Origin of the sequence: Bradyrhizobium sp. 187 (assembly GCF_023101005.1) — a bacterium.
In the GTDB taxonomy this organism is placed as follows: Bacteria; Pseudomonadota; Alphaproteobacteria; order Rhizobiales; family Xanthobacteraceae; genus Bradyrhizobium; species Bradyrhizobium canariense_D.
Genome location: NZ_CP064693.1, coordinates 6,294,385 through 6,350,568 on the forward strand (window position 1 = coordinate 6,294,385; position 56,184 = coordinate 6,350,568).

Annotated in this window: 54 protein-coding genes and 2 pseudogenes (2 of these 56 cut by a window edge); 27 read left to right on the forward strand and 29 right to left on the reverse strand. The window is 60.1% G+C overall.

What is annotated here, in order from left to right; all coding sequences use genetic code 11:
• The 3 genes from glgX to IVB19_RS30410 all read left to right on the forward strand — a co-directional run.
• Positions 1 to 851, forward strand: the 3' portion of a protein-coding gene (gene glgX, locus IVB19_RS30400; protein ID WP_247401737.1) for a glycogen debranching protein GlgX. The gene continues 1,387 nt to the left of window position 1, outside the view; 851 of the gene's 2,238 nt are visible here — the last part of the coding sequence; the start codon falls outside the window, past its left edge; it ends in the stop codon at positions 849 to 851.
• Between the two features lie 105 nt (positions 852 to 956).
• Positions 957 to 1,250 (forward strand): hypothetical protein, encoded by a 294-nt coding sequence (locus IVB19_RS30405; protein WP_026232628.1) that lies wholly within the window; start codon positions 957 to 959, stop codon positions 1,248 to 1,250.
• A gap of 146 nt (positions 1,251 to 1,396) precedes the next feature.
• Complete coding sequence (locus tag IVB19_RS30410) at positions 1,397 to 2,668, forward strand: DUF892 family protein (RefSeq protein ID WP_018453925.1); 1,272 nt, start codon at positions 1,397 to 1,399, stop codon at positions 2,666 to 2,668.
• Positions 2,669 to 2,671: 3 nt separating this feature from the next.
• On the opposite strand, the gene IVB19_RS30415 is transcribed toward IVB19_RS30410, so the two are convergent.
• Complete coding sequence (locus IVB19_RS30415; protein ID WP_247820485.1) at positions 2,672 to 5,788, reverse strand: DEAD/DEAH box helicase; 3,117 nt, start codon at positions 5,786 to 5,788, stop codon at positions 2,672 to 2,674.
• Here IVB19_RS30415 and IVB19_RS30420 point away from each other — a divergent pair.
• A complete protein-coding gene (locus IVB19_RS30420) occupies positions 5,787 to 6,017 on the forward strand; it encodes a hypothetical protein (RefSeq protein WP_247820486.1) in 231 nt (76 codons plus the stop codon). The two genes, IVB19_RS30415 and IVB19_RS30420, sit on opposite strands and share 2 nt — an antisense overlap.
• Positions 6,018 to 6,176: 159 nt before the next feature.
• Here IVB19_RS30420 and IVB19_RS30425 read toward each other — a convergent pair whose 3' ends face one another.
• A complete protein-coding gene (locus IVB19_RS30425) occupies positions 6,177 to 6,437 on the reverse strand; it encodes a hypothetical protein (protein WP_007595982.1) in 261 nt (86 codons plus the stop codon).
• A gap of 121 nt (positions 6,438 to 6,558) precedes the next feature.
• On the opposite strand from IVB19_RS30425, the gene IVB19_RS30430 reads away from it, so the two are divergent.
• The gene (locus IVB19_RS30430) at positions 6,559 to 7,290 is read left to right on the forward strand and encodes a DUF3750 domain-containing protein (protein ID WP_018453922.1); all 732 of its coding nucleotides are present in this window, start codon (positions 6,559 to 6,561) and stop codon (positions 7,288 to 7,290) included.
• 283 nt (positions 7,291 to 7,573) lie between these two features.
• On the opposite strand, the gene IVB19_RS30435 is transcribed toward IVB19_RS30430, so the two are convergent.
• From IVB19_RS30435 to IVB19_RS30465, 7 genes are all read right to left on the reverse strand, one after another.
• Positions 7,574 to 7,861, reverse strand: coding sequence for a DUF2934 domain-containing protein (locus tag IVB19_RS30435; RefSeq protein WP_085394208.1), 288 nt, complete (start codon positions 7,859 to 7,861; stop codon positions 7,574 to 7,576).
• Between the two features lie 268 nt (positions 7,862 to 8,129).
• Positions 8,130 to 8,291: a DUF2934 domain-containing protein gene (locus tag IVB19_RS30440; protein WP_018453920.1), complete on the reverse strand. Its 162-nt coding sequence runs from the start codon at positions 8,289 to 8,291 to the stop codon at positions 8,130 to 8,132.
• A 336-nt stretch (positions 8,292 to 8,627) separates the two neighbouring features.
• Positions 8,628 to 9,284 carry a hypothetical protein gene (locus tag IVB19_RS30445; protein ID WP_247820487.1) on the reverse strand — a complete coding sequence of 219 codons (657 nt, stop codon included), beginning with the start codon at positions 9,282 to 9,284 and terminating at the stop codon, positions 8,628 to 8,630.
• 14 nt (positions 9,285 to 9,298) lie between these two features.
• A complete protein-coding gene (locus IVB19_RS30450; RefSeq protein ID WP_247820488.1) occupies positions 9,299 to 9,793 on the reverse strand; it encodes a type II 3-dehydroquinate dehydratase in 495 nt (164 codons plus the stop codon).
• Between the two features lie 34 nt (positions 9,794 to 9,827).
• Positions 9,828 to 11,108, reverse strand: a complete 1,281-nt coding sequence (locus tag IVB19_RS30455) for a TRAP transporter large permease (protein WP_247820489.1) — start codon at positions 11,106 to 11,108, stop codon at positions 9,828 to 9,830.
• A 58-nt stretch (positions 11,109 to 11,166) separates the two neighbouring features.
• A complete protein-coding gene (locus tag IVB19_RS30460; RefSeq protein ID WP_247820490.1) occupies positions 11,167 to 11,676 on the reverse strand; it encodes a TRAP transporter small permease in 510 nt (169 codons plus the stop codon).
• A gap of 75 nt (positions 11,677 to 11,751) precedes the next feature.
• A complete protein-coding gene (locus tag IVB19_RS30465) occupies positions 11,752 to 12,768 on the reverse strand; it encodes a TRAP transporter substrate-binding protein (protein ID WP_018453915.1) in 1,017 nt (338 codons plus the stop codon).
• A 227-nt stretch (positions 12,769 to 12,995) separates the two neighbouring features.
• Here IVB19_RS30465 and IVB19_RS30470 point away from each other — a divergent pair, with 227 nt between their 5' ends.
• The 4 genes from IVB19_RS30470 to IVB19_RS30485 all read left to right on the forward strand — a co-directional run bounded on the left by IVB19_RS30470 (position 12,996) and on the right by IVB19_RS30485 (position 17,285).
• A complete protein-coding gene (locus IVB19_RS30470) occupies positions 12,996 to 13,655 on the forward strand; it encodes a GntR family transcriptional regulator (protein WP_026232625.1) in 660 nt (219 codons plus the stop codon).
• Between the two features lie 58 nt (positions 13,656 to 13,713).
• A complete protein-coding gene (locus tag IVB19_RS30475; RefSeq protein ID WP_247821726.1) occupies positions 13,714 to 14,613 on the forward strand; it encodes an SMP-30/gluconolactonase/LRE family protein in 900 nt (299 codons plus the stop codon).
• 968 nt (positions 14,614 to 15,581) lie between these two features.
• Positions 15,582 to 16,511, forward strand: coding sequence for a non-homologous end joining protein Ku (ku, locus tag IVB19_RS30480; RefSeq protein ID WP_247820491.1), 930 nt, complete (start codon positions 15,582 to 15,584; stop codon positions 16,509 to 16,511).
• A gap of 45 nt (positions 16,512 to 16,556) precedes the next feature.
• Positions 16,557 to 17,285, forward strand: a complete 729-nt coding sequence (locus IVB19_RS30485) for a DUF72 domain-containing protein (RefSeq protein WP_247820492.1) — start codon at positions 16,557 to 16,559, stop codon at positions 17,283 to 17,285.
• Between the two features lie 105 nt (positions 17,286 to 17,390).
• On the opposite strand, the gene IVB19_RS30490 is transcribed toward IVB19_RS30485, so the two are convergent.
• A complete protein-coding gene (locus tag IVB19_RS30490) occupies positions 17,391 to 17,660 on the reverse strand; it encodes a hypothetical protein (RefSeq protein ID WP_018453910.1) in 270 nt (89 codons plus the stop codon).
• A gap of 633 nt (positions 17,661 to 18,293) precedes the next feature.
• Here IVB19_RS30490 and IVB19_RS30495 point away from each other — a divergent pair.
• The 3 genes from IVB19_RS30495 (at position 18,294) to IVB19_RS30505 (ending at position 22,044) form a co-directional block, all read left to right on the forward strand.
• Positions 18,294 to 19,991 (forward strand): site-specific integrase, encoded by a 1,698-nt coding sequence (locus IVB19_RS30495; protein ID WP_247820493.1) that lies wholly within the window; start codon positions 18,294 to 18,296, stop codon positions 19,989 to 19,991.
• A 1,059-nt stretch (positions 19,992 to 21,050) separates the two neighbouring features.
• The gene (locus IVB19_RS30500; RefSeq protein ID WP_247820494.1) at positions 21,051 to 21,269 is read left to right on the forward strand and encodes a hypothetical protein; all 219 of its coding nucleotides are present in this window, start codon (positions 21,051 to 21,053) and stop codon (positions 21,267 to 21,269) included.
• Between the two features lie 88 nt (positions 21,270 to 21,357).
• Entirely contained in the window at positions 21,358 to 22,044 is a 687-nt protein-coding gene (locus IVB19_RS30505) for a FadR/GntR family transcriptional regulator (RefSeq protein WP_247820495.1), read from the forward strand.
• A gap of 27 nt (positions 22,045 to 22,071) precedes the next feature.
• On the opposite strand, the gene IVB19_RS30510 is transcribed toward IVB19_RS30505, so the two are convergent.
• The 5 genes from IVB19_RS30510 to IVB19_RS30530 form a co-directional block, all read right to left on the reverse strand.
• Positions 22,072 to 23,253 carry an alpha-hydroxy acid oxidase gene (locus IVB19_RS30510; RefSeq protein ID WP_247820496.1) on the reverse strand — a complete coding sequence of 394 codons (1,182 nt, stop codon included), beginning with the start codon at positions 23,251 to 23,253 and terminating at the stop codon, positions 22,072 to 22,074.
• 43 nt (positions 23,254 to 23,296) lie between these two features.
• Positions 23,297 to 24,403 carry an alpha/beta hydrolase family protein gene (locus tag IVB19_RS30515; protein WP_247820497.1) on the reverse strand — a complete coding sequence of 369 codons (1,107 nt, stop codon included), beginning with the start codon at positions 24,401 to 24,403 and terminating at the stop codon, positions 23,297 to 23,299.
• 80 nt (positions 24,404 to 24,483) lie between these two features.
• A complete protein-coding gene (locus tag IVB19_RS30520) occupies positions 24,484 to 25,551 on the reverse strand; it encodes a substrate-binding domain-containing protein (RefSeq protein WP_247820498.1) in 1,068 nt (355 codons plus the stop codon).
• 41 nt (positions 25,552 to 25,592) lie between these two features.
• The gene (locus IVB19_RS30525) at positions 25,593 to 26,483 is read right to left on the reverse strand and encodes an ABC transporter permease (RefSeq protein ID WP_247820499.1); all 891 of its coding nucleotides are present in this window, start codon (positions 26,481 to 26,483) and stop codon (positions 25,593 to 25,595) included.
• Positions 26,480 to 27,289 carry an ABC transporter ATP-binding protein gene (locus IVB19_RS30530; protein ID WP_247820500.1) on the reverse strand — a complete coding sequence of 270 codons (810 nt, stop codon included), beginning with the start codon at positions 27,287 to 27,289 and terminating at the stop codon, positions 26,480 to 26,482. Before IVB19_RS30530 ends, IVB19_RS30525 begins: the two co-directional genes overlap by 4 nt.
• Before the next feature lie 357 nt (positions 27,290 to 27,646).
• Between IVB19_RS30530 and IVB19_RS30535 the strand changes: the two genes are divergently transcribed.
• From IVB19_RS30535 to IVB19_RS30555, 5 genes are read left to right on the forward strand one after another with little or no spacing between them, the layout of a single operon-like run.
• Positions 27,647 to 29,287, forward strand: coding sequence for a GMC family oxidoreductase (locus tag IVB19_RS30535; protein ID WP_247820501.1), 1,641 nt, complete (start codon positions 27,647 to 27,649; stop codon positions 29,285 to 29,287).
• Positions 29,288 to 29,322: 35 nt separating this feature from the next.
• The gene (locus IVB19_RS30540; protein WP_247820502.1) at positions 29,323 to 30,507 is read left to right on the forward strand and encodes a zinc-dependent alcohol dehydrogenase; all 1,185 of its coding nucleotides are present in this window, start codon (positions 29,323 to 29,325) and stop codon (positions 30,505 to 30,507) included.
• Positions 30,504 to 30,953 (forward strand): cupin domain-containing protein, encoded by a 450-nt coding sequence (locus tag IVB19_RS30545; RefSeq protein ID WP_247820503.1) that lies wholly within the window; start codon positions 30,504 to 30,506, stop codon positions 30,951 to 30,953. Before IVB19_RS30540 ends, IVB19_RS30545 begins: the two co-directional genes overlap by 4 nt.
• Before the next feature lie 52 nt (positions 30,954 to 31,005).
• On the forward strand, positions 31,006 to 31,950 hold the full coding sequence (locus IVB19_RS30550; RefSeq protein ID WP_247821727.1) for a dihydrodipicolinate synthase family protein: 945 nt from the start codon (positions 31,006 to 31,008) through the stop codon (positions 31,948 to 31,950).
• 27 nt (positions 31,951 to 31,977) lie between these two features.
• The gene (locus IVB19_RS30555) at positions 31,978 to 32,763 is read left to right on the forward strand and encodes an SDR family oxidoreductase (protein ID WP_247820504.1); all 786 of its coding nucleotides are present in this window, start codon (positions 31,978 to 31,980) and stop codon (positions 32,761 to 32,763) included.
• A gap of 164 nt (positions 32,764 to 32,927) precedes the next feature.
• On the opposite strand, the gene IVB19_RS40795 is transcribed toward IVB19_RS30555, so the two are convergent.
• Positions 32,928 to 33,200, reverse strand: coding sequence for a 3-hydroxyacyl-CoA dehydrogenase NAD-binding domain-containing protein (locus IVB19_RS40795; RefSeq protein WP_524536772.1), 273 nt, complete (start codon positions 33,198 to 33,200; stop codon positions 32,928 to 32,930).
• A 442-nt stretch (positions 33,201 to 33,642) separates the two neighbouring features.
• Between IVB19_RS40795 and IVB19_RS30565 the strand changes: the two genes are divergently transcribed.
• Complete coding sequence (locus tag IVB19_RS30565; RefSeq protein WP_247820506.1) at positions 33,643 to 34,413, forward strand: SDR family NAD(P)-dependent oxidoreductase; 771 nt, start codon at positions 33,643 to 33,645, stop codon at positions 34,411 to 34,413.
• A gap of 50 nt (positions 34,414 to 34,463) precedes the next feature.
• Positions 34,464 to 35,312: pseudogene (locus IVB19_RS40505) on the forward strand (NAD(P)-binding domain-containing protein); the annotation flags it as partial.
• A gap of 660 nt (positions 35,313 to 35,972) precedes the next feature.
• Here IVB19_RS40505 and IVB19_RS40800 read toward each other — a convergent pair.
• The 4 genes from IVB19_RS40800 to IVB19_RS30590 all read right to left on the reverse strand — a co-directional run bounded on the left by IVB19_RS40800 (position 35,973) and on the right by IVB19_RS30590 (position 41,288).
• Complete coding sequence (locus tag IVB19_RS40800) at positions 35,973 to 36,185, reverse strand: LuxR C-terminal-related transcriptional regulator (RefSeq protein ID WP_524536710.1); 213 nt, start codon at positions 36,183 to 36,185, stop codon at positions 35,973 to 35,975.
• Positions 36,186 to 36,976: 791 nt separating this feature from the next.
• Positions 36,977 to 38,977, reverse strand: coding sequence for a HAMP domain-containing methyl-accepting chemotaxis protein (locus IVB19_RS30580; protein ID WP_247820507.1), 2,001 nt, complete (start codon positions 38,975 to 38,977; stop codon positions 36,977 to 36,979).
• 514 nt (positions 38,978 to 39,491) lie between these two features.
• Positions 39,492 to 40,499 carry a PAS domain-containing protein gene (locus IVB19_RS30585; protein WP_247820508.1) on the reverse strand — a complete coding sequence of 336 codons (1,008 nt, stop codon included), beginning with the start codon at positions 40,497 to 40,499 and terminating at the stop codon, positions 39,492 to 39,494.
• A 369-nt stretch (positions 40,500 to 40,868) separates the two neighbouring features.
• A complete protein-coding gene (locus IVB19_RS30590) occupies positions 40,869 to 41,288 on the reverse strand; it encodes a hypothetical protein (RefSeq protein ID WP_247820509.1) in 420 nt (139 codons plus the stop codon).
• Positions 41,289 to 41,774: 486 nt separating this feature from the next.
• Between IVB19_RS30590 and IVB19_RS30595 the strand changes: the two genes are divergently transcribed.
• The 6 genes from IVB19_RS30595 to IVB19_RS30620 all read left to right on the forward strand — a co-directional run bounded on the left by IVB19_RS30595 (position 41,775) and on the right by IVB19_RS30620 (position 46,708).
• Positions 41,775 to 42,158, forward strand: coding sequence for a CidA/LrgA family protein (locus IVB19_RS30595; protein ID WP_247820510.1), 384 nt, complete (start codon positions 41,775 to 41,777; stop codon positions 42,156 to 42,158).
• Positions 42,155 to 42,877, forward strand: coding sequence for an LrgB family protein (locus IVB19_RS30600; protein WP_247820511.1), 723 nt, complete (start codon positions 42,155 to 42,157; stop codon positions 42,875 to 42,877). The genes IVB19_RS30595 and IVB19_RS30600 overlap by 4 nt, the downstream gene beginning before the upstream one ends.
• Before the next feature lie 304 nt (positions 42,878 to 43,181).
• Positions 43,182 to 44,105: a LysR family transcriptional regulator gene (locus IVB19_RS30605; protein WP_247820512.1), complete on the forward strand. Its 924-nt coding sequence runs from the start codon at positions 43,182 to 43,184 to the stop codon at positions 44,103 to 44,105.
• A gap of 105 nt (positions 44,106 to 44,210) precedes the next feature.
• Positions 44,211 to 44,900 (forward strand): SDR family NAD(P)-dependent oxidoreductase, encoded by a 690-nt coding sequence (locus IVB19_RS30610; protein WP_247820513.1) that lies wholly within the window; start codon positions 44,211 to 44,213, stop codon positions 44,898 to 44,900.
• Positions 44,901 to 44,931: 31 nt separating this feature from the next.
• Positions 44,932 to 45,753: an aldo/keto reductase gene (locus tag IVB19_RS30615; RefSeq protein WP_247820514.1), complete on the forward strand. Its 822-nt coding sequence runs from the start codon at positions 44,932 to 44,934 to the stop codon at positions 45,751 to 45,753.
• Between the two features lie 91 nt (positions 45,754 to 45,844).
• A complete protein-coding gene (locus IVB19_RS30620; protein WP_247820515.1) occupies positions 45,845 to 46,708 on the forward strand; it encodes an NmrA family NAD(P)-binding protein in 864 nt (287 codons plus the stop codon).
• Between the two features lie 207 nt (positions 46,709 to 46,915).
• Here the strand turns inward: IVB19_RS30620 and IVB19_RS30625 are convergent, their stop codons facing one another.
• From IVB19_RS30625 to IVB19_RS30645, 4 genes and pseudogenes are all read right to left on the reverse strand, one after another.
• On the reverse strand, positions 46,916 to 47,053 hold the full coding sequence (locus tag IVB19_RS30625; protein WP_247820516.1) for a hypothetical protein: 138 nt from the start codon (positions 47,051 to 47,053) through the stop codon (positions 46,916 to 46,918).
• An 18-nt stretch (positions 47,054 to 47,071) separates the two neighbouring features.
• Positions 47,072 to 48,279 (reverse strand): annotated as a pseudogene (locus tag IVB19_RS40510) (SDR family oxidoreductase).
• A gap of 357 nt (positions 48,280 to 48,636) precedes the next feature.
• Positions 48,637 to 49,650, reverse strand: coding sequence for a 3-hydroxyacyl-CoA dehydrogenase (locus IVB19_RS30640; RefSeq protein ID WP_247820517.1), 1,014 nt, complete (start codon positions 49,648 to 49,650; stop codon positions 48,637 to 48,639).
• An 8-nt stretch (positions 49,651 to 49,658) separates the two neighbouring features.
• Positions 49,659 to 50,402, reverse strand: a complete 744-nt coding sequence (locus tag IVB19_RS30645) for an SDR family oxidoreductase (RefSeq protein WP_247820518.1) — start codon at positions 50,400 to 50,402, stop codon at positions 49,659 to 49,661.
• 123 nt (positions 50,403 to 50,525) lie between these two features.
• Here IVB19_RS30645 and IVB19_RS30650 point away from each other — a divergent pair, with 123 nt between their 5' ends.
• A complete protein-coding gene (locus tag IVB19_RS30650; protein ID WP_247820519.1) occupies positions 50,526 to 51,551 on the forward strand; it encodes a TetR/AcrR family transcriptional regulator in 1,026 nt (341 codons plus the stop codon).
• A 2-nt stretch (positions 51,552 to 51,553) separates the two neighbouring features.
• On the opposite strand, the gene IVB19_RS30655 is transcribed toward IVB19_RS30650, so the two are convergent.
• Together IVB19_RS30655 and IVB19_RS30660 are read right to left on the reverse strand one after the other, a co-directional pair.
• Positions 51,554 to 52,336, reverse strand: a complete 783-nt coding sequence (locus tag IVB19_RS30655; protein ID WP_247820520.1) for an SDR family NAD(P)-dependent oxidoreductase — start codon at positions 52,334 to 52,336, stop codon at positions 51,554 to 51,556.
• Positions 52,337 to 52,424: 88 nt separating this feature from the next.
• Positions 52,425 to 53,372, reverse strand: a complete 948-nt coding sequence (locus IVB19_RS30660) for a LysR family transcriptional regulator (protein WP_247820521.1) — start codon at positions 53,370 to 53,372, stop codon at positions 52,425 to 52,427.
• A gap of 101 nt (positions 53,373 to 53,473) precedes the next feature.
• On the opposite strand from IVB19_RS30660, the gene IVB19_RS30665 reads away from it, so the two are divergent.
• Complete coding sequence (locus tag IVB19_RS30665; RefSeq protein ID WP_247820522.1) at positions 53,474 to 54,355, forward strand: NmrA family NAD(P)-binding protein; 882 nt, start codon at positions 53,474 to 53,476, stop codon at positions 54,353 to 54,355.
• A 2-nt stretch (positions 54,356 to 54,357) separates the two neighbouring features.
• Here the strand turns inward: IVB19_RS30665 and IVB19_RS30670 are convergent, their stop codons facing one another.
• The 3 genes in view from IVB19_RS30670 to IVB19_RS30680 are tightly spaced (each overlapping or abutting the next) and all read right to left on the reverse strand, a layout consistent with a single transcriptional unit that may run on beyond the window.
• Entirely contained in the window at positions 54,358 to 55,077 is a 720-nt protein-coding gene (locus tag IVB19_RS30670; protein ID WP_247820523.1) for an ABC transporter ATP-binding protein, read from the reverse strand.
• Complete coding sequence (locus tag IVB19_RS30675; protein ID WP_247820524.1) at positions 55,067 to 55,861, reverse strand: ABC transporter ATP-binding protein; 795 nt, start codon at positions 55,859 to 55,861, stop codon at positions 55,067 to 55,069. The genes IVB19_RS30670 and IVB19_RS30675 overlap by 11 nt, the downstream gene beginning before the upstream one ends.
• Positions 55,810 to 56,184: the final stretch of a branched-chain amino acid ABC transporter permease gene (locus IVB19_RS30680; RefSeq protein ID WP_247820525.1), read on the reverse strand. The gene runs 585 nt beyond the window's last position; the window shows 375 of its 960 coding nt (coding positions 586-960); the start codon falls outside the window, past its right edge — the gene reads right to left on this strand; the stop codon is at positions 55,810 to 55,812. Before IVB19_RS30680 ends, IVB19_RS30675 begins: the two co-directional genes overlap by 52 nt.

Below are 56,184 nucleotides of genomic sequence, written 5' to 3' on the forward strand. Positions count from 1 at the left end.
CCAGCGTCAACTTCGTCACAGCCCATGACGGCTTCAATCTCAATGACCTCGTCTCGTACAACGACAAGCACAACGAAGCCAATGGTGAGGATAATCGCGACGGCCACAGCAACAATCATTCCTGGAATTGCGGCGCCGAGGGACCGACGGACGATCCGGACATCACGGCGCTGCGCGAGCGCCAAAAGCGCAATCTGCTGGCGACCATGCTGTTGTCGCACGGCACGCCTATGCTGCTTGCAGGCGACGAATTCGGACACACCCAACACGGCAACAACAACGCGTACGCCCAGGACAACGAGATCACATGGCTCGACTGGCTCCGCATCACCGCAAATGGCCGCAGCCTGCGCGAATTCACGCGCAAGCTGATCGCCACGCGCAAGGCATTTCCGATTCTTTACCGCAGCCGCTTCCTGGTCGGCTCCCACAATGAAGAGCTGGACGTGAAGGACGTGACGTGGCTCGCGCCGTCCGGGGAGGAAATGACGACGGACCAGTGGCAGGACGGTAACGCCAAATGTTTCGGCCTGCTGCTGGACGGCCGCGCCCAGGAGACCGGGATCAAGCGCCGCGGCTCGGACGCAACCATGCTGCTGATCTACAACGCCCATTACGACGTCGTGAATTTCACCTTGCCCGCAGTCGCCGAGGGACGCAGCTGGATCGGGTTGATCGACACCAATCAACCGGAGGGGCAAATGCCCGCATTCGAGTTCGGGCACGTTTATGCGATGACGGGGCGATCCCTCGTGGTGTTCGGTCTCGCCACCGAAACCATCGCCACGCGCCGCCTGCGCCAGGGCCTCGGCGCGCTGCTGGACATCGTGGAGGCGCCGCTGCCGGGGTAGTTGGTCGTGACACGGTGAGCCGACGCTTTCGAGTTGATGACGACAGGGAACGCACGCAGGTTATCGGCGTTCGAGTAGATGGGGCATCAGTCGGAGAACACCGAGATGAAGTTCACAGGTGCCGTTATCCTCGCCGCTCTCGCGCTGCCTGGAGCAGCCTGGGCGCAGGCCAGCAAGCCTGACGTTTCGTCCGCGCCGAGCGCGCAGAATTCGGGTGCCGGCATTGCCGGGCAGCCCGGCAACAAGAACGGGCCGGCCGCAAAGCCTGGTGAGACCGTCGGATCGAGTTCGACGAGCTCCACTGGCAACACCGCCGTGCAGTCGCAGGACCCGTCGAATATTCAGGGCGCGCCAGGCAACAAGAATGGGCCGCCCGCCAAGCGTCCGGACCAACGCTAAACGAATACGCCCACAATCCTGCCGATCGACTCGAACGACCTGCGCCCGATATCATCGGCGCAGGTCGTTTCGCGAGGAACGAACGCTAAAGCCGCCCGTTCGGAAGACATCCTCTTTCCTGTCCTCCCAATACGAGAGTCCCCACCATGTATCACCACGTCAAGAAGCTGATGTTCACCGTTCGCGTCGACGAGCCGGATCCCCGCTTCGGCAACATGCTGCTGGAGCAGTTCGGCGGCGCGAATGGCGAGCTCGCCGCCGCGATGCAGTACTCGATCCAGGGGTTGAACTGCGAGGATCCCGATCGCAAGGACCTGCTGATGGACATCGGCACCGAAGAGCTCAGCCATCTGGAAGTGGTCGGCACGCTGGCGCGGATGCATCTCAAGCCGTCGAAGTTCGACCGCCAGGCGGCCGAAGCCGATCCCCTCATCGCCATCGCCGGCGGCGGCGGCGTCAATCTCTTCAACTCCCAGGGCAATGCCTGGACCGCCGACTATCTGAAGATCACCGGCGAGCTTGACGTCGATCTGCGCAGCAACATCGCCGCGGAGGCGCGGGCCAAGATCGTCTACGAGCGGCTGATCAATTTCTGCGACGACGCCGGCAGCAAGGACGCGCTGCAGTTCCTGATGACCCGCGAGATCACGCACATGAAGGCGTTCGCGCTCGCGCTCGAGAGCATGGGCAAACCAGCGTTCAGCATCGGCCGCATCGCGCCGACGCCCGGCCTCGTGGACCAGTTCTTCAACGATTCCACCGGCGCCGGCGACCATGGCGAGATCGACACGCGCGGCCCGTGGAACGAGGGCGGCGACTGGGTGTTCACGGAGTCGCCGGCGATCCAGGCGGGCGAACCGGGTCCGGCCTCGGCCATCGTCACCGAGAGCTCGCCGCCCGCGGACGAAGCGGGTCTCGGCGATCTGCTCATCAACGAGCTGCGCGATATCCTGCATGCCGAGAAGCAATTGACCAAGGCGCTTCCCAAGATGGCGGAGGCCGCCCGCTTCGATCAGTTGCGCGAGCTGTTCGAGCAGCACCTCGCCGAGACCGAAGCGCAGGTCGAGCGCATCAACGAATGCTTCGAAATGCTCGGTAAATCCGCCCGCGCCAAGCCCTGCAAGGGCATGATGGGCCTCGTCGAGGAAGGCCAGGAGATCATGGCCGAGGGCGAGGACAAGGAGGACGCGGCGGCCGACCTCGCCCTGATCGGCGCAGCGCAGCGCGTCGAGCATTACGAGATCGCGGGCTATACCACGGCGCGCAACCTCGCCCAGCAGCTTCGCCACAGTGCCATTGTCGCCCTGCTGTCGAAATCGCTCGCCGAGGAGGAGAACGCCGATCAGCTTCTCAACCAGGTGGCTCGCTCGCTGATGTCGGTGGCGAAAATGCCGGCGGCAGTCGAGCAGACCGAATGATCCCTAGCCGTCCAGCAGGTCGAGAAACTCCTCGACCCGGCTGAACGGATCCTGGTCGCGGCGGCCGGCGTGAACAACGCGGTCGCCGTCGCGCTGCAGCGCTCCCGTCTGCGACTTCGCCCTCGATTTCCGTAGTCGCCCCGGCAGGAACGTCGCGGCGACGGCCTCGGGCCCGACATCGAGCCTGACGATACCGCGCCGCTTGCAATCGATCCGCAGCCGGGCGGAGGCGAAGAAGTCGCGGGCCTCCGGCGGCAGCCTGCCGAAACGACGCGAGATCTCCTCCTCCAGATCTTCCAGATCGTCGTCGCTCCGGCACCTGGCAGCGCGCCCATAGATCTCGAGCCGGACCGCCTCGGATTGCACGTAGCCTTCAGGCAGCATGTCGGCGAGCGGCATATTGAGATCGGGCACCCACAGATCGGCCCCGGTATCGCTGCCTCGCTCGGACGCGCGCTTCAGCAGATGACTGTAGAGCACCGGTCCGAACACCTGGACATGCCCGGACTGCTGTTCCGAGAACAGATCGCCGGCGCCCCTGAGGTCGAGGTCGCGCTCGCTGATCGCAAAGCCGGCCCCGGGCTTGCTGAACTCCTCCAGTACCGCCAGGCGCTTCTCGGACTGCTCCGAGGTCGATTCCGTCAGCAGATGAGCAAAAGCGCGCGTGCCGCCGCGTCCCACCCGTCCCCTGAGCTGATGCAGCTGCGCAAGCCCGAACTTTTCGGGCCAGCACACCACGATGGTGTTCGCGCGCGGAATATCGAGACCGCTTTCCACGATATTGGTCGCCAGCAGTACGTCCGCCTCGCCATCGACGAAACTCATCATGCGATCGTCGATCTCGTCCACGGGCAGTCTGCCGTGAAGACAGACGATGCGCAGCTCCGGCGCCACCGATTGCACCCGCGCCAGCATCGGCTCCAGATCCTGGATGCGTGGGCAGATCAGGAAGCTCTGACCGTGCCGCCTGCGCTCGCGGAGCAGCGCTGCGGCAATGGCAGCATCGGACAGCGGCGCGATCCTGGTCACGATGGGAAGGCGATGAACCGGCGGCGAGGCGATCACGCTAAGATCCCTGAAGCCGGCAAGACCCGCCGCGAGCGTGCGCGGGATCGGCGTGGCGCTCATCCACAGCGAATGGGCACCCTTGGCGAGGCCTGAAAGCTTCGCCTTCTCGGCCGCTCCGAAGTGCTGCTCTTCGTCGATGATGACGAGGCCGAGGTCGGCGAACTTCACGTCCTTTGCCGCAAGCGCCTGCGTGCCGACCACGACTTTCAGCGTGCCGCGCCGCAGCCCTTCCTTGGTCTCTCGCGTCTCCGGGCCTGAACTGGCTCGTGACAGGCTTCCCACCTCGATGCCGAGAGGGCCGAACCGCTTGCGGAAGGTTTCGACATGCTGCCGCGCCAGCACGGTCGTCGGCGCCGCGATCGCCACCTGTTTGCCGGACAGCGCCACTGCGGCCGCCGCCCGCAGCGCGACCTCGGTCTTGCCGAAGCCGACGTCACCGCAGATCACCCTGTCCATGGGGTGGCCCGCCGCAAGATCGTCGAGGACGTCTTGAATCGCCTGGGCCTGGTCCACTGTCGTGAAATAGGGGAACCGGGCGACGAATTTTTCGTAAGCTGGCCCCGGCGGCACCAGTTTGGGTGCACGACGGCGGAGGCGCTGGCTGATGTGTTTGGCGAGCGCCTTGGCGGCGACCTGGATTTCCGCTTCCGCCTCGGTGCGCCGCGCCCACCAGCTGCTGCCGTCCGCCTTGTCCAGCGTCAGCTTCCCGGGCTCGCCGGCATAAGGCCAGATCACGGCAAGATCGGAGGGCGGTACGAGCACGGCATTGTCGCCCGCGAATTTGAGCCTGATCATCTCGCGTCGCGATCCCTTGCCCATATCCAGGGTCTGCAAGCCATCGAGCACGGCGAGCCCGCGTTGCAGATGGACGATAGCGGCGCCCTTTTCCGGCACGTCGGGATGATCGAAAGCCGGATTCCAGGCGCGCGCCATCGGCTGCGGATGATGGGCTCGGCTGCCGAGCACGTCGGACGCGGTCACGACGACGAGCGGCTTGCGGCCGGCGCCAATGAACCCCGCGTCGAAATCGGCCAGCAGCGCGCCTTCGCGGCTCCGTGCCTTCGTCACCTCGCTCCAATCGGCCAGGCGCTCCGCCTTGATGCCGCTCATGCGCTCCATCGCGCGAAGGTCGTCCTCGACGGCCGCGACGAACAGCAGCCGCGATCCGCCGCGCTGCATGTCGGCGACGAAGGCGCGAAGCGCCTTGCGAGGCGAGGCCAGCTTCGAGAACTCTGGCGTCGAGATGAAGGCCGCCTTGCGCGGCAGCACGCTGACGCGCTTCTTCAGCTGCTTCCAGTCCGCCTGCCCCAGATATTCGCGTTCCGCATCCCTGCGGCCGGCAGCGTCTTCGATCGTGCCCAGCCAGCTCTCGGCGTGAGCCGATACCCCGGCATCCGCGATCCATCGCGCGCGGCTGCAATAATCAGGCAGTGTCGCCCGCTGTCCGCGCGTAGCTCCCAGAGCGATCCGCTCGGACATGGGATCTATCATCAATTCCGGGGTCTCGTAGACGACCTCGTGCTCGATGGGATCAACCGCGACGATCTTGCGGATCGTGTCGCCGGAATGCTCGATCCGGAAGGGAGCGAGCGCGCCGGCGGGAAACACTTCAAACGTCTTGCCGTGGAACAGGACGCCGCCCGGATACTCCGCCTCTTCGTCGAGATCGTAGCCGAGAGCTTCCAGCCGCGTCTCCAGCTCGGTCTCGGAATATGGCGCGCCCACCTTCAGCGTGAGGCTGGACCGCGACCAGCTCGCCGGCAGCGGCAGCCGTTCCATGATGGCTTCCGCAGTCGACACCAGGAAGACGGGCTTCTTCGCCTTGGCGAGACGCCGCAGCACCGAACTGCGCCGGCCCGCGATCTCGCGGGATGGCTCGAGGCCGTCGAAGGGCAGCGTGTTCAGGCGCGGAAACACCAGCACGTCGACCGAGGGATCGAGGGCGTGGATCACGCCGCCCAGCCGCTCCGCCCTGCTCTCGTCGTCGCAGAGGAAGACGAGGCCGTCGCGGCCGGACTTCTCCCACTGCTCGAGCAGATGCAGCGCCAGCATGCCGAGCGGCGATGAGGAGGCGACCGCGGAACGCGAGGCGCTCTTGTCCGGGCGCTTGCTTGTCGAGCTGGTACTTTTCGAACTCTTGCTTTTCGAACTCGTGCTTTTCGCGCTCTTGCTTATCGAGCCTATGCTTTTCGAGCTCTTGCTTTTTGTCTTTATCGCGCCGGCGGTGGCCCGGGCTTTGCTGGTGGGCGCCAATGTGTATCCAACTTTGTTTCGCAAATAGAGGCGAGCGACGACGAGCCCTCCCGTCGAGCTCCGTCGATAACGCGCCTCGGGCTTGAGCGCCCACTGACGTCATTACAATTTTGCAATTGCGTTGAAAAGCAGAGACAGGGGGCAAAGGCAAGCGGCCTGAACGGGCAGAAGGCTAACGGGCAGGCGGCTATTGCAGGACCTTCGGCAGCACCACGACCACGTCCACGCTCTGCGCGAGGATGTGCGTGGCGACCACAGCGAGCTGGTGCGAGAACTCGTCCTCGATCTCGGCCGCGCAGTCTTCGTCGCTGGCAATGGCAAACAGCAGATTGCCGTCGATTTCGTCGAACCGGATGCCGGCGAAGAGGCGATCGAAAATCTCGGCGCCCGCGATGTACGCGATTCGCGCCTGGATGGCCTGGTCCTCGACGAGCGACAACTTCCTCATGGACGCAACATATGGCCGCACCATCCGAATGCAAGAGCAGGAGAGCGCTGGCGCGGCGTGCCTTGCGAACTATATTGGTGGCATCGTCCCGCCTGATCGCCGTTTGCCCTTGAGGAAATCCTTGATTCTGTTCCTGCTGCTGATCTTCCTGCCGATCGGCGTGTCGGCCGGCCGCTATTATTTGCGCGGCGACGGCCGCGGCAATTGGCAGACGGCGGATCGCTCCAGCGCCGGCCTGCTGCCGCCCGCATCGGCCAATCCGGATGCGCTGATCCGAGTGTTCGCGGCGCGCACCGTGCGCTGGCGCAGTATTTTTGCCGTCCACACCTGGATCGTCGTCAAGGAGAAGGGCGCCACAACCTATAGCCGATACGACTACACGGCCTGGGGCGACCCTGTTCGCAGCAACGGCTTTCCGCCCGACGGCCGCTGGTTCGGAGCCCTCCCGGAAACGGTGGTCGCCGTCGATGGCGCGCGGGCCGAAGCGCTGATTCCGAAGATCCGTGCCGTCATCGAGAATTACAAGTTCCGCGCCTATGGCGACTACAGCGCCTGGCCGGGACCGAATTCCAACACCTTCGTGCAGGCGGCGCTGGATGCTGTTCCCGAGCTGCGTGCCGTGCTGCCGCCGACCGCTATCGGCAAGGACTTTCCCTACAGCGGACGCTGGGCCGGCATCACGGCGTCCGGCACCGGGCTCTACGCCTCGCTGTCGGGCTATCTCGGCATGACCATCGGCTGGGTCGAAGGGGTCGAGATCAATTTCCTCGGCGCGGTGCTCGGCCTCGACATCCGCCGCCCCGCGCTGAAGCTTCCAGGCATAGGCCGCCTCGGTGTCGCGGCCGGCGCATAGGCCAATGACGGGGCAGTCCCATCAAAGTCGGTGCCCTCGCAAGCTTCCCGACATCGTCCTTCCAATGTGTGCTTCAGGTCACAGCAGAATCGAGCGTCTTGGCCTAGAATGAACTTGCATGGCCGCAAACAAGGTAACGGCGGTACGCATGAGGCTGGAGAGGCGACCAACAGCTACGAACTTTTGAAGCCGCCCGGGTGAAGAGCTCGGCGGCTTTTTCTCTGTCCAGGAACGCGCGGCCGAGCTTGTTCGCTGCCGATGTGGCTACCGGCAGCGCCAGCTACTATCGTTTGTCTGAGGAGTCCGAAAGCTTCCGCTGATCGCGCTCTTCTTCGATCTGCCGTTCCGCTTCGACCCAGAACTCCACATCGCGATCGGCCGGGCGACCGGCCTGCTCCCAGAGCTCGTACGCGCGCGCTCGTACCTTGCCGCGCCGCATCATGCGAAGGAGCTTTTGCTTCAGCTCCTCGGCGAAACTCCTGAATCGCTGGACGGTGGTTTCGTCTTTAACGAGCGCAGCCGCTCGCGTTGCGAGTTCGATCTGGTGCTCTATCTTTTGCTGCTCATCCACCGCAAACCCCGCCGTAGCCACCGGCCTGCGTCGCAGCCCGTGCTGCTCACAACCTCAATTCCTGCTGGAAGGCTTCTGTTCCGCCTTCAATGCCAGGTCGTGTCAGCTTCGACGATCACCACTCTTGTTTCGGGATCTTCCGTCGTGTTGCAGGTGCAGGGCATGCCCTCACCACAGCGGCAGCCGCCCAATTCCTCGCTCCAGGCGCGGAGCGGATGGTTTACGCAGACCCATCCCAGACCGTGGCAGAATGGGCAGCCCTTGTTGGTCACAGCGTATCCGGCGTCCGCATGGGGTTCGACTTGTCCTCGTTGCGCAACTCCTGCTCGGCCGCGTGCCAGAACTCGTCCTCGCGGCCTTCCGGCTTGCCCGCCTGTTCCCACAAGCGGTGCGCGCGTTCTCTGATGTCGTGATCGGTCGGCTCCGGCATTGCATCTCCTGCGAAGAGACACGGCCCCACCCTGGGGGGTATGGGGGCTTGGAGGCGGGGCCGTGCAGGCCAGCAAATCGGCGGCGACGCTGGCCCGCTGAGTCAAGCCTCGATGGTGCGCAAGAGTTCCTAGCCCGGAGCAGCGAACACGCGAGCTCGAACGAAGCCCGCTCTCGCCGCCTTTTACAGGCCCCGGGATGGAGCGGTGCACCCCTGACGCGGAGCGTTCCTCAGGTATCGGGATGCCACGTCAGCCAGCAATCCAGACGACTCTGACGTCGGGCAGCAGGCGGCGCAAGCTCGAGCAAGTCACCGCGGCGAGCGAGAACGTTGTCATCAGCCGAAATCCGCGATACGGGCCTCGAGCGCGAACATGCTTTGATAAACTTCCGGCTCGCTCGCCCCGGCCATGACGTCGGGGGCAATTTCCGCGGCTTTCCCCAAGGCGGCCTGCAGCGACGAGACGTCGAGCGCCTCGATCAGCAAAAGCCCGGCGAAAAAGCCCTCGTTCTTCCGCATGCCCTTCTCGGTCGTCCGCACCGACGTCCGCGCTTCGTCGGTCGCACCGATCTGCACCGCGGCAATCCCGTCGCACGCAACGAGCGCCTGAGCGAGACCCTGGGGATCCTTCGGCAGCGTTTCGATCCGGAGCGCCACGATCGATGCGCCCTCGCCCCGCCCTGCTCGCGCGATCATGACGCCCCCGCCCCGCATGAAATTGCCGAGCTTCGGCATGATGCGCCGGGACCACAGCGTCGGTGCGTTGAGGCGCGCCAGATAGGCCTCGCCGTCGAGGACCTCCGGCGTCTCCAGCTCATACAGAATGAAGAAGCGGTTGATGTCGTCCCTTGCCGCGCGGAAGACACGCGATGCCAGGAAGCCCTTCGTCGTCACGCGCTCGGTCGTGTGCTCACGCGTCAGCCAGTGCCGGTAGTCGGTCAGGTCGTGAGCCTCGACGTCGCTCCAGATGGCGAGAAATCCCGTGCCGCGCATCCCGCCCTCCATGCCTACGCCTTGCCGCCGGCCGCAAGCCCGTGCAGAGCCGGTGCGATGGTCGCAGGCAATTGCCCTAGCCGTTGGACCGCCGCGAGCATCGCGGCGAGATAACCATAGGAACCCAGGCCGCAAATGACTGCCGTGGAGGCGCTCGACGTGATCGAGTGGCGGTGCAGCTCGTCCCGCGCGTGGATGTTCGAGATGTGCACCTCGATCTTCACGCCCTCGAAAATCTTCAGTGCATCGATCAGCGCAATCGAGGTGAATGAGTAGGCCGCGGGATTCATGATGATGGCGTCCGCAGTGCCATGGGCCGACTGGATCAGGCTGACGAGTTCGCCTTCCATGTTCGATTGATGGAACGACATCGAAACGCCGAGCTGGTCGGCCAGCGCGCGGCAGCTCGCCTCGATCTCATTGAGCGTCGTCGAGCCGTAGATGTGGGGCTCGCGGATGCCGAGGAAATTGAGATTGGGTCCGTTGAGGATCATGATTTTAGTGGCCATTTTTGTCCCTCTTGTCCTGTGCGAAGCTAAGCGACTAGCCGCCGAACCATTTTGCCGGGATCGTCACCAATCCCGGGAATAGCACCATCGCGAACAGGACGATCAGTTGCGCGATCATGAAAGGCCAGACGCCCTTGACGATATCCTCCATGCTGATCCTGGAGACGCCGCAAACCACATTCAGCACGATACCGACCGGCGGCGTGATCAAGCCTATGGCATTGTTGATGATGAAGAGCACGCCGAAATAGACGGGATCGATGCCCGCCGCCTTGACGATCGGCATCAGGATCGGCGTCAGGATGAGGATGGTGGGCGTCATGTCGAGGGCCGTTCCCACGATCACCACAACGACCATGATCGCCAGCATCAGCAGCGTATTGTTGCCCATGAAGGGCTTCAGCAGGGTGACGATCTGTGCCGAAATCTCGGAGACGGTGATGAGCCAGGACGATACCAACGCCGCCGCGACCAGGAACATCACGATGCTCGTCGTCACGGCAGAGGAGACGAAGATCGCGTAGAGCTGCGACAGTTTCAGCTCGCGATAGACGCAGGTCGCCACGAACAGCGAGTAGACAGCGACGACCACCGCGGCTTCCGTCGGCGTGAAGATGCCGAAGCGCAGGCCGACCACGATGATGAGCGGCAGCATCAGCGCCCAAAAGCCGTCGACGACCGCTTTCACCATCTCCGAGAGCGACGCTCTTGGCGGGGGCGTCAGGTTCTCTTTCCGCACCACCCACGCCCAGGCCAGACAGAGCCCTGCGCCGAGCAGCAGCCCGGGGACGATGCCAGCCAGAAACAGTTTCGAGATCGAGACGCCCGCGGCGACGCCGAAGATGACGAAGCCGATGCTGGGCGGGATGACGGGAGCAATGATGCCGCCCGCCGCCACGAGGCCCGCCGCATAAGACTTCTTGTGCCCCGCCGCCACCATCATGGGCACCAGAAGGGCCGCGAGCGCCGCGGCATCGGCAGCCGCCGAGCCGGACAGCGACGCGAGGATGCAGGAGGCAAGGATCGTGACGTAGCCGAGCCCGCCACGGAAATGCCCGACGGCGACCAGCGCGACATTGACGATACGCTTGGCTAGCCCACCCTTGTTCATGACCTCGCCGGCGAGCATGAAGAAGGGAATGGCCATGAGCGGAAAGCTGTCCGCGCCGTTGATGACGTTCTGCGCCACGATCTGCGCGTCGAACATGTCGATCGTGCTCATCAGGGCCACGCCGCAGACGATCAGCGCAAAGGCGATCGGCATGCCCAGCGCCATGGCGCCCAGCAGCGAGAGGGTGAAGACGGCGACCGTCATGACGCGATCCCGGTGGATTGCTGGACGTAAGCGCCGCCTGACATGGTTCGATGAGACATCAGTGCTCTTCCGATTCCTTGACGGCCACCATGTCGGATTCGCTGGCCTGTCCCGTGAGCACGCGGACGAGGTCGTAGAGAAGGATCACTGCGGCGGACACGCCGAAGACCACGCCCACTGCGTAGAAGATAGCCATCGACAGGCCGGTGGCCGGCGCGCGGTCCTCGATGTTGATGATGGTCTGGCGCCAGCTTCCCGAAAGCAGCAGCCAGTCGGCAAACAGCATCAGGCAATAGTTGATGACGAAGCAGATGCGCTTGCCCGAGGCCGGCAGCATCCGGACGAGGGTGTCGACGCCGAGATGGGCGTGCTCGCGAAGCGCCACGATTGCGCCGAGGAAGGTCAACCAGACCAGCAGCCAGCGCGACAACTCCTCCGAAATCGTGATTCCGGAGTTGAAGCCGTAACGCAGGACAACGTTGCCGAACACCAGCACCACCATCACCGCAAGACATGCGGCGATGATGCCCTTCAGCAGGGTGCAATAGAGGTCGAGAATTCGCGCCATGCGTGCGGTCCGGGCAAAGTCGGGTTCAGAGCGGCCGACTGGCCGGCTCTGCCTCTTGCATGCTGACGAGGTCGACTATTTCACGTCCTTGCGGATGCGGTCGAGCTCGTCGTTGAACAGCTTGACCGCCTCCGGCTTGAGATTGGCGGCAATCTTGTCGACCACCGGCTGCGCCGTCTTGCGCATGCGATCGAGCTCTTCCGGCGCGACGGTGTTGTACTGCATGCCCTTCGCCTGCAATTCAGAGAGGGCCTTTTCGGTCTGAAGGCGGGTCTGCTCCTTTTGATAGCCTCGGCTTTCCTCATACGCCTCGCGCATCAGGCGCTGCTCGGTCGGCGAGAGCTTGTCCCAGAACGCCTTGCTCACCAGGATAATGTTCAGGGTGAAGGTGTGATTGGTGGCGGAAACGTATTTTTGCACTTCGTAGAACTTGTTGGAGAGAATGACCGTGAAGGGGTTCTCCTCGCCATCGACGGTGCGCGTCTCCAACGCCGAATAGAGTTCGCCGAAGGCCATCGGAACGGGATTGGCCTTGAAGGATCCGAAGGTCTCGAGATAGACCGGGTTCGGAATGACGCGGAGCTTGAGGCCGTTGAAATCCTCGACCTTGGTGATCGGCCGCGTGCTGTTGGTGACGTTGCGGAAGCCGAGGCCCCAATAGCCCAGACCGATCAGCCCCTTCGACGGCAACGTATCGAGCATCGACGTGCCGAACTTGCCGGTCCCGAGAGCATCCGCCTGCTCGATGGTCTTCACGATGAATGGAAAGTCGATGAGGCCGAACTCCGGCACGACGGTTGCGAGCGACGTCGTTGAGGCCGACAGCATTTCCTGCGTGCCGCCGCGTAGCGCGGATTGCTGCTGCAGCTCGTTGCCGAGTTGCGAGGCCGCGAACTCACGAATCTTCATCTTGCCCCCGCTCTTCGCCAGCAGGATCTCCGCAAATTTCTGCACTCCCGCGCTGACGGGGTGATCGGTGTTGTTCAGGTGTCCCCACCTGATCGTGCGCTCCTGAATGTCCTCAGCGGATGCACCGACCGTCAGCGCCACGCAGATCGCCGTCGCAGACAGCGCCCGTACCAACAAGCTCATTTTGACCTCCCTGTTCGATCGGGGCACGACGGCGGCTCGAGCCATTCTTTTCTGCACCCTCAGGTCAATCAAAAAACATAACTACATTTCTCGGTCAAATGATAAATCTCTGTTCATCTGAGATTTTCGAATACATCTGTTGTTATGGATTTGCTATATTGCTGGTAACATTGATGGTTCGGCCGCCCACCACGGGGCGTTGCGCGCATATTGCGGGATCGGAGAGCATGACGTCACTCGAGGGGCGCCCCTTGTCGGCGGGCGACAGCGGTTATCAGCGGATTCGATCTGACATCATTTTCGGCGTGCTGACGCCGTCCGGACGTCTCAAGCTCGACGCCATGAAGGAGGACTACGGCGTCAGCATCTCCACGCTGCGCGAGATCCTCAATCGTCTGACCTCCGAGGGATTCGTGGTCGCGGAGGGCCAGCGCGGCTTCGAGGTGGCGCCGATATCCATCCAGAACCTGCGTGAACTCGCCGGTCTGCGCATCCTGCTGGAGCAGCATGCAATGGCCGAGTCGTTTCGTGCCGGCGACGTCGAGTGGGAGGGCCGCGTGGTGTCCGCGCATCACAAGCTGGCGGCCACCGAACGCACCGTCCTCAAGGAGGGGGACGATCCCGAGCTGCGCAAACGCTACGACGGCGAATTCCACCAGGCTCTCATCTCGAGTTGCGGCTCGCGCGAGCTGATGCAGACCCACGCGATCGTGTTCGACAAATATTTCCGCTATGCGCTGCGCTACCGCGGCGCGGAGACGATCAACCAGCACAAGGCGCTGCTCGAATGCGCCCTCAAGCGCGACATCAAAGGCGCCAAAACCGTGCTTACCGACCACATCAACGGGTGCGTCGCGCACGCCCTCGCCTCCTGGAACGAGGATTGATCGTCCGCGGCCTGACGTCGTTCGGAGAGAGCGCTCGTTGCTGCAATCGGATTTCGGGATGACTCCTGACATGATTCCCGCGCATCGGGTCGAGACCGCGGTCGCCACAGGCGACATCCTCGGCGAGACGCCATTGTGGTGCGACAGCTCCCGCAAGCTGTGGTGGGTCGACATCGACCGGCGGCTGCATCAATCGTTCGATCCGGCGACAGGCGCGCATCAGGTTATTCCGCACGCATGCAACTTCCTCGGCAGTCAGGCCTTGACGGCGGATGGCTCCCACCTGCTCGCGCAGGATCTGAGGCTTTATCGCCGCGCGTTCGATGACGATCCTCCAGGTCAGCTCTGCGAGGTCGAAAGCGGCCTCGACAATCGCCTGAACGACGGGCGCGTCGACGCGCGGGGCCGGCTGTGGATCGGCACCATGGACAACCAGCTGCATCGGCCGAACGGAGCGCTGTATCGGGTGGACGCGGACGGCCGGACAACGCGCATGTTCGGCGATGTCATCGTGACGAACGGCATCGCGTTCTCGCCCGACAATCGCACGCTCTACTTCACGGACACGAGGCGTTACCGCACCTGGCAGTTCGACTTCGATCTCGATGACGGCGCGATTAGCAACAGACGGCTGTTCGCGGATTACAGCGCCTCCGGCGAGAGGCCCGACGGCGCGTGCATCGACGCTGCGGGCGGACTGTGGACCGCATTCTTCTCCGGCGGCCGGGTGGTGCGCTATCGGCCGGACGGCCGGATCGATACCGTCATTCCGGTGCCGGCGACCAATCCGACCTGCGTATGCTTCGGCGGAGCCGATCTGAAGACCCTGTTCGTGACGACGGCGAGAAAGTTTCTTGATCGCGAGCAACTGGGCCGCGAACCCCAGGCGGGTCATGTTCTGGCCATTGATGGCATTGCACAGGGACTTCCAGAGCATCGCTTCGGCAATTCATCCTGAGCGCCTGCCACCGAGACGTCGCGGCAGATGACGCGACCAGGCATTCAAACAGCGGACATGATTTCTCGTTCTCGCGGCGCGTTTCGCCCGAGCTTTGCTTCGTCACTCCGCCCTCATATCCAAGAGGGCGCAGGGAAGGCCGGGTGCCGGCTGGCACCCGCGGTCCGCTGCGCGAAAAGCACACGCAGGAAAACCGCACAGCAGCATACAGGTGTAGCCAATCACTCGGCCTTCCCTGCGCGATGGTTGGACGGCTTATGCCGTGCTCTCCCGGGAGCCGAGTTCTCTTTGGCCTCCCTCGCCTCGCGAATTTGGATGATGCTGTCTGCCCGGTTGGGCTCGCACACACCTCCGCGAAAGCTTGACCGTAGCAACGACGGCCAGGACCACACGGTTTTGCCGTACGCACGGCCCGCCATTTCGCCGCAGTTTTTCCAGCCCTGTCGACGAAGCCGAAAACTTACAGGCGAGACGAAGCCTAGCAGCGCCGCTCGTCCGCACGCGGTTGCGGGCTCACAGGGTCTACCCGCCCTGCCCGCACCATCTCGTACCGACGCTGCCGCGTCCATCGCAAGCCCGGCTCGCAATCAAGACGACAACGAGATCGGCCCTCAAGGATGAGCCGGGATGAGCGACACATACGCCGTTTCCCGAATTTCGGTAAAGTGGAATATTTTTGCGGAGAGGGATTGACGGGAGAAGGGTGTGTTGCCCGACGGGCTGGGTTGCCGCTTCCCTAGAGCAAGGGATTGGCCGTTTTCCACAGAGGTCTAATCACCGCGGAGTGCCAGGGAGTGCGTCACGATACATGTTCTTATTTTGTTCGTTGGGTTAAGACTGCCCGCCATCTATTCCGGGCGCTTGACCGGGATCTGGCATCAATTTGCGGTGGACACCTGCGGGCGGTGTCGGAACTGTGTCGCGCCGTTCGTCTTGAGTCCAAGTCCCCTTATGGAGTTTTGCGTACCATGGCCCCCCGCGCGAACTGGAAAGGCTTTTTGCGTCTCTCGTTGGTCACCTGTCCCGTGGCGCTCTACCCAGCTACGTCGGAGAGCGAGAAGATCTCCTTCAACCAGCTCAACCGTCAGACCGGTCATCGGATCAAGTACCTGAAAGTCGACGCCGACACCGGCGCCGAGGTGCCCAACGAGGACATCGTTAAGGGCTACCAGCTCGAGAAGGACCAGTTCATCGAGGTGACCAAGGAGGAGCTTGAGGAGATCGCGCTGGAATCCACGCGGACCATCGAGATCGACGAGTTCGTAGACAAGGCCGAGATCGATCCGCGCTACCTAATTCGCCCCTACTACATCCGTCCGGACGGAAAAGTCGGCCACGACGCCTTCGCGGTCATCCGCGAGACCATCCGCGAGATGAACAAGGTGGCGATCGGGCGCGTGGTGCTCACCAACCGAGAGCACATCATTGCGCTCGAGCCGATGGACAAGGGTCTGGTCGGCACCTTGCTGCGGTATCCCTACGAGGTTCGTAGCGAGCAGGAATACTTCGACGAGATCCAGGACGTCAAAGTGACGAAGGACATGCTCGATCTGGCCAGGCACATCGTGAACCAGAAGGCGGGATCATTCGAGCCGGAGAAGTTCGAGGACCATTATGAAAGCGCGCTGATCGAGCTCATCAACCAGAAGCGCACCGGCAAGCCGATCGTGCCGAAGGATCGGCCGAAAGGCGAGAACGTCGTCGATCTGATGGACGCGCTACGCAAGAGCGTCGGCGGGGCAGCAGCAAAGACCGAGGCTCCGAAAAAGCCTGCCAAGAAGACGAAGAAGGCTGCCGCGGCTCAGAAGGAGATGCTGATGCCGATCGCCGGTAAGAAGCTGGCTAAGGAAGCGGCGGCGAAGAAGCCGACAGCAGGGACGCGGCGGAAGTCGGCGTGAGATTGTGAAACATCCGGTGATGTCCGATGGCAGTTGCGGACTGACATGGAAGAGGCCGCGCATGTCAAGGCTGAGCTGCGGCTCGGCACAGCGGGATGGAATGTTCCGCGAGTCTGGAAGGAAAGAGTTGGCGGGGTAGGTAGCCAGCTTGAACGCTACGCGCGGGTGTTGAACGCCACCGAGATCAACTCATCATTTCATAAGCCGCACCGGCGTTCGACCTATGAGAAATGGGCGAACGCGACGCCAGATGATTTCCGCTTTTCGGTAAAGGTGCCGAAGTCTGTTACTCACTCGTCACAGCTTGCGCAGGGTGAACTCGATCGGTTCATCGAAGAGAGCGCCGGACTTGGTGCGAAGCTCGGGGTTTTGCTCGTTCAGTTTGCGCCTCGCAAAATGTTCGTTGAGTCCGATGCGGAGTTCCTGTTCCGCGCGCTGCAGGAAAAGACCTCAGCCGCTCTCGCGTGCGAGCCGCGTCACGTCAGCTGGTTTACGCCCGAGGTCGGCGCCTGGCTCGGGGAACGTCGGATTGCCCGTGTCGCCGCGGATCCGGCGCGGGTGCCCGATGCCGACCTGCCGGGCGGGTGGCCTAGTCTGCGCTATTTTCGATTGCATGGAGCGCCGCGCATTTACTACTCCGCGTACGACGGGGCGTTCCTGCGATCGCTGAAGCTGCGGCTCGGTGCTGCGTCGTCATCTAGTGAGACTTGGTGCATCTTCGACAACACCGCAGCCGGCGCAGCGATCGAGAACGCACTAGACTTGCTCGCTTGAAGGGCCTTTTGGTAATAGTCCGCTGATATCCCTTACGTCGTCCAAGTTTGCCGAAGGCGTTTGAGGCTCGCACGCCATTCGAGCGGCGCGACAGCGCAGGGGGACCTAATCGGGACGTGGCGGGCACTCCGGGCACGTATCGCCGATCGAATGCAAAACCTCGCGCACTTGCCCGACGGCCTGATCCGGAGATAAGCCCTCGGGTGGCTCCTGCCTGGCTATATCCAATGCGTGCTCGCGTGCATGCGGGTCGGCCCGGTCCTTCGCCCAGCCGTGCTCCTCGCATTCGTGGATGGCGCCCGCCTCCTGCAGCACGCTGAGCGCCCAGCCCCGCAGCGTTCGGATCGCCGGCCGTCTTTCCTTCGTCATCAGCATCGAGCTTGCTCCTGCCCGGACGAATCGTTGGCCCGTCTTCTCGTTCCGAGCGGTTAGCACGCAGCAGGGATTCGCAATCGGCAGAGCTGAGGTTTGTCCCCGTGTTCCGCGGCTCTGGCACGATCGCGTCGGCTGCAGCACGGCTCAGCCGTAGGGTTCTGCCCGCTAAGAAGCGGCCACGCTTCGACTCCGGGCGCTAAACCGCTAAATGTACCCCGCCGTCTTCCCCTCCGCAGCGCGTAGCTTCATGCTCGCCAGCTTGCGAATTGGTGGGACTAATGTGGTACCAAGAAAGTCTGAGGATCGCAGGTTAGCAGGAAGTGCCTGATTTTTTGGTAGCGGGAGAGGGAAACGCTACCAGACCCAAGCCAAAGCAAAATCCTTTGATTTTTCAGTACTTTGGCCGATTTGGGGTAGCGGATTTGACGGTGTTACATCTCACCTGGATGTCTCAGCCCGACCGCCTCCGGAAAGGCTGTCGTAGTGGCTCGTCCCTCCTACCTCGCCCGGCGCGGCGATGGTCGCTATTTCCTCCAGATTCGGTTGGGGAAACAGGCCGCTCAGCTCTTTGGGCTTCCCCTCCTCCGTGTCAGCCTTAGGACCGGTAACTTCAATGAGGCGAGGCGCCGGCTGGTGGACAATCTCGGATGGGTACAGGAGCTGATCGAAGCTCCCGACCTGGAAGCGTTGGGAGCCATCCTCGACGCCCGGCTGCACTCCTATGTCGAACGCGGGGCGTCGGCGGACGAGCGGCTCCTGGCCGAGCGCTGCGCCTTCGAGCACGAAGTCAGGCGCTATCTCAGCCGCGCGCAGGAGCGCGGCTATGCCTACCCACGGCGTTTCCCCCGTATGCCGGCCACCTGGGTCGACTTCGTCAACCAGAACAAGGCGGCCGAAAGCGGGATCGCTCGCCTGAACGTTCGGCGCGCCTATGAAAGCGGCCGGCAGGCGGCGGCCGAAGCGGTCAAGGAGGGCTGGACGGCGCCCGGCCCCCCGGCGACGGCGCAACCGTTCGATCCCATCGCCATGATCGATCGCCTCGTGCAGGACGCCGTCGCCCAAAGGCTTCAGCTGCTTCCAGCATCGAACGTCGGCTCGATCTCGCCCGCCCCCGAGCCTGCGGTGTCTACCCGCACCGAGGAGGCCGCCGGAACCAAGTCCTGCCGGATGTCCGACGTGCTCGCGGAGTTTCTCAAGCCGCTGGATCGCAAGCGCAAGCACACCGCCAAGGGCCGTGGTGAAGCAGCGCCGGTCATCCAATTCGCCGTCGATCTTCTAGCCGATCCCCGGATGGACGAGTTGACCGAAGCCAAGTGGAAGCAACTCGACGAGGCGCTGCCGGACATCCCCAACCGCGACAACATCCCGCGAAAATTCTCCGAGACGCTGTTCCAGCGCTACAAATACGCGGAAGCGACCAACTGGTCGAAGCTCGAGCGCGTGACCACCACGACCATCAAAAACAGGTACTGGGCGGGGCTCTATAAGTTCGTCGACTTCGCCATCGCGGAAAAGCATTACCGCGGACCGCGTCCCAAGTTCGTGTGCATCGACCCCGAAAACCTGGCCCCGCTGCCGCGCGACGCCTTCGACGATGACGAATTGCTGATGCTGTTGAAGTTGCCGCTCTTCACCGGCTGCAAGAACCGCGTGCACGTCTGGCAGCCGGGCGGATATTTCGTGCAATCGCACATCTACTGGGGCTTCTTGATCTGCATCTTGACCGGCATGAGGCCCGGCGAGGTCGGCCAGCTCAAATGCGCCGACATCCGCACCGATGGCGAGTTCTATTATTTCGACCTACGGCCGTTCGATGCCCGCAACGGACGCGTCGCAGTCAAGGATCTGCGCAATCTGAAGACGAACGCCGCCGGCCGTGTGATTCCGATCCATCCCCTTCTCATCGAGTTGGGACTGCTCGATCGGATGCAGGACTTGATGGACGGGCAGGAGGAGCGGCTCTTCCCGGAATGGGACGTCTATAAGCGGAAGGATGGCACGATCCGATGGTCGCAACCGCTCAGCAAGGCGTGGCAGTACGTGAAGACGAAGCTGAAACTCGATCGCGCCGACCTTACGCTGTATTCCACGCGGCATCTTATGGCGGACTGGCTGGACAATGAAGCGATCGCACAACGCACGCGCGACCGCATTCTCGGACACGCCAGTGACGTCCGCGGCCGCTATGGCCGCAAGGGCATCCTCGATCCGCGAATCGCGGCGAAGATCGAGGCGCTTGAACCGCCGGCAATCAAGCAAATGAGGGAAATCTTGCTCGCGGCAAAGAACCGCGCGGATGCAGGCGAGCTCACCGTGCTGAAGCCGTACTGAACTTCGAAATTCGCGGCATCGCTCTGCGATTCGAAACCCTGCCGCTCAGATTCGTAGTCTGGGCGCGGTCATTGAAATCATTGGGGTCTGTTACCGTAAGAACCACTTACCTCTGCAATTTCTCCGGCGATCCAGCTTGAGAGACAATACCCGCGCTACCATGGCGCCGGCCCGCTTTGACCCGCCTGATACTAGCTATCGAGAACGCCACTAATTGACCTACGGTTTAGGAAACCGTTTCCCAGGTAAGGAAATCAATGGGTTAGAGGTGCCGTGTTGCAGATCCGTTGCAAGGGGCTCGAGATGGCGTCGATCTCGCCCTGCTTGCGGCCCAAGTCTTGATGGCGCCGCGCAGTTTCTTCGGACTCAACGTGTTGCCACCGAAGGTCAAGGCATTGAGACAGCTAACGCCGACTCGCAAGAATCCGACTACAAATCTCGACGGCGCTCCCCGGGCCTTCGCAACTCCGCAACTGACGACCGTACGAAGATAACGTCCCGCAGGTTAGAAACTGGGAGCTGCGTCGAACTTCAACCAAGTAGACGCTGGCAATTGCGATGCACGAAATGTCAGAGACGGCTAGAGCCGACGCTCCGTCGTTGCCTGGGATTCCATCGCCCGAAAAGATGGACGCAGAGGCAAGGGTGCTAACCCGAGCCCGCTCGAACGCGCGCGTCGAAGAATTTACGTCCGTCGTGATTTTCTGCGGCTTGGGACCGCTGCTGTCCCTCGTCGCCTCCATGAGCCACGGCCTGGATCCGGCGGCCTTCTTCTGAAAGGGGCCGCCGCCAGGCAGACGAGCAAGCCCGCGCCCGTTCAGGGGCTTCGCGACGGCGCTCGCGACGTTCGCGTCGCCGCCTCGCCCGCTCGGCAGCGGTGGTACGGTGCATCCTCTTCGGCCGGCACCGTCTCCAACGCAATGCCTCATGCGGGAAAGCCCAATCCTAGCGTAGTTTCTCGGACTTGGGATTCAGCAATGCTAAACATGGGTAAGAGGTCAGAGCTCTGGCCAGTTTCCGAAGCGGACGGTCGATCAGCCTGGCAGCGGAACGCCCAATTTGGTCGAGTCCGACACTCACTCGCGCGGCGGCCTCAGCGGGCTCCTGCGCGGTGCGCAGGCGCTTGACAAACTCGGCGTAGCTTGGACGCCCACCGAAGCCAAACGAGCCTGCAATGAAGGCCGTTTGGAAGATCTTTGGGATGCCGACGATTCCCCTTGCCAGTCCGATGGTGAGTTCGCCGAGCACAAGCGCGTCGGGTCCAGCGGCTCCGCCTAATTGTTTCCGACCAATTGCCTTCCAGGTATTCGCGGGCGAAAAAAGTGCTGTATGATTGCGTCTCATTTGGCTAAGGGTGCTTGGAGCGATGTCCGACGAGAAGATCAGAGAGAATGGCCAAGAACCTCAACTGATCGACCAATTGCGGGAATGGCTCTTGGAGGTCAGACTCCCTGAAGATGGACGATTTCCTCCCGAACGAGAATTGGCAGGACAATTCGGGGTCAATCGAGCGGAGATTCGCAAAGGTCTCGCTATTCTCGAGGCCGAAGGTCTGATTTGGCGTCGTGTGGGAAAAGGGACGTTCCTCACACGAAACGTTTTGGCCGATAGCTCATTCCTGCACAGGATCGCCCCTCGCGTAAGCCCCCCCGAAGCGATGCGGGCCCGTCTCATTCTGGAGCCTGAACTTGCACGTTTAGCGGCGTTGCATGCGACCACCACCCAAATCGAAGCGATGAATGAATTGTGTGGCAAGATCAGGTTCAGCAAAACCTGGGACGAGTATGAAGAACTGGACTGGCTCTTTCACGCCCTGATCGCAGAAGCGACCAACAATACGCTGCTGACGGAACTTCAGCGGATGGTCAATGGTGTGCGGCGCATGGTCGTCTGGGGTCATCTCGATCGTACCGGCAGCGGGCCTGCGCAGAACTATCACTCCTTTGACGAGCACGATCAAATCGTGAAAGCAATCAGCCGCCGCGATCGCAAGGGTGCCGCCGAAGCGATGAAGAAACATCTGGACAAAACGGCGAGCCAGCTACTCGATTGAGGGGCGCCGTCGAAAGCACCATGGGTGCTATCGCCTTGTCCAATGGGCTGGCATTTCGAGATAGGAAGCATCCAACTGATCGATCGAGGGGCAGCCGAGGAAGGCGAGCGTCCGATCGATATCATTGCGAAGGATGGCGAGGGCACGTTGAACGCCAAGCTCTCCTCCCGCGCCCAACCCATAGAGCGATGCGCGACCAACAAGAACCGCCCGTGCTCCAAGACATATGGCCTTGACCACATCGGTACCTCGCCGGATACCGCCATCGAATACGACCTCGGCACGATTTCGAACGGCCTCAACCACTTCGGGAAGTGCCCTTAGGCTCGCCATCGAACCATCAAGCATTCTGCCACCGTGGTTCGAAACAACGATCGCGTCTGCGCCAGCTTCGACAGCGAGGCATGCGTCCTTGCCAGTTAAAACACCCTTGACGATAAGCGGGACATTCGTTCGTTGACGTAATCGGGCCACATCCGACCAGCTAAAACCCGGTGTCGGAGGTATCTTTCCCGAATACATGTCGCGAAACGAAATAATGCGCCCATCCGGTTTGACGAGATTCGGCAGTTCTAGCCGGTAGCCGCCTCGGATATGAGCCAACAGCCATGATGGCTTGAAAAGAAACTGCGGAAGATGAGGAAGGGCTTCCCAATACCTGCCGGCCGAAAGAGACGATAAGCCATGGCGAACGCTATCTTCGAACTCCGCACCTGTAGCGGTATCAACAGTCATGACTAGCGCCTGGAAATCACATCGGCCCGCCCTGTCCAATGCTGCTTCCATCACCTCACTGCCGCCGTGTGGATATATCTGGTACCAGAGCGGACTTGGTGTCGCCTTCCTCACGGCCTCCATTGCGTGCCCGCTTGTGTGCGGCACCACATAGATAGTTCCCATTGCGCCAGCAGCCCTCGCCAGAGCTGGCTCGCCCGCCGGATGGACCATCGTCGCGCCGCCGCATGGTGCTACAACGACGGGTAGCGCGAGATTCGACGAGAGCAACGTGGTCCCGAGGTTCCTCGATGAGGTGGAAACTGCAGCGCGAGGACGAAATTTCACCGCCTGGAAGGCAGCACGATTCTCTTCAAGAGTTTGGCCGCTCGAAGAGCCCGCCTTGATGAAATGATATATGACGGGAGGCAGCCGCCGGCGTGCGATCTCCTGCAAATCGCTCACCGCCACGGCTGAGCTAACGCGTCTGGTCATGACCTGGCATTCATCAACGCCCCTTCGGTATCGCAAAAACCGGCTAAGTCAGCCGGGACCTCATCCAATCCGCCACGAGCGGGCGCATGTCGGCCGTATGGTTATAAAGACAGTGAACTCCATCCGAAAACACGTGGATGGACTTGTCCCGCGAACGTGCTCTGGCAAGGATGCGTTGAGACTCCTCCACTGAAACCAACGGGTCGGAGCCCCCCTGGATAATGAGATAAGGACAGTCCAGAGTAACGGCGGAGTCATTGGGACGAACCGACGTCCAGATGGCATCGACTTCGCTATCGGCCAGATCGCCACAAAAGGCCTGCAGTTTGGCGAAGAAATTCTTGCGCTGCTTGAGGCCCAACGGATCTTCAGCCCCTCCATTGTTGCAACAAGCCGCTATTCGCTGGTCCGCCGATGCGACGAGCGTAACGAAAGACCCGCCCATGCTATTACCGAGGATGCCGATACGAGCTCCGCCGCAACGCTCCGAGAGAGCGTCGACCGCGCTCCGATAGCGTTCAATCCAATCGCGCCTCATGAAGTGGCGGTGTTCGAGCCGCGTTTCGCCTTGCCCGGGACCGTCGACAAGCAACGCTGTGATACCGCGCTCCGACAGCGCAACACCAAATGCATGGAGATCCATGGCCCAGCCCTCGATACCGCCGACGACAAGTACGCCGGCATCGGCGCGCACCGATTGACCGGCGCGGGCTGGATAAATCCAACCGACCATCGGCGGGTCGCCATCGATAAGGATCTTCTCATAACTTCCGTCGAGCTGGGCCGCCTCCAAATGAAGATCACTGGCGCGGCGCATCATGCTTCGTCTTGTGTCGCTATCCGCCAGCATGATTATTTGGCCCATGCGCAAAAGCGACGACGCACGGCGAAGAAAAGCGATCCGCGTTGCGTCCGAGACAGGCACCTTCGATTCCCTAAGGGCATCGGTCAACCTGTTCGCCAACTCCGTTGCAGCAGATGCCCAGGCCTCTCCACAGCGGACGCGTGCGCGGATCTCTGCGGCATCGGCATGGTCGCACCCGTACCCAGTCAGACGCTCGACGGAGAACTGCGCCAGCGCGTCCTGGCTTTCCTCAGTTAGATCGGCAACGGTTTCAGAGGTTAGGGACGTATACTGGTGAATAAACATCTTGCCTTCCGGATCCGAATTCGTCCCGGTCCTGCGTTACAAAGCCAAATTGTGCGACGGGCTTTCTTGAGCTTCCAAAGCTACGGAGCGGCAGCTTTGAAGTAGCTCATATCAACGACCTCGTTGTACTGAAGTTCAGGATCTCCAGCCTTTACGCCGGCGAGATTCCAGACCGTGCTGGCCGCATCGAGCAGATCCTTCCAATCCGCGGACCGAAGCTCGCCCGCCTGATCACCCGTCGGAACGAGGTGCTTTTCAAGCTTCCACTGCACCTCGAGGGAAGCAGGCGTCGTCGTACCGAATACATCCGTCAACTTTCTGAACTTGGAAACGATCTGCTGGTCCTCCAGTTCAAGGAGAGCCTTGTTGGCTTGCCGCAATGTCTTCAAGAACAGAATTACAGCCCCGCGCTTCTTGGGCAGATCGTCCTTGATGCCGAAGGCGGCTGTCAGGGAGTGCGCGTACGGGTAGATCGCGTGCATCTCTTCGGGGGTAATTTTCTGGGGATCGACAAGCATGTTTGCCTTGCCATTCTCAACCATCGTGTATCCGTCCATAGGCGTAACCGGCGCTGCGTCGAACTGGCTCGACGACACCCCTGATGTGAGTAGAGGCATCATCGCAACGGTCCCGACGCTGCAGGACAGCTTGTAGCTCCTCAAAATGCCTTGCAGGTAGGCGTAATGTGCCGAACCCGGCGGAAGACTTACGATCCTGCAATTGCTGCCCATCGCAGCAAGCTCGCTCATTGATTTGATTCCGCTCCTTGTAACGAAGCCCCACGCGGTCGCATCAATATAGCTGAAGTTCCAGAGATAACTGACCTGCCTTCCTTCCTTCGCAATACGGAGGCCGGCTAAAGCGTTGGTCACGAAGATATCGGCCTTTCCCGATACCAGCATCGCCGCCCCGGTCGTGAGCGCATTGTAAGTGACGTTAACGTGGAGATTGTTCTTTTCGAACATATTGTCTGCGAGAGCCAGCCACAGCGCCGGATAGGTCATGGCGCTGGAAGCCACGACCACATTGAGCTCAAGTGGTTTGCCTTGAGGGGCTTCCGCCCTGGCGAGCCTCGCTGCGTTTGGATCCGCCAGCCCCAGCAAGGCGGCGAGCGAAAAGATAAAAGACCTTCGCGCGATTGTTGACATTCTTTTCCCCTCCTCAAACTTTGAATCGAAGCACACTCGCGTCATCGCCAATGAATGACGCGATTGCGGATCGCGGTTGTCCCCCAGTAAAGACAGAGCCCGACGACGCTGAGAATGACGATGATTGCGAAGGTCAGACCGGCCTGAATATTCGCGGTAGCCGACAACAGCAAGGCGCCCATTCCCGGGATTCCTGCAAGAAGCTCAGTCGTCACGGCAACGATCAACCCGAAACTGATCGCATTTGGAATCGCTGCAAACGTCCAGGTCAAGACCATCGGTAGCCGTATCGAACGCATGATCTGGTAGTCACCTGCACCGAGCAATTTCGCATTCTCGAGAATCGCGGGTTGGATACTGCGACCTCCCTCCAGGGCATTGAAGAACGCCACAAAAAATACGACCGCGACGATACTGATTACCGATGCCGCCAAGGTCGGCCCCGCCAGAACGACAAAGATCGGAATAATCGCGACCCGCGGAATGGAATTGGCAATGACAAGGAATGGCCGCGTGACATCGCCGAGCTTCTCGCTGTTGCTCACCAGCAAGCCGGCCAGAGCACCCAAAATCAGCCCAATCGAGGTTCCGAGAACTGTTGCCACAACCGTCGTCCACAGGAACGGCCAGAGCGTGATGCGGTTGTCGTTTTCTCCCGTCATCAACCCGACGATGTCCCTGGCAACAGCCGTCGGCGAACTAATGAAAAACGAGTCGAAAACCTTTATGTTCTGCGACAGCAGCTTGATCGTGGGCAGATACTGCCAGCCAAGCAGGAACACCACAGAGAGTGCTATTTGAATTAGTAGGCATTGGACTGGCCAAGAGATGCCGGCCGATTTTCTTGTCGCAGCCGGAGCCGGCATCTCCGCCAATCCAATATCCTGCCGGCCCGATGCCGCAGATACAATTTCCTTGGACACAAGTGTCATATCAGCTGCTCCTTGAGAGCTTGCCATAGATGGCCGTATAGTCGGAGAAACTCCGGACTGTCGCGAAGATCGAGCATGTTTCGCTCGATTCCAAAGCGTACCGGAATTTCCTCGACAACATGGGCCGGCGGGCGGGACAGAACCAATATTCGGTCCGACAGTGAAATCGCCTCAGCCAGATCGTGCGTGACCAAAACCGCGCTGATCTTCAGGCGACGCAGGAGCATGTAAAGATCCCGGTGCACCGAGATGCGCGTTGGCTCATCCAGAGCCGAAAATGGCTCGTCGAGCAACAGCAGCTCCGGCTGAGGAGCGATCGCCGTCAGCATGGCGGCGCGGCGGCGCATGCCGCCTGAGAGCTGATAAGGAAAATAACCGGCAAACTTCTCCAGGTTCACCATCTTCAGCAAGTCCGCGATATGATCGCGATCCTCTTTGCGAACCCTGCCTCTGAAGCGATAAAACAAGCCCACGTTGTCGGCCACCGTCAGCCAAGGAAGCAATGTGTCTTCCTGGAAGACCATGCTGCAACTGTGACGATCGCGGCCAACAAAGTTACGCTCGATCTTTCCTCCGCTTGGCTGCCTCAAACTTGAAATCAGACGCAGCAGGGTCGACTTGCCACAGCCGCTTGGACCAACGATCGACACGATCTGGCCGGGGGCTATGTCGAACGACAGATCGCCGATCGCACGAAGCCCACCGGGGTAGGCGAACGAAAGGCCTTTGGCGCTGATGACAGGCCTGCTATCCGCCCCTGCAACAGGCAATCCGGAATTTTTCCGCAGCAGCGTTAGCTCTACCATTTGCCTGCTCCCTGCACCGTCGCGCATCATGTTTTTGAGATGAACGCCAAATTTCGCCGGCAATGTTCGCCTTGCCCGACGGGGAAGCTAAACGCGGCATCGTATCAAGTCAACAACCAATACTGGATCAGCTTCACAATTGGTTCACATTGGTTGGATTGCAATCTTTTGTCAGAAAAAAGGGGATTTGGCGGGATATTTTGGATATTTTTGCAGTTCACACCTTTATTGCGTCAATTTATTTCGCCCAATACAGTGCATTTGGTTGACATTGGGTGGAGCAGGAGCCAAGCTGTTATCCGAGAGATATCGCCACAAGAGCGGCATCATTTTCCCAAGTCAGTGCCTGAGCTCGCCATGGATCACTCCGACGGCATTGCCGACATCCTGATCGTAGGAGGAGGAACCGCGGGCTGTGTTCTGGCCAGCCGACTCAGCGAAGATGCGTCGAGGTCTGTTGTTCTGGTCGAAGCAGGGCCAGACATTTTTCCCAGCGACGATTTCGACGACGTGGCAGACGCGTTCCCCCGCGCCTACGCGAATGCAGACTACTTCTGGGAGGAGCTGAAGGCGGTATCAACCGCTGGCTCCGCTCCAAAATCCTACCATCAAGCCCGTCTCATGGGCGGCGGATCGTCTGTGATGGGGATGGTGTCGTTGCGGGGCCTCAAGGGCGACTTCGATCGGTGGTCCGCGCATGGAGCCCGGGGCTGGACCTACAACGACGTCCTCCCATTTTTTCAGAAGCTCGAGCAGGGACCCTATCCGCTACAGACCCTGCCCTACGATCAATGGCCCGGGTTCAATCGTGCGATCGCCGATGGCGCAGCTGCCCTCGGGTTGGCATTGAAAAATGACGCAAACATTGAACACGGAGACGGGGTATATCCGCTTCCCCTGGCCAACAATGGGGTTTCAAGGATCTCCGCCGCGAGCGCTTACCTGACGGCGACCATTCGTGCCCGACGGAATTTGCGTATCTTAGCCCGCACCGAAGCTCTCTCTATCCAGTTCCGAGGGCAGCGCGCGATCGGTGTGACTGTACGGGTAAATTCCGACATCCGATTGATTACCGCGCGGCAAATCATCGTCAGCGCCGGCTCCATTGGATCACCTGTCCTACTGCAACGATCCGGCATTGGCGACGGCGGATTGCTACAAAACTGCGGGATCGAAGTTCAGCAACATCTTCCGGACGTCGGCCGCCATCTAAAGAACCACCTGTTCTGTCATATGGGTGCACTTCTATCGGGCTCATACCGTCAATCATCGGACGTCCGACAATATTGCTTGTCCGGCATCCGCGCTTCATCCGGATTAGTCGGTGCGCCGGCGTCCGACATTTTCATTGGAGTGATAGCGCGTATCGGTTGGCGCAACATGGGAAACCGAGTGGGTTTGCTGTCGACCGCACTCTATGCGCCTTTCTCGTCCGGGACCGTTCAACTGAGCAAGCGCAATCCAGGCGGAGCACCCGACGTAAACTTCAACTTGCTCAGCGACGATCGAGATCGCGTCCGTCTCGTATCCGGAGCACGCATCGCAGAGTCCTTGATGTTGGACTCGGTCGCGAGAGGGGCCTCCTTTGATGCGTTCATACTACCAGCCAATCTGCCGATGCGATTGATGAATGCATCAGGACTGAAAGCCGCCGCGGCCACCGTTGCGGTGGCCGGCGCGGCCGCGCTTCGTCGCCCAACCACACCCCTTTTGCGCGCCATACTGGGGCAACGCCGAATGCTGGGTAGACATGACAACGAGCGTGACTTCTCCGACATTGTCCTTGCGTCTGCGCTTCCTCAATTTCATCCCACCGGCACGTGCGCGATCGGCAGAGTCGTCGACAGCGAAACCAGGGTATTCGGCGTGGAAGGCCTACGCGTCATCGACGCATCGATAATGCCCGAAATCCCGCGTGCAAACACCAATCTCCCGACGTTGATGATTGCTGAGAAATGCGCTTCCCACATCGCGCGAGCACGCGCCGCTCTGGACTGAACACACCTGACCTTTCCGAACAACCAGGACTCAACATGATGGACAAAGCTCCCGGCATAACGACTTCGCCGCAATATGCGGTTCCCAAAACGATGCGCGCCTGGGTGCTAGGGGATCCGGGGCAGTTGATCGCGATTGAAAAGCCGGTGCCGGTGCCCGGACGTGCTGAAGCACTGATCAGGATCGACGCCGTCGCGATTTGCGCCACGGACCTCGAAATCATCGAGCACGGCTCGCCCGCGAGCATCCTCGGCGGCTTGCCGTTCAACAAGAACTTTACACCGGGGCACGAGTATATGGGAACGGTCGTTGCGCTCGGGCCAAGCGTCGATGAATTCTCATTGGGCCAGCGCGTGACCGTTGAGATTCACGCGGGATGCGGTCAGTGCAAACGTTGCCGGCAGGGCATGTATACGTCATGCCTCAACTACGGAAGACCCGACAAAGGTCATCGCGCCAACGGCTTCACGACCGACGGCGGCTTCGCCGAATATGCGGTGAATCATATCAACACACTCCATCCCCTTCCCGACGGCATGGGCGACGCCGAAGCCACCCTTGCGGTCACCGCGGGGACGTCCATGTATGGTTTAACCGAGCTTGGCGGGCTTGTCGCTGGAGAGAGTGTCGCCGTGACGGGCCCCGGCGCCATCGGGCTGTTGGCTGTAGCAGTCGCCAAGGCGCTCGGCGCGTCGCCAGTAATCCTGACCGGGACACGCGAGAGCCGCCTTGCGATCGGCAGGGAGCTCGGCGCGGACATCACGATCGATGTCCGTCAGAATAGCGCAGTCGAAGCTGTTCGTAAGCTGACAAACGGAATTGGGGTCGACTACGTCGTTGAATGCGCAGGAACCGAAGACACCATTAACGAAGCGATCCGGATGACGAGCCGTGGCGGAAAAATATGCCTGGCAGCGTTTCCACACACGCTTGCCAATGCCGACATCGCTCATCTCGTGAAGAACAACATCTACGTCTTCGGAATTCGCGGCGAAGGGCGTAGCGCAACCCGCAGGGCATTGGCGCTGATGGCGGACAAGCGCTTCGACGCCACGAAAATTCACACCCACACTTTCCCGCTCGCGGAACTACCCACAGCGATTCGATATGCCCGCGAGCGCATCGATGGCGCGATCAAGGTTGTCGTCGTGCCAGCCGGCTCTCAATCAGAGAAGGTCGAAGCGGCTAGGACAACAAACAGCCCGAGGATGCACGTATGACCAAAACAGCACAAGTCGACACAAACAATCCCCGCAGAAACTGGCCGATTGAACTCCAGGAAGAATTCGACGCCACAAACCTCAGTGGAGTCGTCGGAACCGTACTCGTATCAGAGACGGACAAGCTTCGTGTTTGGCATCTCCGCCTGCCTCCCGGAAAGCGGTGCGGATTTCATCGACATCAAATCGACTATTTTTGGACTGCGCTGACATGCGGCCGCGCTCGGGGATACTATGACGACGGACGGATCGAAGACGTCGCTCACTTTGTCGGAGAAACAAAGCACTTTCGGTTTGGCCCTGGCGAGTCGTTCACCCACAGCGTCGAGAATATCGGCGACACGGACCTCCTGTTTGCAACTGTTGAGTTTCTTGAGAGTAGCAACCCGCCACTCCCGGTTCCCGACTCAGTGCGCCTGAAGCCCGCACTAAAACAGGGCAACTAGCCGTAAGATGGCATTAGAATTGAATTCTCAAGCAGAGCGAAAACAGAAAGCAATGCCCCTTACGTCATTCGCACATGGCACTTTTCCGATCGCGCCGACGCCATTTCATGCAGATGGAAGCGCGGACGTAACGTCTATCGACAGGATGACCGACTTCTACGGCAGCGTCGGAAGCAGTGGCATCACGGTTCTCGGAATTATGGGTGAAGCTCAGAAGCTCGACGATCATGAGGCCTTCGATATTGCCCAAAGGGTAATACGACGGGCGGGGAAACTCTCTGTTGTCGTTGGTGTTTCAGCACCAGGCTTCGCCTTGATGCGAAGCCTGGCCTTGAAGGCCATGGATGCGGGCGCAGCCGGCGTGATGATCGCGCCACCACCCGCACTGAGAACCGACGATCAGATCGCAAGCTATTTCGGGCAGGCTGTCGAAGCGATTGGCGACGACATTCCATGGGTTCTTCAGGATTATCCGCTGACACTATCGGTCGTCATGACGCCGTCTGTCATCCGGCGTATCGTGACGGAGAACCCATCATGCGTGATGCTTAAACATGAAGATTGGCCCGGTCTCGACAAGATATCCACATTGCGCAGGTTCCAGAAAGAGGGCTCGCTTCATTCATTATCGATTCTAACCGGCAATGGCGGCCTGTTTCTTGATTTTGAGATGGAGCGCGGAGCGGACGGCGCCATGACCGGCTACGCCTTTCCGGAGCTACTCGTCGACATCATTCGGCTATCGAAAGCAAGATCGCGCGACGCCGCCCATGATCTGTTCGACGCTCATTTGCCTCTTCTTCGCTACGAACAGCAGCAAGGTATAGGGCTGGCTGTGAGGAAGTATGTCCTGATGAAGCGGGGCATCATCGCATCGGACACGCAACGCACTCCGCGAGCCCTGCTTTCCGCGGAGTCACGGACCGAGATCGACTACCTGCTGAGTCGTCTGGCACGAACCGACAAGCGCGCCGAGTTCTCGCGCAAGGCATCTTGATATCGATCATAACGACAGAGAACGATCATGGATTTCGGGCTGAAAGAGAAGACGGCTTTGGTTCTCGGAGCGGGTGGTGGCCTGGGCTCTGCAATCGCCACGACTCTCGCGGCGGAGGGAGCGAAGGTTGCGGTCGCTGACGTTAACGCGGACGCGGCGAACAAAACCGTCGGTTCCATCGTTGCGGATGGCGGCAACGCCATTGCTCTTTCCTGGAATCTGGAAAATCTCGGTGCGATTGATTCGCAGATTTCCACGATTGAGCAGCGATTCGGTGCGGTCGATATTGTCGTGAACAACACCGGTGGACCTCCGCCGACGCCAGCTTCTGGACAACCCCCAGATATGTGGGCAAGTCATTTCCAGTCCATGGTCCTGTCGGTCATCGCTATAACCGACAGAATATTGCCGTCGATGAAGCGCCGACAATGGGGCCGCATCATTACCTCCGCCTCCTCCGGAGTTATCTCTCCGATACCGAACCTCGCGATATCGAACTCGCTCCGACTGACACTGGTTGGCTGGTCAAAGACGCTCGCTCGAGAGGTGGGCGCCGACGGCATTACCGTCAATGTCATCTGCCCTGGGCGAATTGCCACGTCGCGTATTACCGCGCTGGACAAACACAAGGCTGAATGGGAACGACGCGCCGCGAGCGAGGTCGTCGCCGAAAGTACCGCTTCAATTCCCTTGAAACGCTACGGCAACCCGAATGAATACGCCGACGTGGTGACATTTCTGGCAAGCGAACGGGCATCGTATGTCACCGGCTCGGTCATAAGAGTCGACGGTGGATTGATTCCAAGCATTTGAGAAGAGGCGGAGCATTCATTGAGCATCTGACATCAGCGCGGATGTCTCGGACGCGTCCGAAAATGGGATTCCGGCAGCCTCTGGCTCCCGAAACGCCGCCTCTGGGTGTCGATCGGCTTGCAAATATTGCAGGCCGAACGACAGTCGAGCTTCCTACCAAGCAATCAGGTCTCAACGAAGATGCAATGGCCCCCCGATATGGTCGTTTTCAAAGCAAGCTGCTCGAATACCGACTCCTGAACGTAATCAGCCGTTTCGACCGCTTCGGGGAGGCTATCGACAATGCTAATTCGCTCGAGCAGCTCTTTGCCGGAATCGATTAGTCCGTACTTCTCCATGGATTCGAGCGAGCTGGCCAACTCGGCCGGCAAAACCTCACGCTGGTTGGGTGATGCCTCGAAGACCCGGACCTCGCACCCTGCTTTGGCAAAAACGATCGCCCAGCCCGACCCACCTGGCCGGCACCGACGATACCTACCCTAAAACCACATCGCATGTTTATGATCTAACATTTTCCTCATTTTTTTAAATGTAACATCAAGAATAAGGCGTCAAGCTTTGTCCTCGGGCGGTCGAGTGCATGATGCCCTTGAACGCATCACATGGACGTCTTGGGAGGCGGCTGGATCGGCCTGCATGGACTGGCTCGTGCGTCGTGACGAGGTAGATCCGCATCGTATCGCCATAAGCGGACGCAGTTTCGGTTCGTTTGCAGCCACTATTTCGGCATCAAACGAGCCACTAAATTCTATCCTCCGACCATGGGAATAGGTACTCCTGCGCGTGCAAAAGGGAACCGGCCTGGTGCAGGCGTGCGTAGGCTCGATCTGACGCCGGTCGTGCGGGAATGATCCGCCGGACAGATCCAAGGGAAACATCATGTCACGCATCTTCATTTCGGGCTCTTCCTCCGGCCTTGGCCTGATGGTGGCGGAGTTCCTCTCGAGCCAGGGCCACGACGTTGTCCTCCATGCTCGGAACGCCGAGCGCGCCGAAGACGCCCGGAGAGCGCTCCCTGGAGCGGAAGCAATAGTAGTCGGAGACCTTGAGACAATCGCGGGCGCGAAGGTGGTCGCCGCGCAGGCCAATGCGCTCGGCCAGTTCGACGCGGTGATCCACAATGCGGCCGTCGGCTACCGCGAGCCGCATCGCACGACTGCTAACGGGCTCCCCCATGTTTTCGCGATCAACACGCTGTCGACCTACTTGCTGACCGCGCTGATCGATCGGCCAAAACGCCTCATCTATCTGAGCTCCGGCATGCATCATCATGCGGACGCCAATCTGGACGACCTCCTCTGGAAGAAGCGCCGTTGGAACGGCTCGACCGCCTATGCCGAGAGCAAGCTCCACGACGCGATGTTGGCTTTTGCGATCGCGCGCAGTTGGCCGAATAAGTTGTCCAATGCTCTCGAACCCGGCTGGGTCCCAACCAAAATGGGTGGCGCCGGCGCGCCCGACGATATCGAGCAGGCGCATCTAACCCAAGCCTGGCTGGCAGCCGGAGACGAGCCCGAGGCGCATGTGAGCGGCGCGTATTTCTATCACCTAAAGCGCAAGGCTGCGAACCCACAGGCTCACGATCCGGCCTTGCAGGATCGCCTCGTCGCGATCTGCGCTGAAATCTCGGGAGTCACTTTGCCAAGCTAAGTGCTTGCGGTGCCCTCCATAAAACTCGAAAGGATTGATGATGAGCAAGATTGCATTCCTGGGCCTCGGCGCAATGGGGTCGCGCATTGTCGCGCGCCTGATCTCGGCGGGCTACGACATCACGGTTTGGAATCGCTCGTCAGCCCCACTCGAGACCGTCACAAGGCTGGGAGCCAAATCCGCGCCCACGCCCCGCCGTCCAAGGAGCCTCTTTCGTGCTGTCAATGGTGACGGACGATGTCGCTTCGCAAGCCGTATGGACGACCGGCGAGACTGGCGCGCTCTTTGGCCTCGCGGAGGACGCGGTCGCCATCGAGATCAGCACGGTGTCGCCCCCTTGGATCAGGCAACTTGCCGAAACCGTGGCGGCCCGTGGCATACGCTTTCTTGAAGCGCCAGTCGTCGGCACCCTGCCACAGGCCGAATCTGGCACTCTCATCGTCTTCGCCGGAGGCGATCCGGCGGTACTGACGTCGGCCGCCCCGCTGCTCGAAGCCTATGCCGGCGCGATCCACCCAGTCGGCCCGATCGGAAACGGGACCGCCATGAAGCTGGTTGCGAACATGCTGCTGGCTGCTCAGATCGCGGGTCTGGCGGAGTTGCTCGGTTTCGCTGAGCGATCCGGGATCGCCCCGCAGACCGCGATGGACATAATCGCGTCGCTCCCCGCCGCAAGCCCCGCAGCGGCGGGCATGGGTCGGCTGATGGTCGCTGGCGATGACGCGCCCCGCTTCACCGCCGCCCTGATGGCCAAGGATCTTCGATATGCCGCTGAGAGCGCCTCCCATCTCGCGGCGGATATTCCCGTGTCGGCCGCGGCGCGTGGCCTCTTCGACAGGCTCATCGGCCTCGGCGACAGGAACATCACTGCGGCGGTGAAGTCGTACAGCGCGGGAGAATGAGATCATCGCCGCCCGCTGCTGTCACCTAAATTGGTGTGGCGGTTCAGAAGTCCGCCTTCTCACGGATGGTCATGGGCGACACGTTCGCGGCGACTGGCAACATGCGGACGCGGGCCCCTTCAAACAATTGACGCTGTCAAAAAAAAACCTCCCAAACAGGGAGGTTAGTTGTCCAATGTTGGGGAGGAGACAACACTGGGCTATTTCTCGTCCGCAGCAAGCGATGACTCACGGCAGCTGTAGAGCCATCTCCAGTAGGCTTTTGCGTTCAAGCCGAGGTGTGTAGCCGTCGCGATGCTCAGACATTCCTACTCTCCGACGCGTTTGTTCCGATCAACAACAACCGTACGGCCTGCGGAATCCAGAAGACGCAGGCCCGGTTTTCCGATCTGGGTGGTGCCCCATGAGTTCTCATCGCAAGGTCCTCTCCGCCGCCCGTGTGGATCGTGTCGGTGATCGCTCTACTAAACTCTACCTGTCACTTACTGCGCCTTTTATTTGCCGCGCCATTGTTACCGAGGTTATCGGGCTTAGCTTTGACCGGTTCTTCAGGAGCAGATCGTTGCATCGACATCGGGTCGTCGCGCGTGACGGCGGCGCCTCCGCCGATGGGGACCGCTCCTGCAAGAGCGACGCGCGCTCAACAAGCGCGCGAGACTATCTCCGCGCAACCAACTCAGTGGTCATGCGATCTGCATTCGAAAGTACAACACGCATTATGTTCGCCACGCAGTGGGCCGATAGCTTCCGCATGATGTTTCGGCGATGATCTTCGACGGTCCGATGGCTTATTCCAAGATGCACGCCAGAGACCTTTGCGGTTGCGCCGTTCACCAGATCTTTGAGTATTTCCAGCTCGCGAGCCGTCATGCGTTCGCGCCCGGGAAAATTGTGAATGTGCGAACTCTGGCGGGGATCGTGAGGATAAGAGCGACAAGACTTCGCATTTTCAATGCTGCGAAGTAGATCATTGTCTTCAAGAGGGCGAGTCAAGAAATCGGCGGCACCGTCTCTTATCGCGGCTGACGGCAGCGGCTATTTCGATCGTTTCTGATATCACGACCGTTGGCACGGACAGGCCATTCTCGCGCAGCCATTTCAAGATCATCAGATTTTCGCTCCTAACGTCAAGGACGTCCACGATGATGCAATTCGGCACCTCACTGCGCATTGCCCCCAGGAGCGCAACGTGATTGGCAAAGCCAATAACTCGTACCCACCCTTCGTCAGTGCGGATCTCAGTGCTTCTCTCGAAGCCGGTTTCTCGGCGATTGAAAATATTTTCTCCTTCTCCGTCATTGCTTCACACCCAAGAGCTTGGCATCAGATTCGCCTTCAGGAAGCACCCGGCTGTCGCCCATCATGGCCTTCAGCACGGCCTCTGTGTCGACAATTTCGGCCTCTAGCTGACGGAGCGGCTCCGATGGCGGGAGAAGTCGCAATACCTTGCGGCAGTTCTGAAGGTGGCCATGAAGCGTCCAGAGCAAGCTTATGCAAGACTCATTTGCGTTGCGGATGATCTTTAGCTTTCCCTTTATCCCCGCTTGCAAGGCATTCAGTGCCGGCGTGCCGGCCTCAATTCAACAACGGACGACATCTGGCGCCTCCTCGGCATTCCCATTCCGGCGTGGTGACCCGGCTCGCTTGGAGCCGGGCCATTACTAGGCCGTGCGAACCGAGGTCAGGAACTTGCTAACCTCGGTCTTGAGACGCTTGCTGTCGCCGGCGAGCATCTTGGCGGCCGACAGGACTTGGGAGGAGGCCGATCCGGTCTCGGCGGTTCCGCGCTCGACGTCGGTGATGTTGGACGACACCTGTTCGGTACCCTGCGCCGCCTGCTGGACGTTGCGGGAAATTTCCTGCGTCGCCGCGCCCTGCTCTTCCACCGCCGCCGCAATGGTCGAGGAGATTTCCGACAGCCGCTCGATCGTGCTGGAGATTTCCTTGATCGCGTTCACGGAGTCCTGGGTCGCAGCCTGGATGCCGTTGATCTGCTGGCCGATCTCGCCGGTCGCCTTCGCGGTCTGCTCGGCAAGCGCCTTCACTTCGGAGGCGACCACCGCAAAGCCGCGACCGGCTTCTCCCGCCCGCGCCGCCTCTATGGTGGCATTGAGCGCCAAGAGGTTAGTCTGGCCGGCGATGCTGTTGATCAGCTCGATGACATCGCCGATGCGGGTTGCGGCCTTCGATAGCGCGCTGACGCGATCGGTCGTGGAGCGCGCCTGGCCAACGGCGTCGCTCGCTATTCGCGCCGACTCCTGCACCTGGCGGCTGATCTCATTGACCGAGGACGACAGCTCCTCGGTCGCGGAGGCCACCGACTGCACATTGGCAGAGGCCTCTTCGGACGCGGCCGCCACCCGGGTGGATACTTCCTGCGAACGCTTGGCGGTGGTGGTCAACGTACCGGCGGAGGCTTCGAGCTGCGTCGAGGCCGAGGAGACGTTGTTGACGATGTCGCCGACCGCATTCTCGAAGTCGTCGGCAAGCCTGTGCATGTCGGCCTTGCGCTGCAGAGCCGTACGGAACTCGGCTTCCTGCTGCTCCGCCTTAAGGCGCTCGACTTCGAGCCCGTTTTTCTTGAATATCTCGACCGTGCGGGCCATCTCGCCGACTTCGTCCTTGCGGCCGATCCCGGGGACAACCACGTCGAACTTGCCGTTGGCCAGCGTCAGCATGCTGGAGGTGAGACCCGAAAGCGGGCCAATGATGCTGCGCCCAATGAAGAACGCGATCAGCACGCCAACCAGCGCGGCGAAACCGGTGACAATTTCCTGCATCGTCACGCTGCCGGAGATCCGGCCTTCAGTCTCGCGAGATTCCTTCGTAAAACGTTCGCCGATATCGGCCTTCGCGAAATCCATATCGCCAGTTGTCTTCATGACCGTGGGAACGATGAACTTGTAGTAGAGTTCGTCTCCAAGCAAGAGATTGGTCGATGTCTTCTCAAACGCATCGGAGTATCCGCCGATGCCAGCCTTGACGGTTCCCAACATCGCCGCAAGATTCGGCGGCAGGTCGGCCTTTTCAAGCTCAGCGATCTGGTGCCGGGCCTTCTCGACGCAGGCCTTGAAGGCCGAAATGCCTTTTTGGTCGCGCGTGGCCAGCATCCGCCAGTTCGCGACGCGGACTTGAAGGATCCTGGACTCCAACGTGTCCGCACCCTGAGCGAACGGCGTCTTTTCCGCGGCCTCCAACAATTTCTCGAGATCCGCCCTCATTTTCTCACCCTCTGCGAACAGAAGCTCACGGCCCGTCAGCATCTGCTTGATGGCATCGCCAAGAGCAGCCCGCTTCGTCTTCAGTTCCGCAACCGCGTTGCTGGCGGCCCGGTACATCGCGCGTCGCTCCTCTAACTTTGCTGTGTTGCCGGCCTCCTGGAGAAGATCCGCTGTCCTTGCTAACCGCTTCTCGGTCTCCGCAAAGGCAGTTTCATCCTGGTCGAAGATGTAACGCAGCACGGAGCGTCGGAATGCCTGCAGCTCGGACCCGATCTCGCCGGCGCGGAGCGCATTTCTGGATTGCATGGTCATCGTGTCGACCTGGGCTTGAATCGCCCATAGCTGCCACACTGCGAAACCCGCCAGCGCCACGGCGAACAAAACCAGCGCGCCAAAGCCGCCATATAGCCGGCCACGAATTCGAAGATTGAAAAACGACATAGATACCACCCCCTCTGCTCGGCCAGGCAGTTGCAAACCGCTGGCGTTAAAGACACCGAAACCCGGCTACATAGCCCGTTTCACTTCGCTCAGGCCCCAGCACAGCTTGCTTGTCCTCGATCGTCTCGACCCGCATGCGCGCAGAGCGCTGCTCGTAATCCTGGCTCGGATGGAATTTTTGGAGGGCATTGCAATCTCTTTTCTCGGCCGCTGGCGAATACGTGCATCGGGCTGCGGCATGCCATTTTACCACCATCTCGTAAGGCAAGATCTTCTGTCGGTGCCCGCGTCCGAATCGTTCTCGCTTTGCGAGTGGAAGCAATGTCGGAGAAAACATTTATGACTGCGTTAAGGAAAAAATAATCTAAATCGTCTCCTCAACGTAAAAAACTGCGCTTCCGCGCTGCATAAAAATCAAAACTAGCAAGACGATCGCAAATTTTTCTCATATCGATCGACAAACATCACTAGAACTGAGTCGACCCGGGAACCGATGATCAAAGATTAAGAGCCCTTATCGCGGTCGGACACCTGGCTTGCCGTTCGGCGAAAGCAAGAATTCGATCCCCGCATCCGAGAATGTATTCCGAAGGCTATTCATCAATTCGTCGGACATGGGCGGAGTGTCGTTATACTCCTCGAGCCGGCGGATGACGGCGGCAGAGACTCCGGTTCGCCCGGCCAAATCTTTGACCGACCAATTCAGCATGCCCCGCGCCGCGCGTATTTGTGCACCGGTGAGCTTCGATGCAGACGCCTGGTCGCTGATGAGCTTCTCGTTGTGCACGTCAATGAAATTGCCCAGCCACTCTCGAATTCCGCCGTCGGGATTGGCTACTGGCACCGCCATGCACCTGAACCAACGATACGTACCGTCGGTCTGCCGCAACCGCTGCTCAACGCGGTAAGGCCGCCCTGTCTCGGCCGATGCGGCCCAGTTTTTCAGAGCCGCGTCGCGCTCCTCTTCATGCAGCAGATCCACCCAGCCTCTGCCAAGGAATGCATGAGCACTAGGTACCCGCTCCTCGTTGAGTAACGCGACGATGCGGCCGTCGAAGCTGCCAATCCACGGCAATCCGCCCGCGACCTGCGTCAGCGCGGAGTAGCGTTCGGCGTCAAGCTTGAGCGGCCGCATCGCCTTGCGCTGTTCGGTGATGTCGAGTGTCACACCGAGAACACAGGCGGGCTCGCCGGCGGCGTCCAGTAACGTTTCGGCCTGATTGTAGACCCAGCGCTGTGCCCGGTTCGGCCGAATGATACGAAATTCTCCTTCAAGCAGCGATTGATCGAGCACACGCCCACCGAGATCGTGCCTCTGACGAAGATCATCGGGATGAATTCTCCGAATTAATTCCTCGTATGATGGAGTTACTTCATGCGGATCTAATCCCAGCAACTCATAAAGACCGCGCGACCATTGTGCCCGGCCAGCCGCATCGCAAAGCCATACACCAACTCCAAGCTTTTCCTCGATGAACCGAAGTATTTCTGACGGGCCGAGGAGCCCCTCGAGCTGAAGCATCATTGATCCCCAAATTGTGAAACGGCGCCCAGCATTGACCCTTCACTCGCTAGATCAATCAATCACTTTGGACGCCGATCGACGTTCGGCCCCCACGCCGAATAACAGACTTTGGCTCCCAAGGCCTCTACGTACTCCATCGGATCGTCGCGTCCAGGTCGCTCGCGAATAGATGGGCGTGGAGAGCACTTCCTGATGGTTCCTTCGGTTCGAGCGAGCCAACCGAGTCAAGACAGGTTCGCCTAGTCCGATCTTTTCGAGCGGCGAGCGAGTGGGACGCGAGGCATTCGCCGCGGTCTCTCACGTCATGTCGTCCCGATGATGACGACGAGCGATAGGTTCAAACTCGAGCAACGTCGCCGGGCCGTCCTACTGCGCCTTCTCGTGCTCGCTCATTCCTACCGACTTGTAGTCATAGGTCGGATAGAACTCCGTCCTGTACGGACCCCATGCAGTGTCCTCGAGCACCCTGTTCACTTCTCGGATACGACTCGCCGGGAATCGCAACGTGATGATCTGACCAATGCCCATGACGACGCTCCAACTGACCACCTCGACTCCCGGCGGCGGAAACGCCTTGTAGAACCCCTGCTTAGCGAGCTGAGCGTTCAACTCAGAGAGCGGCCGCGACTGGTCGTGTCGCAAGAATACGGTCAACAGGACGGCATTCTCCGGCGTGGCCGTCGCGCTACTGGTTTGCGGCGCCGAAGCCCCCTGCGCCTTTGCCGATGCGATCGGACCTCCGGCGATAGCAGCGACGACCGCGACGTGCATCACTATCCGCATCATTCGCTTCCCTTTCAAGATCTTAGCTGCATCATTGACCACGCCCCCAAGCTGCAGGTAGGCGCACCATCTTCCGTAAGTGAAACGCCGTTTTGTCACTTCGTCGTTGACTAAAAGGCACGTTCTAATCCCGGTGCACTGCCCTGACCGGTTTGAGCCGGTTTGAGTCGAGTCGGCAATCGCGGCGCGAATCAGCGGGAAGGCACCGACCGCGCTTAAGCGATCGACCTCCTTGCGGGACCGTCTGGGCTCTCGCGTACCGATATCGTCGATAGCGCCGCGACGGCTGGCGTTATCACCGGCATAAAGGAACAGGTCAGCCGTCCGAGATTCGCGAGCCCATCCGGGATTGGAGGCCGCATTCGCTTTCCACGAAGTCCGCCGAACACGCGCTCCGCGACTTCCGTATGGATCCGTCCCGCTCTCGTCGGGGCCAGCCAGCCGCTCGCCATTGACAAAGCCGGGAGACCATTCCTTGATGCTGCCGTCATGCTCGCGAGTCTTAGCCTCATTTTGCTCTGCCAATTGATCGGCGAAGCCGTCGTGCGCGGCGTAAGCTTGCCGTTGCCGGGCCCCGTGCTCGGCCTGCTGCTGCTCCTGATCCTGCTGCTCGCGCGCGACCGATTCACGCTTCTCGCCCGCGGCCCGCTGCGCAACGAAGGCGTGGAGACGGCGAGCAAGGGTCTTCTGGCTCATTTGTCGCTACTGTTCGTTCCCGCCGGCGTCGGTGTCGTGCAGAAGCTCGATCTCCTCGCATCCCACGGCATCGCCATCATCCTCGTGTTGGCGCTCTCGGTGGTCGTGACCCTGCTGGCTACCGTGCTGACGTTCCGTGTGGTCAGCCGCCTGATGAAGCAGCCAAACGCGCGATGAGGGACAATCCGTTCTCCGTTTGGGTCTATCTCTCGCAGTCGCCACTGCTATGGCTGACCGTGACTTTATTGGTCTATGCGACCGCAGATGCGTTATCGCTGGCGACGCGGCGGCATCCGCTCGCCAATCCCGTGCTGCATGCGATGTGGATCGTCGGGGCATTCCTGCTTGCGACCGGTACGCCCTACACAACCTATTTCGCAGGTGCCCAGTTCGTGCACTTCCTGCTGGGACCCGCGACAGTCGCGCTCGCCGTGCCGCTATATGAGAATCGCTCCCGCGTGGCCGCCTCGATCCTGCCGATGCTGGTTGCGCTGGTCGCGGGCTCGATCACTGCCGTGGTGTCAGTCGTGCTGCTGGCCGAACTCGCCGGCCTTCCGCGAGACGTGGTGCTGTCGCTGGCCCCGAAATCGGTCACGGCCGGCGTGGCCATGGGTATCAGCGAGTCGCTTCACGCCGATCCCTCGCTGACGGCCGTATCCGTCATTCTCACAGGCATCATGGGTGCGATCATCGTGACGCCGCTGATGAACCGCACGGGCATCACCGATTTTCGTGCCCGCGGCTTCGCTGCCGGCCTCGCAGCGCACGGCATCGGCACCGCCCGCGCGTTCCAGGTCGATGAGGTGGCCGGCGTCTTCTCCGGCATAGCCATGAGCCTAAACGCCTTGGTGACCTCGTTCCTGGTGCCGCTGGCGGCTACCCTATTGGTGGGCTGACATCGTGCTCAGCGACCCGTGAGGGCACATTCTTCCCAGCGCTGCCAAAGCTATGCGCTCTTTCAGGAGAAATCTGGCATTGACGGCTTCCGGGTGCTTTCTCCAAGAGCGGCCATCCACGACCTGGGTCCATCGGACCTGTGTCCCGCCCATCTGCTGGCGGGCGCCCGACACTGGCTAAAGCGACGTCAGATATCCGCTCCAAGCACGCCGCTGCGAGCGACGGCAGATGTGAGCACGCCTTAGTTGACTTCGAAATGAGGCGCCGCGATCTTTCCATGAGTTCCAGTCAACGGAGAAATCGATGTCGTTCGATGGACGTCTCCTCGCGGGAATCACCGTCCTGGCAGCCGTGGTTCAGGGCCGGAGTTTCGCCCGGGCAGGCGAGGCATTGGGAATAACCACCTCCGGCGTTAGCCGCTCGATCGCCCGTCTCGAGGAGCGCCTCGGTATCCGTTTGCTCGATAGAACTCCACGCTCGGTGGCCCTCACCGACGAGGGAAAGCGCTTCTATGAGCAGGTCGGGCCTCTTCTTTCGACGATCGCAGATGCCGCGAACTCCGTCGCCGGGTCGGCCGGCGCCGTCCGCGGCCGCCTTCGTGTCGATATGGATCCTTACTTCTCACGCCTCGTCTTGTCGGGGCAGATCGGTAGTTTTCTGTCGAAGCACCCCGAGATCGTTCTCGAGATGGTGACCCGCGAGCACCTGAGCGACCTGGTCACCGATGGTATCGACGTCGCCGTTCGCTTCGGCGAGCCGGCGTCGGACTCGATGATCGCGCGGAAGTTGCTGGAGACGCGGGTGCTGACGTTGGCTTCACCGCAATACATCAAGAAGCATGGAAGGCCGAAGGACCCAAACGAACTGAGTTCGCATGAATGCATCAAGTTTCTCGATCCCGTAACCGCCCGCCCCTACGAATGGGAGTTTCACGCCGGGCGCAAGATTCTGTCGGTTAAGACGAAGGGGCGTCTGCTACTCAGCGACGTCGGCACAATGATCAACGAATGCCTGGCCGGTGCGGGCGTCGCACAGATACTGAGCATCGGCGTACAGCCGCTGCTGAGCGCGGGTCGTCTAGTTGATCTGTTTCCCGATTGGCCCGGCGAGGTCTTTCCCTTGTACGCACTTCATCCCTCGCGGCACCATCCGCCCGCTAAAGTCCGCGCGTTCATCGATTTCGCGTTGAAAGCCGCAAGGGCGAAGAACCTCGAAGGCTCCGACTAGTCTAGCTAGTTCGTTGACCGTAGGTCAACGCTTGCCTGACAGTTACGCACTGGAGTCATCGTTCTTGTCGTGAGACTTTTCGTCGCCGATCGAACGGAGGTCATCATGTCCAAGCAGAAGACAGCTCTCATCCTTGGTGCATCGCGCGGTCTAGGTCTCGCACTCGCCGAGGAGTACTGCGGGCTAGGCTATAAGGTGGTCGCCACCCAGCGCGTACCATCAGAGGGTCTTCAGCAACTGTCGGAGCGGTTCCCTGCAAGCCTCGAGGTCGAGAGCGTCGATATCACCGACATCGTAGCGGTATCAAATCTCAAGAGCCGGCTGGAAGGGCGGACGATCGATACGCTGTTCGTCAACGCCGGCATCTGCATCGCCAAGGAAAGCACGCCGGTCGACGTCAAGGACGAGGACTTCATCGAATTGATGCTGACCAATGCCCTCGGTCCTATGCGCATCGTCGAGGCATTTCACGGTCAAGTGCCGCCGCGCGGCGTGGTCGCCGTGATGTCGTCCGAGATTGGGAGTATCGAGATCAACACCGGGAAATGGGAGATGTACAGCTCGAGCAAAGCCGCGTTGAACATGCTCATGAAATGCTTCTCCGCGCGACATCCCGAAGAGACGCGCGCCCTACTCCTTGTGGCTCCCGGGTGGGTGCGGACGGAGATGGGCGGCAACGAAGCGATCTTGTCGGTCGAGGAGAGCATTCCGCACGTAGTGAAGACGGTCGAGGCCCAAGCCGGCAAGGCCGGACTTCGATTTATCGATCGCCACGGCAAGACGATGCCCTGGTGAGCCTGGCACCGTTAGAGAGGGAAATTCGAAGATGGAAACGATCGAAACGCAAGGGGTCGCAATCCCGCGACTGGGATTCGGGACGTTCCGGATGCCTGGCGGCGGCTGTCAGCCCGTCGTCGAGAGTGCGCTGGCATTGGGCTTCAGACACATCGATTCGGCCGCCATGTACGAGAACGAGGAGGCCGTTGGTGCGGCCATCTCGGCAAGCGGCGTCAAGCGAGGCGACCTCTTCGTCACGACGAAGGTCTGGCACGACCATCTCAGGCGCGGCGCCGTCCGCAAGGCATTCGATGCCAGCATCTCGCAACTGAAACTGGATTACGTGGACCTCTACATGGTTCACTGGCCATCGGCAGATATGGATTTGCCGGCGATGCTCGAGGAGATGATGACGCTGAAGGCCGAAGGCAGGACGCGGGCCATCGGGGTGTGCAACTTCAACATGAAGATGATGCGACTGACCGTCGAGGAGGTCCGCGCTCCGATCGCGACTCTCCAGATTGAGTACCATCCGTTCCTCGGTCAGTCGAGGATGCTTGAGTACGTCCGCGGCAAGAACATTCCTTTGACCGCCTACGCTCCTCTTGCCCAAGGCCGCGCCGCGCATAACGAGACGCTGCAGACGATCGGGAAAAGGCATGGCGCCACGGCGGCGCAGATCGCGATCGCCTGGTTGCTAGACCAGAAAGGCGTGATCGCGATCCCCAAGGCGCAAAAGGAATCGAGTCAACGCTCCAATCTTCATGCCCTAAAGATCAAGCTCGACGACCAGGATAGGTCCGCGATAGCCGCGCTTCCGAAAGACCTTCGATACGTTAAGCCGCCTTTCGCGCCCGACTGGGACGCTTGAGACCTTCGGATTCATCACAGACATCGACGAACGGTCGGCGCCCGCCGTCGCGGGCAACGAACAGCACCGTGCGCAACGAATGGAGAGACGCATGTACACGATCATGGGAGTCACGGGAAAGGTGGGCGGTGCCGCTGCGCGCGACCTGCTCAATCATGGCTCTCGGTTGCGGGTCGTGGTCCGCGACCAGGTAAAGGGTGATGCTTGGGCCGAGCGCGGGTGCGAGGTCGCCGTCGCGGACTTGCACGACTCGAAGGCCCTCACTACTGCGTTCGAAGGGGCGGAAGGAGTGTTCGTCATGCTCCCGCCCATTTTCGATCCGGCGCCAGGCTTCCGCGAAGCCAAAGCGATGATCGCGACCCTCTACGAAGCGCTGCAGGCCGGACAGCCTGGCAAGATCGTGGCCTTGTCAACGATTGGGGCGGAAGCGGCCAATCCCAATCTCCTGAATCAACTGGGACTTCTCGAGCGTTGCCTGTCAGGCCTCTCGCGGCCCGTTACGTTCCTTCGCGCAGCCTGGTTCATGGAGAACGCTGCAGGAGACGTCGCGGCAGCGAAGGAGAAGAGCGTGATCGACAGCTATCTGCAGCCGGTCGAGCGTCCCGTGTCGATGGTCAGCGCGGTGGACGTCGGACGCGCGGTGTCGAGCCTACTTCGCGAGCAATGGACGGGCGTTCGCGTCGAGGAGCTTGAAGCACACCAACGGGTAAGTCCGAAGGCGATCGCGACAGCTTTCTCCAAGTCGCTCGGAAAATCGGTGAGCGTGGAGGCTGTCCCACGCGACCAATGGGAATCGATTTTCCGCGCTCAAGGCATGACCAACCCGGCTCCACGAATCCAGATGATCGACGGGTTCAACCAGGGATGGATCGACTTTCAGGATCAAGGCTCCGGCTCACGAAAGGGGGACGTGACGATCGACGAAGCTATCGCGGCCCTCGTCAAGGAGGGATGAGGAAAGGTACCTGCTGCCGCTCTCGCCAACTTCTAACCGTGTCTGACTTCGAGGATCAATCCATCGTGATCAACGAGCAGGCTGTTAGCGTAGTGACCCGCAACAGCGATTCTACATAACTCAATTCATATTATCTTCGGAGCTCGTGATGCTGGATACGGTTTCGGTTCATTTGCTTGCTCGCTCCTTGCTGGCCAACATCAGTTTTTAAGGTGGCTGACGGCGTGTTTGGGTGATGGCTTGCTCGGGCGTGCGGCCGCCAGCGACGAGGTCGCCGCGCGGCCGGAGTTCCAGCAACAGGCGCTTGTAGGCCATCATACGCAAGACCCAACGGGTTAATGCCATTCCCTTCTCGGATTTGGGCTAGTCGGCAGTCCACCCTCCGTCGTCGAGTAGCGACGATCCTGTCATCAATGCTGAGGCGTCCGACGAGAGAAACACCACTGCTCCCATCAAGTCCTCGACTGTACCTAGTCGACCGAGCTTGATGCGGGAAAGTACATCCGACCTGAAGGCATGGTCTTCGAAAAACGGCTTCGTCACAGGCGTTGCGATGAATGTTGGACACAGCGTATTGACGCGGATTCCAAATGGAGCGAATTCGACCGCTGCCGCCCGCGTAAATCCTTCGAGAGCCCATTTACTGGCACAGTAGATGGAGCGGGAAGCTCCACCGACATGGCCCATCTGCGATGACATATTGATGATCGAGCCGCGACGGCCAGCTTCAATCAGCTTTCGAGCAACCGCTTGCACTATGAAGAAAGCCGAACGCACGTTCAGATCCATAACCGCATCATAGTCTTCCGTCGTCACCGTCGTCAGGGCTTGGGCCTGTTTGTGCCGGCATTGTTGACCAATATTTCAAATGCCTCGGCTTCGCCGATCTGATGGCACGAGCTTTCGACGTCAAGCACGTCCAAGACCACCACGTCTACGGTGCAGCTTTGCGCTCGAAGCCGTTGGCAGAGGGTTTCGAGCTCCGTTCGCGACCGAGCAGCAATTGTGACGTGGGCACCTGCGGTCGCCAGCGCGACGGCAGCGGCCTCGCCGATTCCGCGCCCCGCACCCGTAACCAACGCGCGTCGGCACGACCCAATGCCAGGGCTGATTGGCATCTTTCGTTTCGTTAGGGCGAACTTCGCACCCCACCTATCCGAACAGATCGCCGCAACGTCCTTCTCGCGGAGCCAATGGCAGGTTTCAAAGCCAAAGCCCGGCGCGTAACCCCCCGCATAGCCGGACCAGTCACCCTTCGCCAAGCAACGTTCCTGGTGTCCCGTCCGGACGATAACAAAGTCACCCCGTCTCACCTCGACCTTTTGCGCCTGAGCGCACCGATTCAGGTCTTCAGTCGTAACGGCATAACCATCATCCAGGGAATTGACGCCCTTGAAGCGAGCCACGTCGAGCAGAACGCAGCGCCCCACCATGTGGTCGCGAACGTGCTCAATACCCAACTTCTTCGCGCCCTTCACGTCTACCAGAGAAGCATCGAAGCCGTTGTACATCTTGTCATCGGGAAAGACGTGGCACAGCGCATCCCACTGGGTCGACGCCTGACACGGCATGTTGGTCGCGTCATCGGCGTACCGGAGATAGGGAAACGGCTCGTCCTGGTTCCGAGCTTCGCGTCAGTCCCAGGTTGCAAGCATTGTGTGTATGGGATTCCAACGTCCCCCGAACAGCCCCGACTGGATCGGCTCCTTGAGTGAGAGCCCCAACGAGAAGACTTTCCCTTCCTGATCAGTCGGCCAGCATCGACGATGTCCTGCGGGGTGACGATATTGAGGGTACCGATTTGATCGTCAGCGCCCCACCTCACAATTGGAAATCTTGTCGGCGGCTTCCAAAATCCCTGCCCGATCCAGTTTCATGGCAATCTAAATGGTTATCGTTTGATAACTTGATTCATCGACCGGCATCTGTCAATCACTGCTGATAGCAAGCGATTCAATTGGATTCCTATCGTCTTCGGTTATCACTCGATCACTGTCATTCGGACCCATTGGGACGATCCTTTCACGCGCCATAGCCATCAGGCGACGGTCCCGCCATGTCGCATGGTCGTTCAACGAATCCATCGATACAATTGCGCGTCGCTGCCGCTCGACCTCCTTGACCAGATCGGCAGACCAACCGCTTGCATGATCGCGCGAGGACGCGATGCTTCGGTACAGCTCTCCCAATCGAGCTGCATAGTCAGCCACTCCGCCAGGGGCGTTCAGATCGATGGTTTCGAATGGTCCCATGAAGCTCCATCGTATCCCAAGCCCATGGGATACAGTGGCATCGAGATCCTCGACTGACGCAATTCCATCCTCCACGAGCTTGAAACATTCCCTGAGGAGAACGCCTTGAAGCCGGTTAAGTACGAACCCCTCGATCTCCCGTGAGAGCGAGACCGGCTTCTGACCGATATCGAGCATGATTTCGCGCGCGGACGAAAGCGTGGCGCCGGCAGTCCAGGGGGCCGGCACGAGCTCGACAACCGGAATTAGGTAGGGTGGATTGACCGGATGAGCGACCAGGCAACGATCGCGAAACGAAACGTGGCCCGTGTATGCGGAGGCAGGTATGCCTGACGATGAACTGCCGACCAGCGCGCCTTCGTCGAGCAGCAGTTCGAGATCGGAGAAGAGCTGCCTCTTCACGCCGGTTTGCTCGAGGACACTCTCCTGGACATATTCAGCACCTGAAAGCGCCTCCGCCAAAGAGGGCGCGCAGACAATCCTCCGCAGTATGGCTTCCGAGGATTCCGACAGGAGTGAATAGGATTCGAGATCGGACAAACGTTGCGCAATCCACACAGCAGCAGAGCCAACCTTGTCCTGCTCCGAGTCGAAGAGACGCACATTCCAGCCAGCCCGAGCGAATGCGATTGCCCAAGCCGAGCCGATCAAGCCGACGCCTATGACCGCTACATTACGGTGTCGAGTCATCGATCCCCCTAGGCCAACGCACCATTGACCCGAATTGATTGCCCGCTAACCCAGCTTCCTTGCGGACTGCAAAGGAAGGCGACGAGGGGCACGACGTCTGCCACCTCCCCTAATCTGTTGAACGGCGACAATCTCGCCATATCCTCGACCTTCTGGGGGCTCTTACCGTCGAAGAACAACTCTGTAGCGACCGGTCCGGGGGCGACGGTGTTTACCGTGATCCTGCGAGGAGCCAATTCTTTTGCCAGAACTTTCGTCATCGCTTCGACGGCCGCTTTGGATGCGTTGTAAGCAACGTAGCCAGGGAAGGACGTGTGCAATGCAGTGCTAGAAAAATTGACGATCCTGCCACCATTGCGCATCCTCGACGCGGCCTGCTTTATTCCACGGAACGTCCCGGATACGTTAATGGCGATCACTCGATCAAACGTCTCTTGGGTCATTTCGGAGATCGGCTCGACCACTAGGACTCCGGCGTTGTTGATCAGGACATCGACTCCCCCGAACTCCAATTCGGCCGCGTCGAACAGACGACGCGCTGTCTCGACGTCGCCGACGTCTCCCTGTATGGCGATCGAGCGGCTGCCGTTTTTCTCGATCTCCTCCACCACCTCATCGGCGTCTGAGCGGCTGCTCGCATAGTTCACGATGACCGCATATCCTCGCGCTGCCAGTTCGAACGCGACGCCCCTACCGATGCCCCTTGATCCTCCAGTCACCACGGCGACCTTGTTCAATCCGAAGCTGTCCACGGATCAATCCTCCGGCATTTTGCGAGCTCACGTGCAGTTCGCCCGACTTGGTTCTTCTAGAATGACTCCCGCATGGCGCGACTACGCCGCGGATGCTCCCGCGTTCGATTCATAGGACGCGCCATGGACGCGCCCAAAATGCCGATCTGTCACCCCGTGAATGACCAAATGGCACGGCTTCTTGCCCCTGCACCCAACGTGGTGCCAAACCCCGGGAACGATCTTCAGCCACGTCACACGACGCGGCGGGCAGGCGCTGAGTTGGCCGCGAGAATTGCCTGCGCATTGGCAATTTGTAGGCGAACTGCCGCGGTGCAACGGTTTGCCATAGCTTATTCGCGTGGGTATACAGGGAGCATGCCGAGCCATGCGAAGTCGCCGGTTCGGGGCGATCCGTATTTCAGGCAAGATGAGATGGCGACGAGACGCGACGCGCAGAAACAGTCAGCCCGAAAGAAGCCATCGAGCAAGACGATTGCGAAAGCACCGATACGCCGGGTAGTCGGCGCATCGGAGAACAAGCGCCCGGCTTTCGAAGAGCGGCGCCGGATCATTATCGGGAAGGCGGCTGAGTTCTTCGCTGAGTCCGGTTTCAGCGCCACGACACGCGAGCTCGCTGACCATCTCGGGACGACTCAGCCCTTGATGTACAAGTACTTCAAGGGGAAAGCTGAGCTGATCGAGGAGGTCTACAAGAGCGTTTTCTTGGACGTTTGGAACGATCGCTGGGACGAACTCCTGATCGACAGAGAGCGCCCTATCGTGGAGCGGCTCATCGAGTTCTATATCAGCTATACCGACGTCATTATGAATCGAGGCTGGATGAGAATGTATCTTTTCGCCGGGCTCAAAAGCATTGGGATTACGAGTTCATATGTCAGACTAGTGGAAGAGCGGGTGATCCGGCGAATCGCCATCGAGATTTGCGCCGCCCGGAAATTCCCCTTCAATGCTCGCAACGAAGCCCGCTATCTCGAAATTGCGTGGAGTTTGCAAGGAAGCATCTTCTATTATGGTGTGAGAAAGCACGCCTACGATCTGAATCCTCACGTCGACAAGAACAGTGTCATTCGCGATGCCGTCCGCATTTTCGTGCAGGCATGGCCGAGTGATGAGGCCTCGGATCATCCGACCATGCGAGCCTCCTGACGTCATTTGCTCCAATTGCGTCCCGGAATATGGTTCATCAAACTGTTGTTGAAGCCTCCATCAACTGCAAGTGTTGATCCCGTAATCCAGTCAGCGTCATCGCTGAGAAGAAACAAGATCGACTTCGCCACGTCGAGCGGTTGCCCAATCCTCCCCAAAGGTATGGTCGCCGTCCGCCCCCGTCTGACATCCGGATCCTTCAGGTAAGCGGTGAGCGGCGTCTCCACGGTGCCCGGAGCCACCGCGTTGACCCGGATTCGATGAGGCGCCCACTCGAGTGCCATAAGCTGCGTCAAATGGACGATCGCGGCTTTCACCGTGCTATATGCGCCCGCACCTCCATAGGGATTGAAAGCCGCTACGGACGACAGATTAACGATGGCCCCTCTGCGTTGCGATCCGGCCGCGGATCGAGCGAACGCTTGAGCCATCAGGAAGGTCCCAGTCAGCCCAACGTTTAGCGTCGTATTCCAGGCCTCAAGATCGAGCTCGAGTAAGGCCGCACCGTTGATCGAAATTGCCGAATTCACGAGGAGGTCAGGAGGGCCAAACGACCTCTCCGCCGCAGCGATCGCATTGGCACATGCATCGGGACTCCGAACATCGACTTCCACGAAGGTGGCGCGACCACGTCCGATACTTTCGGCAAGATCGGTCCCTAGCTCGCGATTCGTATCAGCCACCACGACTCTTGCCCCCTCTCTTGCGAGCTCCTCCGCGGCGCTACCACCCAAACCGCGAGCTCCGCCGGCAACGATCGCAACTTTCCCCTTGAATCTCTGCAAAGCCCCCTCCCACGATGGAGCTTGCGATATACAACGCGCGTAAACCGGAGAGGTACTGCGATTATGTCAGCTTAACGTTGATCATCGGTCATGTTGGTTCCACCCGCGGCAAGTGCAAGCCCTCGACTCTTATGGCTGCATGGGCGGCGTTGAGTACGAACTCAAGGAATATCCGGACCTTCGCGGGCGGGAGATTTCTCGATGGATGGTACGCGTACAGTGGGTAACGCTCGTCAGGCCAATCCGGGAAGAGTTCGACCAGGCGTCCCGATTCGATGAGGTCACGCACACCGAAATCCAGTATCTGAGCTATCCCTACGCCACTCACGCAAGCGCTGAGCATTGTACCGACCTCTGTCACCGTCAGCCTTCCAGGGGGCTGAACCGGGAGCACAGTCTTCCCCTTGTGAAACTCCCAGATAAATGGCCGTGACGTGCGCGAATCTATGAAATGAATAGCCTGGTGCTGTTTGAGCTCGATTGGATCGGACGGCCTTCCATGAATCGCAAGATATTCGGGAGATGCGACCGTTAATATGCGAATATCGATCAATCGGCGAGCGATCAACGCGGAATCGGCCGGCTCGCCGAAGCGTACCGCAACATCGAAACCTTCGGTGACCAGATCGCCAAGATAATCGCGCGCCACCAGCTCGAGCTCCAGTGCGGGATTCCCCGACAGAAACGTGTTCAAGTTGCGAGCGAGCACCAGCCGCGAGAAGAAAGGGTCGATGTTCACGCGGAGCCGCCCCCGCACGGATGTGGTGGATCCTTCGGCCAAGGAGACCGCCTCTTCGAGGCCCGACAACAACGGGCGTACCTGTTCATAGAACCGTCGACCGTCGTCGGTGAGGCGAACGGCACGAGCGGTCCGGTCGAACAATCTTATTCCTACTCGGGTCTCGAGCCGCCCAATCGAACGGCTCACGCCCGACTGGGTGAGTCCCAGCGACTTCGCCGCATGGACGAAGCTTCCGGCCTCGGCAACTGCAGCCATAACCCCGATACCACTGAGCAAGCGTCCATCAAATGACATCTCTGGTGCACTCCGGTCATTCCGCCAATGACACGTTCGCATTGGCGAAAGCAGGAAGATTGGATCATTGTCAATTACATAATAGTCTTCTCGGAGGGAAAATGTACGTCGTCGCCGGAGCCTCTGGTCAAGTGGGGTGCGCCACCGCGAGGGCGCTCATTCAAGCAGGACGCCCCATTCGAGCGATGGTCGTCTCGGAAGCAGAACGGAGCGAGTGGCTCGACGCCCGCCAAGAGGCTGTCGCCGTCGACTTTTACCGGAAGGACAGCATCGTCGCTCCGCTTACGGATGTCACCGCCGTGTTTCTGATGATCCCACCGAATTACGACGCCCAAGCTGATTACGCCGAGGCCAGACAGATCATCGATTCCTTTGCGCACGCGATTCGTATCTGCCGACCGCACCGCGTGATATGCCTGTCCTCGATTGGAGCTCATCGAACTCACGGATTGGGAATCATTCAGCAGTCACGCATTTTGGAAGACGAATTGGGTTCGATGGATCTGCCGATTTCGTTCGTCCGGCCCGCTTGGTTCATGGAAAATGCCGCTTGGCAACTTCCCTTGGCCGATCGAGATGGAGCATTCGAGAGCTTCTTGTGGCCTCTGGAACGCAGAATTCCGATGACTGCAACGGCGGATATTGGCAATACCATTGCCGATCTTATGATGAGCGACACTAGCAACGAGCGCCGGGTCGTGGAGATCGAAGGCCCCCAGGGCTACTCCCCCCTCGATGTCGCGAGAGAGATGAGCAACTTGTTGGGACGCGCCGTGGAGGCCAAACCCGTCCCTCGAGAGAATTGGCATCTCAAGTTGGCTCAAGAGGGAAGCGCGAATCCATCGGAACGAATGGCGATGCTCGACGGCTTCAACTCGGGCTGGATCGATTTCGAAGGACCTCCTTGTGAAAAGCGTACTGGTTCCACCCCGCTGACGGATGTCCTCGCCCATTTGATTCATCGCTATCGAACGAGCATTTGATCTCAGAAGACAGCCAGATGCTTGTCGATCAATTCGGGGCGTCGGCTCACATCCTCGGCTTTGCCCGAAAAGGCGACCGAGCCAGTACTGAACATCACTACATCCTCCGCAAGTCGAAGAGCGAGATCCGCATTCTGCTCGACTAGGACGATCGAAAGCCCGTCATCCTTCAGCATCTTGATGATGAGTTCAACCTCCTGAACGATCTGGGGCGCCAGCCCCTCGGATGGTTCGTCCATCAGAAGAAGAAGCGGGTTGGACACCAGAGCGCGACCGATGGCCAGCATCTGCTGCTCGCCTCCCGACAGGGATCCTGCGTATTGATCTCGACGCTCCCTGAGCCGGGGAAAGAGGTCAAATACCTTTTCCATCGACCAGGACGCCTTTGAGAGCTTCCTAGCCGAATGGACAGCGACGGCGAGGTTTTCGCGAACTGTCAGGCTCTTGAATACCCGTCTCCCTTGCGGAACGATAGCGATTCCAGCCCTTACGATGGACTCAGGAGAGAGTCCTGTGAGGCTGTCTCCTCTAAATCGGATCGTACCCGCTCGCGCCTTGACGAATCCCATGATGGTCGACAGACAGGTCGTTTTTCCTGCCCCGTTCCTGCCTAACAGGCCCAGAATTGTACCCTCTCTGACACTCAGCGCGATCTCATAGAGAGCCTGACTGTCTCCATAGTAGGAGCTAACGCCCGTTAGCTCGAGAATATTACTTGCCAAGATATATCTCCTTGGTTCGCGGATCTGCGACCACTTCGGCACGCGTTCCTTCCAAGGCTACAGAGCCGAAATGAAGGACAGTGATCCTTTCGGCGAATGCGAGAGCGACATCCATGTCGTGCTCGATCATCACAATCGTGACGTCGGAAGGTATAGTTTCCAGAAGCTCTCGAACAGATTTTCGCTCCGGTTGAGATAGTCCTGCCAAGGGTTCGTCCAGCAGGAGGAGCTTCGGATCCTGAGCCAGCGCCATCGCAAGCTCCAAGCGACGCCGCTCCCCATAGGCAGTCTCCCGGACGAGATCGTGTGCGCGACCTGCCAGCCCGACCTGGCGCAAGACGGCATGTGCCCTATCTCGCAGTTCACTGAAACCTCCCAGCGCGCGCCACGGATCCCATTTCGTCACCGACTGTCCAAGCAACGACAGAATGACGTTGTGAAGAAGCGTATCGTGCGGAAACAGTGTGAGGATCTGGTAGGTCCGCGCAAGTCCGAGCCTGACGCGCGCGTACGTCGGCAGACGGACTAACTCGTTGTCAAATAGCCTAATCGATCCGCTATCGGGCGTAAGATCTCCTGTGATCTGATTGAACAGTGTCGTCTTTCCCGCGCCATTCGGCCCGATAATCAGACGCCTTTCACCCTTCGCAACGAATAGGCTGACATCGCGCGTCGCCGGCAAACCGCCGAAATGCTTGTTAAGTCCCGATATCGCTAGGGCAGGTAAGTTCATCATTTGTCTGACGCCGATTCGAGCTTGCCGCGTTTTGGCCAGCGCGCCCATCTGCGCATGCTAGGTACTATGCCTTCGGGCATGAGTATGACGGCCGCAATGAAGATCACTCCCAAAACCGAATACCAGCGATCCAGGTACGAACTGAGGACGAGCTTCACGAACGTGATGATGATTGCGCCGATGATCGGACCGGCGAGCGTGTCCACACCACCGAGCAAGACCATCAGTAGAGTCTCGGCCGACTGCTGAAGCGATACCGCGTGCGGGCTTACGAACTGAGTATAGTAGACGTAGAGGACGCCCGCGGCGGATCCCCAGAAGCCTGCCATCAGGAATGCGATCCACCTAATGAGCTGGACGTTATGCCCCAA

What these genes read in the sequence shown, in the direction of transcription:
- IVB19_RS30405 (WP_026232628.1), top strand. Translation starts at nt 957, where the DNA reads ATGAAGTTCACAGGTGCCGTTATCCTCGCCGCTCTCGCGCTGCCTGGA.
- IVB19_RS30410 (WP_018453925.1), top strand. Translation starts at nt 1,397, where the DNA reads ATGTATCACCACGTCAAGAAGCTGATGTTCACCGTTCGCGTCGACGAG.
- IVB19_RS30420 (WP_247820486.1), top strand. Translation starts at nt 5,787, where the DNA reads ATGCCGAGCGGCGATGAGGAGGCGACCGCGGAACGCGAGGCGCTCTTG.
- IVB19_RS30415 (WP_247820485.1), bottom strand. Translation starts at nt 5,788, where the DNA reads ATGCTGGCGCTGCATCTGCTCGAGCAGTGGGAGAAGTCCGGCCGCGAC.
- IVB19_RS30425 (WP_007595982.1), bottom strand. Translation starts at nt 6,437, where the DNA reads ATGAGGAAGTTGTCGCTCGTCGAGGACCAGGCCATCCAGGCGCGAATC.
- IVB19_RS30440 (WP_018453920.1), bottom strand. Translation starts at nt 8,291, where the DNA reads ATGCCGGAGCCGACCGATCACGACATCAGAGAACGCGCGCACCGCTTG.
- IVB19_RS30445 (WP_247820487.1), bottom strand. Translation starts at nt 9,284, where the DNA reads ATGCGCGGCACGGGATTTCTCGCCATCTGGAGCGACGTCGAGGCTCAC.
- IVB19_RS30450 (WP_247820488.1), bottom strand. Translation starts at nt 9,793, where the DNA reads ATGGCCACTAAAATCATGATCCTCAACGGACCCAATCTCAATTTCCTC.
- IVB19_RS30455 (WP_247820489.1), bottom strand. Translation starts at nt 11,108, where the DNA reads ATGACGGTCGCCGTCTTCACCCTCTCGCTGCTGGGCGCCATGGCGCTG.
- IVB19_RS30460 (WP_247820490.1), bottom strand. Translation starts at nt 11,676, where the DNA reads ATGGCGCGAATTCTCGACCTCTATTGCACCCTGCTGAAGGGCATCATC.
- IVB19_RS30465 (WP_018453915.1), bottom strand. Translation starts at nt 12,768, where the DNA reads ATGAGCTTGTTGGTACGGGCGCTGTCTGCGACGGCGATCTGCGTGGCG.
- IVB19_RS30470 (WP_026232625.1), top strand. Translation starts at nt 12,996, where the DNA reads ATGACGTCACTCGAGGGGCGCCCCTTGTCGGCGGGCGACAGCGGTTAT.
- IVB19_RS30475 (WP_247821726.1), top strand. Translation starts at nt 13,714, where the DNA reads ATGACTCCTGACATGATTCCCGCGCATCGGGTCGAGACCGCGGTCGCC.
- ku (WP_247820491.1), top strand. Translation starts at nt 15,582, where the DNA reads ATGGCCCCCCGCGCGAACTGGAAAGGCTTTTTGCGTCTCTCGTTGGTC.
- IVB19_RS30485 (WP_247820492.1), top strand. Translation starts at nt 16,557, where the DNA reads ATGGAAGAGGCCGCGCATGTCAAGGCTGAGCTGCGGCTCGGCACAGCG.
- IVB19_RS30490 (WP_018453910.1), bottom strand. Translation starts at nt 17,660, where the DNA reads ATGCTGATGACGAAGGAAAGACGGCCGGCGATCCGAACGCTGCGGGGC.
- IVB19_RS30505 (WP_247820495.1), top strand. Translation starts at nt 21,358, where the DNA reads ATGTCCGACGAGAAGATCAGAGAGAATGGCCAAGAACCTCAACTGATC.
- IVB19_RS30510 (WP_247820496.1), bottom strand. Translation starts at nt 23,253, where the DNA reads ATGACCAGACGCGTTAGCTCAGCCGTGGCGGTGAGCGATTTGCAGGAG.
- IVB19_RS30515 (WP_247820497.1), bottom strand. Translation starts at nt 24,403, where the DNA reads ATGTTTATTCACCAGTATACGTCCCTAACCTCTGAAACCGTTGCCGAT.
- IVB19_RS30520 (WP_247820498.1), bottom strand. Translation starts at nt 25,551, where the DNA reads ATGTCAACAATCGCGCGAAGGTCTTTTATCTTTTCGCTCGCCGCCTTG.
- IVB19_RS30525 (WP_247820499.1), bottom strand. Translation starts at nt 26,483, where the DNA reads ATGACACTTGTGTCCAAGGAAATTGTATCTGCGGCATCGGGCCGGCAG.
- IVB19_RS30530 (WP_247820500.1), bottom strand. Translation starts at nt 27,289, where the DNA reads ATGGTAGAGCTAACGCTGCTGCGGAAAAATTCCGGATTGCCTGTTGCA.
- IVB19_RS30535 (WP_247820501.1), top strand. Translation starts at nt 27,647, where the DNA reads ATGGATCACTCCGACGGCATTGCCGACATCCTGATCGTAGGAGGAGGA.
- IVB19_RS30540 (WP_247820502.1), top strand. Translation starts at nt 29,323, where the DNA reads ATGATGGACAAAGCTCCCGGCATAACGACTTCGCCGCAATATGCGGTT.
- IVB19_RS30545 (WP_247820503.1), top strand. Translation starts at nt 30,504, where the DNA reads ATGACCAAAACAGCACAAGTCGACACAAACAATCCCCGCAGAAACTGG.
- IVB19_RS30550 (WP_247821727.1), top strand. Translation starts at nt 31,006, where the DNA reads ATGCCCCTTACGTCATTCGCACATGGCACTTTTCCGATCGCGCCGACG.
- IVB19_RS30555 (WP_247820504.1), top strand. Translation starts at nt 31,978, where the DNA reads ATGGATTTCGGGCTGAAAGAGAAGACGGCTTTGGTTCTCGGAGCGGGT.
- IVB19_RS30565 (WP_247820506.1), top strand. Translation starts at nt 33,643, where the DNA reads ATGTCACGCATCTTCATTTCGGGCTCTTCCTCCGGCCTTGGCCTGATG.
- IVB19_RS40800 (WP_524536710.1), bottom strand. Translation starts at nt 36,185, where the DNA reads ATGACGGCTCGCGAGCTGGAAATACTCAAAGATCTGGTGAACGGCGCA.
- IVB19_RS30580 (WP_247820507.1), bottom strand. Translation starts at nt 38,977, where the DNA reads ATGTCGTTTTTCAATCTTCGAATTCGTGGCCGGCTATATGGCGGCTTT.
- IVB19_RS30585 (WP_247820508.1), bottom strand. Translation starts at nt 40,499, where the DNA reads ATGCTTCAGCTCGAGGGGCTCCTCGGCCCGTCAGAAATACTTCGGTTC.
- IVB19_RS30590 (WP_247820509.1), bottom strand. Translation starts at nt 41,288, where the DNA reads ATGATGCGGATAGTGATGCACGTCGCGGTCGTCGCTGCTATCGCCGGA.
- IVB19_RS30595 (WP_247820510.1), top strand. Translation starts at nt 41,775, where the DNA reads ATGCTCGCGAGTCTTAGCCTCATTTTGCTCTGCCAATTGATCGGCGAA.
- IVB19_RS30600 (WP_247820511.1), top strand. Translation starts at nt 42,155, where the DNA reads ATGAGGGACAATCCGTTCTCCGTTTGGGTCTATCTCTCGCAGTCGCCA.
- IVB19_RS30605 (WP_247820512.1), top strand. Translation starts at nt 43,182, where the DNA reads ATGTCGTTCGATGGACGTCTCCTCGCGGGAATCACCGTCCTGGCAGCC.
- IVB19_RS30610 (WP_247820513.1), top strand. Translation starts at nt 44,211, where the DNA reads ATGTCCAAGCAGAAGACAGCTCTCATCCTTGGTGCATCGCGCGGTCTA.
- IVB19_RS30615 (WP_247820514.1), top strand. Translation starts at nt 44,932, where the DNA reads ATGGAAACGATCGAAACGCAAGGGGTCGCAATCCCGCGACTGGGATTC.
- IVB19_RS30620 (WP_247820515.1), top strand. Translation starts at nt 45,845, where the DNA reads ATGTACACGATCATGGGAGTCACGGGAAAGGTGGGCGGTGCCGCTGCG.
- IVB19_RS30625 (WP_247820516.1), bottom strand. Translation starts at nt 47,053, where the DNA reads ATGGCATTAACCCGTTGGGTCTTGCGTATGATGGCCTACAAGCGCCTG.
- IVB19_RS30640 (WP_247820517.1), bottom strand. Translation starts at nt 49,650, where the DNA reads ATGACTCGACACCGTAATGTAGCGGTCATAGGCGTCGGCTTGATCGGC.
- IVB19_RS30650 (WP_247820519.1), top strand. Translation starts at nt 50,526, where the DNA reads ATGGACGCGCCCAAAATGCCGATCTGTCACCCCGTGAATGACCAAATG.
- IVB19_RS30660 (WP_247820521.1), bottom strand. Translation starts at nt 53,372, where the DNA reads ATGTCATTTGATGGACGCTTGCTCAGTGGTATCGGGGTTATGGCTGCA.
- IVB19_RS30665 (WP_247820522.1), top strand. Translation starts at nt 53,474, where the DNA reads ATGTACGTCGTCGCCGGAGCCTCTGGTCAAGTGGGGTGCGCCACCGCG.
- IVB19_RS30675 (WP_247820524.1), bottom strand. Translation starts at nt 55,861, where the DNA reads ATGGGCGCGCTGGCCAAAACGCGGCAAGCTCGAATCGGCGTCAGACAA.